Origin of the sequence: Actinophytocola sp. NPDC049390 (assembly GCF_044466355.1) — a bacterium.
Taxonomy (GTDB): Bacteria; Actinomycetota; Actinomycetes; order Mycobacteriales; family Pseudonocardiaceae; genus Actinophytocola.
The window spans coordinates 243,086-297,480 of sequence record NZ_JBITMQ010000011.1; the positions used below are offsets into that span (position 1 = coordinate 243,086).

The window sequence follows — 54,395 nt, forward strand, 5'->3', positions numbered from 1 at the left end:
TCATCTCGCTGGCTCCGGAGGTGCTCTGACATGAAGGTCAAGAAGGGTGACACGGTCGTCGTCATCGCGGGCAAGGACAAGGGCGCCAAGGGCAAGGTCATCCAGGCCTACCCCGACCGCGGCAAGGTCCTCGTCGAGGGCGTCAACCGGATCAAGAAGCACACCCGGATCAGCCAGACGCAGCGTGGCGCCCAGTCGGGCGGGATCGTCACCCAGGAGGCGGCGATCGACGTGAGCAACGTGATGATCGTCGGCGACGACGGCAAGCCCACCCGGGTCGGCTACAAGTTCGACGAGGACGGCCGCAAGGTCCGGATCTCGCGCCGTACCGGGAAGGAGATCTGATGACCACCGCGGAGAAGATCGTTCCGCGCCTCAAGACCCGGTACCGCGAGGAGATCGTGGCCGGGCTCAAGGAGGAGTTCACCTACGACAACGCGATGCAGGTGCCCCGCGTCGTCAAGGTCGTGGTGAACATGGGCGTCGGCGACGCCGCCCGTGACGGCAAGCTGATCGAGGGCGCGCTGCGCGACCTCTCGCTGATCACCGGTCAGAAGCCGCAGATGCGGCGGGCGACCAAGTCCATCGCGCAGTTCAAGCTGCGCGAGGGCATGCCGATCGGCGCGAAGGTGACCCTGCGCGGCGACCGCATGTGGGAGTTCCTGGACCGGCTGCTGACCATCGCGCTGCCGCGTATCCGCGACTTCCGCGGCCTGTCGCCGAAGCAGTTCGACGGCAACGGCAACTACACGTTCGGTCTCAACGAGCAGTCGATGTTCCACGAGATCAACCCGGACGCGATCGACCGCCCTCGGGGTATGGACATCACCGTCGTCACCACCGCGACCAACAACGAGGAAGGCCGGGCGCTGCTGCGGCGGCTGGGCTTCCCGTTCAAGGAGAACTGAGCGCATGGCCAAGAAAGCTCTGGTTCACAAGGCCGCGCAGAAGCCGAAGTACGCGGTGCGGGCCTACACCCGTTGCCAGCGTTGCGGTCGCCCCCGTTCGGTGTTCCGCAAGTTCGGCCTCTGCCGTGTCTGCCTGCGGGAGATGGCCCACCGCGGCGAGCTCCCCGGCGTGAACAAGTCCAGCTGGTAATTCCAACCAGGCATATCCATCCCGCCACAGGCCCGGTCCACGGGAACCATGGCGAGAAAGGTTGACAGGTCACCATGACGATGACCGACCCGATCGCAGACTTCTTGACCCGTCTGCGCAACGCCAACTCGGCGTACCACGACGAGGTCGTGCTGCCGCACTCCAAGCTGAAGGCCAACATCGCGGAGATCCTCAAGCGCGAGGGTTACATCTCGGGCTACCGCGACGAGGACGGCGAGAAGGGCAAGAACCTCGTCGTCGAGCTCAAGTACGGCCCGAACCGGGAGCGCAGCATCGCCGGTCTGCGCCGGGTTTCCAAGCCCGGCCTTCGGGTGTACGCGAAGTCGACCAACCTGCCCAAGGTGCTCGGCGGCCTCGGCGTGGCGATCATCTCCACGTCCGCGGGTCTGCTGACGGACCGTCAGGCCGGCAAGCAGAAGATGGGCGGGGAAGTCCTCGCCTACGTCTGGTAGCGGGAAGGGGAGTAGTAGATGTCTCGCATCGGTAAGCTGCCGATCCCCGTCCCGGCCAACGTGGACGTGAAGATCGACGGCCAGCAGGTCAGCGTGAAGGGGCCCAAGGGCACCCTGTCGCACACGGTCGCCGAGCCGATCGTCGTCGAGCGCGGCGAGGGTGTCCTCGAGGTCAAGCGCCCCGACGACGAGCGCCGCAACCGCGCGCTGCACGGCCTGACCCGGTCACTGGTGAACAACCTGGTCGTCGGTGTGACCGAGGGCTACGAGAAGAAGCTCGAGATCCACGGCGTCGGTTACCGCGTCCAGCTCAAGGGCTCGGACCTGGAGTTCTCGCTCGGGTTCAGCCACCCGGTCAAGGTCACGCCGCCGGAGGGCATCACCTTCGCGGTCGAGGCGCCGACCCGGTTCTCCGTGCAGGGGATCGACAAGCAGCGGGTCGGCGAGGTCGCCGCGAACATCCGCAAGCTGCGCAAGCCCGACCCGTACAAGGGCAAGGGCGTGCGGTACGCGGGCGAGAAGATCCGCCGCAAGGTCGGAAAGACGGGTAAGTGATCATGAGCGAAGCGACTGTTACCAAGCGCCGCAAGCCGCTGGGCAAGGACATCTCGACGCGTCGCCGGGTCTCCAAGGCCCGTCGCCACTTCCGGGTCCGCCGGAAGGTCGCCGGCACGACCGAGCGGCCGCGCCTGTCGATCACGAAGTCCTCGCGGCACATCGTGGCGCAGCTCGTCGACGACTCGGTGGGCAAGACCATCGCGTCGGCGTCCACCCTCGAGGCGGACGTGCGCGCGCTGGACGGCGACAAGAAGGCCCGCGCGGCCAAGGTCGGCCAGCTGGTCGCCGACCGCGCGAAGAACGCCGGTGTCACCAAGATCGTGTTCGACCGCGGTGGCAACGACTACCACGGCCGGATCGCGGCTCTCGCCGACGCGGCCCGCGAAGCCGGGCTGGAGTTCTGATGAAGTACATGCACACGGGAAGGATCGCCTGATGCCGGGACGTTCACGGCAATTCGGCGGCGGCCAGCAGGGCGGCCAGGGCGGTGACCGCGACAACCGTGGTGACCGCCGGGACCGCAGGGACCGTCGCGATGGGGGCCGTGGCGGGGCGGCCCAGGACAAGACCCCGCACCTCGAGCGCGTGGTGGCCATCAACCGGGTCGCCAAGGTCGTGAAGGGTGGTCGCCGCTTCAGCTTCACCGCGCTGGTCGTGGTGGGCGACGGCGACGGCATGGTCGGTGTCGGCTACGGCAAGGCCAAGGAGGTGCCGGCCGCGATCGCCAAGGGCGTTGAAGAGGCGAAGAAGAACTTCTTCAAGGTTCCGCGCATCGCGGGCACCATCCCGCACCCGATCCAGGGCGAGCGTGCCGCCGGTGTCGTGCTCCTGCGTCCGGCCTCCGCCGGTACCGGCGTCATCGCCGGTGGCCCGGTGCGTGCCGTGCTGGAGTGCGCCGGTGTCCACGACGTGCTGTCGAAGTCGCTCGGCAGCGACAACGCGATCAACATCGTGCACGCCACGGTGGCCGCGCTGAAGGGTCTGCAGCGTCCGGAGGAGGTGGCCGCTCGCCGCGGCCTGCCGCTCGAGGACGTGGCCCCGGCCGGCATGCTGCGGGCGCGCGCGGGGCAGGGGGCGTGAGGACATGGCTCAGCTCAAGGTGACCCAGGTCCGCAGCGTCATCGGGACCAAGCGCAACCACCGGGAGTCGCTGCGCACGCTCGGGCTGCGGAAGATCCGCCAGTCCACCGTGCGTGAGGACACCCCCGAGGTCCGCGGCCTGATCCACACCGTCCGTCACCTGGTGACGGTCGAGGAGGTCGAAGACTGATGGCTATCAAGATCCACCACCTTCGTCCCGCGCCCGGCGCGAAGACGGAGAAGCAGCGGGTCGGCCGCGGTGAGGGCGGCAAGGGCGGCAAGACCGCCGGCCGCGGCACCAAGGGCACCAAGGCACGTAAGAACGTGCCTGCCCGTTTCGAGGGTGGGCAGATGCCCATCCACATGCGGCTGCCGAAGCTGCGTGGCTTCAAGAACCGGTTCCGCACCGAGTTCCAGCCGGTGAACGTGGGCGACATCGCCACCGCGTTCCCGGAGGGCGGCACGGTGGGCGTGCTCGACCTGGTGAAGGCCGGTCTGGTGCGCAAGAACGAGCTGGTGAAGGTGCTCGGCAACGGGGACGTGTCGGTGAAGCTGGACGTCACCGCGAACGCGTTCTCGAAGTCCGCGGCCGAGAAGCTCTCGGCGGCGGGCGGCAGCGCCACCACGCTGTAGACGACGTTTCGAACGGCGGCGGCCGGCAGGGTTTCCCTGTCGGCCGCCGCCGTTTGTGCGTGGTGGTAGTGACAGTGCCCGGCTCCGGCGCGGATGATTCGGGGCATGACGATGGGGGAGCCCGGCTCGGTCCGCCCGCACCCGGCTCGGCTGGTGGCGGCGGTCCTGTGCCTGCTGGCGGTGATCACGGCCGTCACCGGACTGTTCCTGCCGCTGTTCTCGGCGGCGCAGCGCTTCGGCACCGGCGAGTTCGACTTCGTCCCACAGAGCATCGAGATCGTCTTCACGGTGTGGGGCAGCGAGGTGAGCGAACCCCAGCTGGGCAGCATGGACGTGCCGTCGAACGGTTACCCGGTCGTGTTCGCCTGCGTCGTGCTGGTCGGTGCCGCGGTCCTGTGCCGTCGTGCCGCCAACCCCGCCGCACCGGCCCGTGCCCAGCTCGTCGCGGGCGCGGTGACCGTGTTCGGCGGTGCCTTCCTCGCCTGCGCGACCTGGATGGTGGCGCTGCAGGTGAGCGTCTGGGCCGACACCTTCACCGTGGACGACGCCCCGGAGACGTTCCAGCTGAACGTGGAGATGAGCTACCTGCCCGGCCTGTGGGTCCTGCTGGCCGCGGCGGCGCTGTCTCTGGCGGCGGCGGTGCCGTCGCTGCGCTCCGTACCCGCACCGCCGCCGGAGCCGCCGCCGGACCCCGACGCACCGACACCGCCGTTCGGCATCGCGCTGGCAGGGCCGCCGCTACCGGCACCGATGCCGCCGCCGGTCGAGCCGCCACCGGAGGAACCGGCGGTACCGGAGCTGGGTCCGATCGTCATCCCGGACGCACCGCCGCCCCCGGAACGGCCGGCGGGACCTGCGGTGCCCCTGACCGACGACCCGTTGGCCGAGCCGCGCCACGACTGACGGCCTGTGTGCGTGATCGTGACGTTTCCGTGCTGTGTCCGCGCTTGCGGATGCGCGACGCTCCAGTCATGACCATGGGGGAGCCGCTGCCGGTCTATCCGGCCGCGATGTCGACGCTCGCGCAGACCACGACGGGCCCTGCGCGGTGGCACACGACCCGTGTCGTGGCCGCGTTGCTGTCGTTCTGCGCGGTGGTGCTCGTGATCGTCGGTTCGTTCCTGCCGCTGTACTCGGGCACGCTGAGCTTCGGCCCGGACGAGATCGAGGTGACCATCTCCCCGTGGAGCGCCGAGGTCGAGGGGCCGTCGGCGCCGGGTGACGTGCCGAGGATCGGCTATCCGCTGGTCTTCGCCGCGATCGTGCTGGCGTGCGCGGCGGCACTGAACTGGTACGCCGCCACCCCGGCCGCCGGTCAGGGCGTCGCCCGCGTCTCGGGCACGACGACGGTGGTCGGCGGCGCCTTCCTCATCGGCATCGTGTGGACGACCGCGCTGATGGTCGTCAACGGCGTCGACAGTGTCATCCTCCTCGGCACGCTCACCCCCGGACTGGAGACGGAAGCGACCTACCTGGTGGGTCACTGGCTGCTGATGGTGGCGGCGGCGCTGAGCCTGTGCGCGGCCGTGCTGGCCCTGGTCCCGGTGCGCAGGCCGACGTGGGCACAGGTGAACCCGGACGTCGCCACGCCGCCCTACGGCATCGCGCTGCCGCAGGTCCCCGCGCGCAACCAGCCACCGCCGCCGCCTGGCTTCGTCCAGGTCGACCCGCTGACCGGCCACCCGATGCCGCCGAGCCCACCGACCGGCGTACCGATGGCCCATCCGCCCCAGCAGCCACTCCAGTCGCAGGCAGCGCCGGAGCCGCCCCGGCCCGCGGACGAGCCCTCGGCCCCCGCGGAGGCGCCTGCCGTCGAGCCGCCAGCGCAGCCGGTCCCGTGGGCGCTTCCGGAACCGGGTGTGGATCAGCGCCGGAACGAGCCCTAGCCTCGTGTCTGAGCGCCACCTGCGCATTCGCGTGTCACGCGTGCGTGCGGGTGGTCGGCGTCGGTCGGCGCGACGCTGGGCCGAATGGCCGTGTCTCGCCGTTTAGTGGCCAGGGGGTGCAGGAGCCCTCCGGGGTCCTGTTAAAGTCGGGAGCACGCTTCGGGTGGAGTGCCTCCCGAAGCGTTACTGGCTTGCCAACACCTGGCAGCCGGGTGAGTGTGTTCCGGCCGGTAACCCCACCGGCAAAGCCGATCGCCGGCGAGAGAGCCGGCGACGCCGAGGAGGTCCTTGCGTGCTCAGCGCCTTCCGCTCGGCTCTCGCGACGCCGGATCTGCGCCGCAAGATCCTTTTCACCCTGATGATCATCGCGGTCTATCGGGTCGGCGCCATGCTGCCCTCCCCGGGTGTGTCATACCCGAACGTGCAGAAGTGCATCGCCGACGTCGACAACCAGAGCATCTACCAGCTGCTGAACCTGTTCAGCGGCGGTGCGCTCCTGCAGTTGTCGGTGTTCGCGCTCGGGATCATGCCCTACATCACGGCGAGCATCATCATCCAGCTGCTGACCGTGGTCATCCCGCGGTTCGAGCAGCTGAAGAAGGAAGGCCAGTCCGGCCAGGGCAAGCTCACCCAGTACACCCGGTACCTGACCATCGGTCTCGCGGTGCTGCAGGCCACGGGCATCATCGCCATGGCGAACCAGGGTGGCCTGTTCGGTGACTGCCAGGACCCGATCATCCCGAAGAACGGGGTGTTCGACCTGTCGATCATCATCCTCACGATGACCGCGGGCACGGCCCTGATCATGTGGTTCGGCGAGCTCATCACCGAGCGCGGTATCGGCAACGGCATGTCGCTGCTGATGTTCGTCAACATCGCGGCCCGCATCCCGGCCGAGGGCGGCAACATCCTCGAGAACGCGGGCCCGCTCGTCTTCACCATCGTGTGCCTGTTCGGCCTCGCGATCATCGTCGCCGTGGTGTTCCTCGAGCAGGGGCAGCGCCGCATCCCGGTGCAGTACGCGAAGCGCATGGTCGGCCGTCGCATGTACGGCGGGACCTCGACGTACCTGCCGATGAAGGTCAACCAGGCCGGCGTCATCCCGATCATCTTCGCGGCCTCGCTGCTCTACCTGCCGGACCTGATCACCCGGCTCACGGGCAACACCAACAACTGGTGGACGCGGTTCGTCTCCGACCACCTCGTGAAGCAGTCCGACTGGGTGCACATCACGGTCTACTTCGCGATGATCATCTTCTTCACGTACTTCTACATCTCCATCCAGTTCAACCCGCAGGAGCGGGCTGAGGACATGAAGAAGTACGGCGGCTTCATCCCGGGTATCCGCCCCGGTCGCCCGACCGCCGAGTACCTGCAGTTCGTACTGAGCAGGATCACCCTCCCCGGGTCGATCTACCTCGGCATCGTCGCTGTGCTGCCCAACTTCTTCCTGGACATCACCGGTGACGGCCAGAACCAGAACTTCCCCTTCGGTGGTACCGCTGTCTTGATCATGGTTGGCGTGGGTCTCGACACCGTCAAACAGATCGAAAGCCAGCTCATGCAACGCAACTACGAAGGGTTCCTCAAGTGACACGTCTCGTTCTCGTCGGTCCGCCAGGTGCGGGCAAGGGCACTCAGGCGACCGCGCTGAGCGAGAAGCTGGGCATTCCGCACATCTCCACCGGTGACCTGTTCCGCAAGAACATCGCCGAGGAGACCGAGTTGGGCAAGCAGGTCAAGGACATCCTCGACAGCGGTGGCCTCGTCCCGGACGAGGTCACCAACCAGATGCTGATCGAGCGGCTCGAGCAGCCCGACACGGACAACGGTTTCCTGCTGGACGGGTTCCCGCGCAACATCGGCCAGGCCGACGTGCTGGCCAAGGTCCTCGCGGACGCCGACCAGAAGCTCGACGCGGTGGTCCAGCTCGTGGTCGACGAGGACGTCGTCGTGAAGCGGCTGCTCGCCCGTGGCCGCAGCGACGACAATGAGGACGTCATCCGGCACCGGCAGCACGTGTACCGGTCGGAGACCGCGCCGCTGCTCGACTACTACCGGGACGTGCTCGTCACCGTCGACGGTGTCGGCGAGGTCGACGAGATCACCGACCGGGTGCTTGCCGCGTTGCGCGACCGGACGTGACCCGTGGCCTGTTCGGCACGCTGTTGCGGCGGCGTGACAGCATGATCGAGCTGAAGACCCCGGCTGAGCTGGAGGCCATGCGGGCCGCCGGTCTCGTGGTGGCGAAGGCGCTCTCCGCCGTCACCGCCGCGGTCCGGGCCGGCGTGAGCACCGCGGACCTGGACGACATCGCGTTCCAGATCATCCGCGACGCCGGTGCCGTCCCGTCGTTCCTCGGCTACCACGACTACCCGGCCACGATCTGCGCGTCGGTGAACCACCAGATCGTGCACGGCATCCCGTCGAAGGACCAGGTGCTCGCCGACGGCGACCTGATCTCCGTCGACTGCGGCGCCATCCTGGACGGCTGGCACGGCGACTCGGCCGTCACCATCCCGGTCGGCGAGGTACCCGCGGCGGACCTCGCCCTCTCGGACGCCACCCGCGCGGCCATGGAGGCGGGCATCGAGGCGGTCCGCCCCGACGGGCGGCTCACGGACATCTCGCACGCCATCGAGGAGTCGGTCCACCGCACCGAACGCGCGAACGGCACGACGTACGGCATCGTCCGCGAGTACGGCGGCCACGGCATCGGCCGTGCCATGCACATGGAGCCGTTCCTGCCGAACTACGGCAAGCCTGGCAAGGGCCCGCGCCTGCGGGTGGGGATGGCGATCGCGATCGAGCCCATGCTGACCCTGGGCACCGCGCAGACGGAGGAGTTGGACGACGGCTGGACCGTCGTCACCGCCGACGGCTCCCGCGCCGCTCACTGGGAACACACGGTCGCCATCACCGACGACGGCCCGTGGGTTCTGACCGCTCCCTGACCACCGTCGTGGCCTCCGGCCCCCTCGAGCCACGCTACGGCATCACACCGACACAGAGCGTCGTCATTCGCGCGGCTGTGGACAACTGCCCGACCTGTGGACAACTCAGCCTCCACCAGGGCAAACGCCCGTCCGCTGTCGGCCCCCCTCGCGTACGCTGGACACTGGGGGCCGGAGGACGCCGGTCACGCACAGCGACTGTCTGTCCTCGGGAAATCACCCCAGAGGGGTACGAGCCCGGGGCTACGATCGGCGTGCACCCCAACTTCACGTCCGTCTAACCCCCTGAATGCCGCCCCGTCGAACACACGCGTACACTGGTTCGGTGGCGCACTCGTTGCGCCGTCTCCGTCATGCGTGTGCACCAGTGGGATACACGCGCGGCGGGCTGCGTAGACCCAAAACGAAACGCGGAGGACATGGGCAAGAAGGACGGGGCCATCGAGGTCGAAGGCCGTGTGGTGGAGCCGCTCCCCAACGCGATGTTCCGTGTCGAGTTGGAGAACGGACACAAGGTCCTCGCACACATCAGCGGCAAGATGCGGCAGCACTACATCCGCATCCTGCCCGAGGACCGAGTGGTCGTGGAGCTGTCGCCCTACGACCTGTCCCGCGGCCGAATCGTCTACCGCTACAAGTAGAGCCACCGATAGAGAGACAGGGACGTGAAGGTCCAGCCGAGCGTCAAGAAGATCTGTGACAAGTGCAAGGTGATCCGCCGTCACGGGCGGGTCATGGTGATCTGCGAGAACCTGCGCCACAAGCAGCGCCAGGGCTGATCACAGCACACAACAAGAGGACCTCCCCACACCTGCCGAGCCACACGGGCTCGGTTACACCCCCGGACCAGGCCGGGGCCCGCCAGCACGGGACGGTGAGGGAGAAGACCTGGAAGAACCTTCAAGAGGAGATATGGCACGCGTTGCTGGCGTCGACCTCCCCCGCGAGAAGCGGATGGAGATCGCGCTGACCTACATCTACGGCATCGGCCGTACCCGCTCCAAGGAGCTGCTCGCCGCGACCGGCATCAGCCCGGACCTGCGCGCCAAGGACCTGTCCGACGAGGACGTCACCAAGCTCCGTGACTTCATCGAGTCGAACTTCAAGGTCGAGGGTGACCTCCGCCGCGAGGTGAACGCGGACATCCGCCGGAAGATCGAGATCGGCTGCTACGAGGGTCTCCGCTGGCGCCGCGGCCTTCCGGTGCGCGGCCAGCGCACGAAGACCAACGCTCGTACCCGCAAGGGTCCCAAGAAGACGGTCGCCGGCAAGAAGAAGGCTGGGAAGAAGTGAGCACGGTCGTATCGGTCGTCCCACAGCGGCGACGCAACCGTCAGTTCGTGGCTCTGCAGGTGGCCCCCAAGGCCCGTCCGCAGGCACTTCGCGACCTGTACCGGGACTACGGCACGGTCATCCGTCACGCGGACCGCGACTCGTCCACCGAGTCCGAGGCGTCCGCCACCACCCAGACTTCGCGTTAACAGGAGCAGCAAGCAGACATGCCACCCAAGTCCCGTCAGGGCGCCGGGGTCAAGAAGGTCCGGCGCAAGGAAAAGAAGAACGTCTCTCACGGCCACGCGCACATCAAGAGCACGTTCAACAACACGATCGTCTCCATCACCGACCCGACCGGCAACGTGATCAGCTGGGCGTCCAGCGGCCACGTCGGCTTCAAGGGCTCGCGCAAGTCCACCCCGTTCGCCGCGCAGATGGCCGCCGAGAACGCGGCCCGCAAGGCGGCCGAGCACGGCATGCGCAAGGTCGACGTCTTCGTGAAGGGCCCCGGCTCCGGCCGGGAGACCGCGATCCGCTCGCTGCAGGCAGCGGGCCTCGAGGTCGGCACCATCCAGGACGTCACGCCGCAGCCGCACAACGGGTGCCGCCCGCCCAAGCGGCGCCGGGTCTAAGGGGGGACTGAGAAACCATGGCTCGTTACACCGGACCTGTTACCCGCAAGTCCCGCCGCTTCAAGGTCGACCTGGTCGGTGGCGACCGCTCGTTCGAGCGTCGTCCGTACCCGCCGGGTCAGCACGGCCGCGGCCGCATCAAGGAGAGCGAGTACCTGCTCCAGCTGCAGGAGAAGCAGAAGGCTCGCTACACCTACGGCGTGCTGGAGCGCCAGTTCCGCCGCTACTACGAGCAGGCCGCGCGCACCAAGGGCAAGACCGGTGAGGCGCTGCTGCAGCTGCTCGAGTCGCGCCTGGACAACGTGGTGTACCGCGCGGGTCTCGCCCGCACGCGCCGCCAGGCCCGCCAGCTCGTCTCGCACGGCCACTTCATCGTGAACGGCAAGAAGGTCAACGTCCCGAGCTTCCAGGTGTCGAAGTTCGACATCATCGACGTGAAGCCGAAGTCGATGAACACGCTGCCGTTCGTCGCCGCCAAGGAGTCCTTCGGCGACCGGCCGATCCCGGGCTGGCTGCAGGTCGTGCAGTCCAACCTGCGGATCCTCGTGCACCAGCTGCCGGAGCGCGCCCAGATCGACGTGCCCGTGCAGGAGCAGCTGATCGTCGAGTTCTACTCGAAGTGATCTTGACCTGGGAGGCGGCGCCCTGCCGCCTCCCAGGCACATCTCCGGTGGGCGTCAAATAGCGGTCGCCCCTGAGGTAAAGGAAACAAGAAAGTGCTGATTTCGCAGCGGCCCTCGCTCAGCGAGGAGCCGGTCAACGAGACGCGCTCCCGGTTCACCATCGAACCGCTGGAGCCGGGCTTCGGCTACACGCTCGGCAACTCGCTTCGCCGGACGTTGCTGTCGTCGATCCCGGGCGCGTCCGTCACGAGCATCCGCATCGACGGTGTGCTGCACGAGTTCACCACCGTGCCGGGCGTGAAGGAAGACGTCACCGACATCATCCTCAACCTCAAAGAGCTGGTCGTCAGCTCCGAGGAGGACGAGCCGGTCACGATGTACCTGCGCAAGCAGGGCCCGGGTGAGGTGACCGCGGGGGACATCGTCCCGCCGGCCGGTGTCACCGTGCACAACCCCGACCTCCACATCGCCACGCTGAACGGCAAGGGCAAGCTGGAGATCGAGCTGGTCGTCGAGCGTGGCCGCGGCTACGTGCCCGCGGTGCAGAACAAGCAGGCAGGCGCCGAGATCGGCCGGATCCCGGTCGACTCGATCTACTCGCCGGTGCTGCGGGTCACCTACAAGGTCGAGGCGACGCGTGTCGAGCAGCGCACCGACTTCGACCGGCTGATCCTGGACGTCGAGACGAAGCCGTCGATCACCCCGCGGGACGCCGTCGCGTCGGCCGGCAAGACGCTGGTCGAGCTGTTCGGTCTCGCCCGCGAGCTGAACGTGGACGCCGAGGGGATCGAGATCGGTCCGTCGCCGCAGGAGGCGGACACCATCGCCGCCTACGCGATGCCGATCGAGGACCTCGACCTCACCGTGCGTTCGTACAACTGCCTCAAGCGCGAGGGCATCCACACCGTGGGTGAGCTCGTCTCGCGCAGCGAGGCCGATCTGCTGGACATCCGCAACTTCGGTGCGAAGTCGATCGACGAGGTCAAGATGAAGCTCGTCGGCCTCGGTCTCGCGCTGAAGGACAGCCCGCCCGGGTTCGACCCGACCACCGCCGCCTCCGACTACGCGAGCGAAGGCTGGTCGTCGGCGGACAGCGGGGTTGCGGACAGCAGCCACGACGATGGCCAGGACTACGCGGAGACGGAGCAGTTGTAATGCCCACGCCAACCAAGGGCGCCCGCCTGGGCGGCTCGCCGGCCCACGAGCGGCTGATGCTGGCAAACCTCGCCACATCGCTGTTCCAGCACGGCCGGATCACCACCACCCAGGCCAAGGCCCGCAAGCTGCGGCCCTACGCGGAGCGCCTGATCACCAAGGCGAAGCGGGGTGACCTCCACAACCGCCGGATGATCATGCGGGTCATCCGCGACAAGGAGGTCGTGCACCGCCTCGTCACGGAGATCGGCCCGTTCTTCGCCGACCGCAACGGCGGTTACACCCGCATCCTGAAGACGATCCCCCGCAAGGGCGACAACGCCCCGATGGCGATCATCGAGCTGGTGCAGGAGAAGACCGTCACCGCCGAGGCCGAGGCCGCGCGCAAGACGAAGTTCGCCAAGGACGAGAAGGCCGCCGCTCCCGCCGAGGAGACGAAGGCCGACGAGACCGAGGCCGTGACCGAGACCCCGGCGGAGGACGTCGAGGTCGAGGAGAGCGCGTCCGACGACGAGCACCCCTACGGCGCGGGCAGCCGTGCCGCGCTGGAGGACGGCTCGCAGCCCGAGGGCTTCCCGATCAAGGGCAACGCCAACTCGATGCTGTACCACGAGCCGGGCACCACGCACTACGACCGGACCGTCGCCGAGGTGTGGTTCGCCACCGCCGAGGACGCCGAGTCGGCCGGCTTCAGCAAGCCGGCGGCGCAGCAGCAGGACGACGAGTCCTGACCGGTTCCACCACGAACGAGCCCGTCGCCCGCCAGGGTGGCGGGCTCGTCCGGTTCCTGCTCGGCATCGCCTACGACGGCACGGACTTCTCCGGCTGGGCCCGCCAGCCGGGTCGTCGCACGGTGTGCGCGGTCGTCGAGGACACGTTGTCGATGATCCTGCGGCACGACGTCCGCCTGACGGTCGCGGGCCGTACCGACGCGGGCGTGCACGCGTCCGGTCAGGTGGCGCACACCGACCTGCCGTTCGCGCCGGAGCTGAACCGCCTGGCGCGCGCGCTGCCCGCGGACGTGCGCGTGCACTCGCTGTCGGAGGCCCCACGCGGCTTCGACGCGCGGTTCTCGGCGGTCCGCAGGCACTACGCCTACCGCCTGTGCGACGTCCAGTGGGCGGCGGACCCGTTGCGCCGCCACGACACCGTGACGTGGCCGCGGCGGCTGGACGTGGACGCCATGAACGAGGCGTCGGCGTTCCTCCTCGGCCTCAACGACTTCGTGGCGTTCTGCCGCCGGCGTGAGGGCGCCACGACGATCCGCGACCTGCAGCGCCTGTCGTGGCGGCGTGACGGGGACGTGGTGACGGCGTTCGTGTCGGCGGACGCGTTCTGCCACTCGATGGTGCGCAGCCTGGTCGGCGCGCTGCTCGCCGTGGGGGAGGGCCGTAAACCGGTGGAATGGCCCGCGTCGCTGCTGACCGCGCGGACCCGCCCGAGCACGATCACGGTCGCCCCGGCGCACGGCCTCACGCTGACCGGCGTCGACTACCCGCCCCCGGACCAGTTGGCCGCGCGCGCGGAACAAACCCGGGCCGTGCGCGAGCATCCCTGACCTGCGCGCGCCACAGTGGACGTACAGTGGCGCGGTGGAGCGTGACGACTGGCGCGCACGGATGGCGCTGAAGGGTGGCCCGATCTCGCACGCGATCGCCCGTGCGGGGTGGTTCGTGTTCGCGATGCTGGGTGCCCTGGCGATGGTCGGCGTCGCGGTGCTGTACGCGGCGAACCCGGGCGAGCGGGCCGCGGACAACAGCGTGGCCGCCAACTTCGTCGGTGGTCTGATCGTGATGGCGCCCATCGGTGCGGTCGTCGGGGCGCTGATCGGGCTGCCCGCCCAGTTCGCCGCCCGGACGTGGCTGCGCAACCCGACCGAGGCCGAGCGCCGTGCGGCACGCGCGGCGCAGCCGCGGCTCCCGTCACACGGCCTGCGTGCGTCCGGGCGGTGGGCGCGTTCCTACGAGATCTGCGAACGGTCGGTCGCCGCGTACCACGAGGTCGTCGCCACTCTCTCGCACGGCGCGGGCCGCGACTGGCTGGCCGGGATCGGCGGGACACTGGACGAGGAACTGGCCGAGTCACTGCGGCTGGCGCGGCTCGGGGAGAGCCTGGAGCCGGACGACGGCGAGCTGGACGGGACCGCGCTGCGGGTGCTCGACCGGCTGCGGGACGCGGAGAGGTCGTTCGCCGAGACCACGGAACGGGCCGCGGCGATCGCCCTGGAGCTGCGTGACGAGTCGGACTTCGTGCGGGTGCGTGCGCAGCTTGACATGCTGGCCGAGCAGACACCGCACCTGCGCGCCTCCGACCAGCTGTGACTGTGACGCCGGCCTCCGGCCCCCTCGAACCACGCTACGGCATGCCACCGACAGTTCCGCCACGTTGAGGGCGGGTTGTCCACAGCGGCTGTCGAGCCATCCCGGTCTGTCGCCCCTGCCCGGTACGCTGGAAATCGGGGGCCGGAGGCGTGAACTGCTCTCAGCTCGCCGTCCACTGGCGGAGTTTCTCGGGGTTGCGCACCACCCAGATGTGCGTGATCTTCCCGGCCGCGACCTCGAACGCGAACACGGTGACCGTCACACCGTCCTGCTGCGCCACCAGGCCGGGCTGACCGTTGACCGTGCGCTCCAGGAACGTCATGGCGCCCGCCCGGTGGCTGATCTCGATCCAGGCCCGCGCGATCGCCTCGGCACCGTCGATCGGGTGCAGGAAGCTGACGGCGAGCCCACCGCTGTCCGCGATCGCCGTGGCGTTCGGGTCGAGCAGGCCGATGAGGGCCTCGATGTCCCTGGCTTCCCACGCCTGCTTGAAGTCCCGGACGAGGGCGGCGCGCTGGGCCGCCGGGACCGCGGGCGGCTGCGCGGCGCGGACACGGCGGCGGGCCGACGATGCCAGCTGGCGGCAGGCCCCCGGCGTGCGGCCGACGATCGCGGCCACCTCGGCGAAGGAGTACCGGAAGACGTCGTGCAGGACGAACGCGACGCGTTCGGCCGGGGTCATCGCCTCGAGCACGACCAGGAAGGCCAGGCTGACCGACTCGTCCAGGGTGACCCGGTCGGCCGGGTCGGCGCCGTACGGCCGGTTCGCCGGTTCCGGCAGCGGCTCGGGGATCCATTCGCCGACGTAACTCTCCCGCCGCACCCGGGCCGACCGGAGCACGTTGAGGCAGATGCGGCCGGCGACCGTCGTGAGCCAGGCGCCGGGGGACGCGATGGCGTCCTGCTCCCGGCCGGACATGGCGTACCAGCGGGCGTAGGTCTCCTGGACGGCGTCCTCGGCCTCGGCCAGTGAGCCCAGCAGCCGGTACGCCAGGTTGATCAGGTGACGCCGTTCGCCCATGACCGCGCTCGGGCCTGGTGCGGACTGGCTGCTCATGACGGCTCCCCTCGGTCACATCTTCCCGCACCGGTTCCGACACCACAGCCCACCGGGATGTGAGGCCGCACATCCCGGGGAGCTGTGGTGTCGAACCTCCGAGGCACCGAGACCAGGAGGCGACATGACCGCACCACCGTTCACCGACCCGGCACCCGCACAGCGTCTGGCGCGGGCGGCCGCCGCGCTGACGGCGAACGGGTTCACCGTCGAGATCCTCGACGACAGCGCGGCGGCACGTGCCCGCGTCGACGAGCTGATCCCCGACGGCGCCACCGTGCTCACCGCGGCCAGTGAGACCCTCCGCCTGTCCGGCATCGACGACGACATCAACACCAGCGGGCGGTACCAGGCCGTCAAGCCACGCACCCTGGCCATGGACCGCGTCGCCCAGGCGGACGAGATCCGTCGGTTGCGCGCCAGCCCCGACGTGGTCGTCGGCAGCGTCAACGCGGTCACCGAAACCGGCTCCCTCGTGGCCGCCTCGGGCAGTGGCGCCCAGCTGCCCAGCTACTCCGGCGGCGCCGCCCGCGCGATCTGGGTCGCAGGCGCGCAGAAGGTGGTACCCGACCTGAACAGTGCGCTGCGCCGGGTCGAGGGCCACTGCCTTCCCCTGGAGAACGCCCGCGCCACGGCGGTCTACGGCATGCCCAGCGCCGTCAACCGCCTGCTCGTTCTCAACGCGGAGCCCTTCCCCGGGCGCAGCACCGTCCTGCTGCTGCGCGAGGCCATCGGGTTCTGAACGTGGAACGGCGCTCCCCACCGGAAAGGCGGGGAGCGCCGCGAACAACTGCCGGATCAGACGTCCAGGGTCCAACCCGTCAGTGCGCCTGTGTCAGCGCCGTACATGTCCTGCACGCGCAGCGTCCAGGTGTCGCCCGCCGTCGACGCCGACGCGTCCACCGTGAACGTCTCGTCCACGTTGTCGGCGCCGTCGAAGCCGTCCGCGTCCTTCAGGCGGTGGACGGTGCCGTCCGGGGCCACCAGCTCGACGACCAGGTCACCGCGGTAGGTGTGGGTGATCTGGACGTCGACCGACGTCGTGGCCGAGGCGTTGCCCTCGCAGCCCGCGATCTCGATGGCGCTGGTCACCGCCGGGCCCGCGTCCGGGATGGCGACGCGCGTCGTGTTGGCGACCGCGTCACAGCCCGTCGGCGGCTCGGGGTCCGTGCCGCCGGTGCCGGTGTGCAGCAGAACGTTCGGCGAGCCCGCGCCCGGGTCGCTGATCTTGTCGGTGCCGCCGGCCGCGACCAGGGCGTCCCGCACGGCCGCCGGGGCGGCGTCCGGGTTGGCGGCGAGGTACAGCGCGGCCGCACCGGCCACGTGCGGGGTCGCCATCGACGTGCCGCTGATCGTGTTGGTGCCGCCGTCGAGCCACGCGGACGTGATGTCCTGGCCGGGCGCGTAGAGGTCGGTGCAGGTGCCGTAGTTGGAGAACGAGGCACGGGCGTCCGCGTCGGTGGACGCGTTGACCGTGATCGCCTCCGGCACGCGGGCCGGGGAGAAGCCGCACGCGTCGGCGTTGGAGTTGCCGGACGCGATCGCGTACGTGACACCGGCCGCGATGGACCGCTGCACGGCCTCGTCCAGCGCGGTGTCGGCGCCGCCGCCGAGGCTCATGTTCGCGACGGCCGGCTTGGCCGCGTTCTCGGTCACCCAGTCGATGCCCGCGACGACCTGCGCGGTGGTGCCGGAGCCGTTGCAGTCCAGCACCCGCACCGCGACCAGCGACACCTCCTTGGCCACACCGTGGGCGGTGCCGCCGACGGTGCCACCGACGTGCGTGCCGTGGCCGTTGCAGTCCTCGGCGTCACCGCCGTCGACCGCGTCGAAGCCGGACGTCGCGCGGCCACCGAAGTCGGGGTGGTCGAGGTCCATACCGGTGTCGATGATGTACGCGTGCACGTTCGACGCGGTCGTCGAGTACGAGTACTTGTCGTCCAGCGGCAGGTCGGCCTGGTCGATCCGGTCCAGGCCCCACGACGGCGGGTTCGCCTGGTCCTCGGTGATCCGCACGGTCTGGTTCTGCTGCACGAACGCCACGTCCGGGTCCGCGGCCAGGGCCCGCGCCCGCTCCTCGCTGATCGAGGCGGCGAACCCGTTCAGCGCCTCGTACAGGTGCGTGACCTGCCCGCCGAGCGACGCGGCGGCGTCCGCCGCCTCGCCCGTCGCGCCGTCCTTGTACACCACGATGTAGCTGCCGTCGACCGCGGTGGCCGAGTCGGCACCGAGGATCGTGACCCCGGGTTCGGCGGATGCCGGTGTGGTCGCCCCGACGGCGAGCCCGACGGCCGCCGCTGCCGCGGCACCGCCCGCCACCAGCCGCCTCAACGAGGCGGCATGAGACCTACTCATGTGTGTTTCTCCTTGTTGCAGGGCACGCGCGTCCTCAGCCCTCGATGAGGTCCACGCGCGTGTTCAAGGTCAACATTCGCCGGGAATGATCACTCGAACAAGAAACGCAAGTAGGTACTTGTGAACAGTTGACCGGATCCTGGGAACAGGTTCGGCCGAACGGTCCCGGAAGTTGCCCCGGGTGCCGCGTCCCGGGCTCAGTCGCCGCGCCGGACCGGGCCCAGGATCTGCTGTTCCTTCGTGTTGGTGATCAGCCGCATGCGCTTCCACAGCATGTGGCCGAGCGCGACCACCTCGTCGTCGCCGAGGGTGGTCAGCTCGTGCACCATCGGGGGCGGCAGCCGCCACACGCGGGCCGCGAGCTGGGCCTGGCCGACCGGCAGCCGTTGCAGCAGCACCAGGTCGGCCGCGTTCGCGGTCGCCCCGGCCTGCGGGTGCATGTACGGCAGCACGTACACCGTGGTCTGCCACGCCGCCCTCGGCGGGAACAGCTCCTGCGGCGTCGGGCCACCGTCGTGCACCACGAGCAGCGGGCCGTCCTCCGACGGGCGGGGCAGCTCGACGGGGGACAGGCGGCGGATCTGCACGAGCGGTGCGGGCCGCCCGTCCGGGCCGGTGCCCGCGGCCTTCTGCAGCACCTGCCACGACGCGGGCCGCCCGGTCGCGACCACCACCCACGCGCCGACGGCCATCGCGCGCAACGCGACCTGCCGCGCCAGGTACAGCCCGCCCACCAGCACGAGCCTCGTCGGCGCCGGCCGCAGCGCGGAGATCGTCATCGGCTCGCCCTGCAGCGACGCGCCGAGCATCATGCCGCCCCGGTCACCGGTCGGGCTGATCGCGTCGAGCATGGTGGGCGACATCAGGAACTCCTGCGTCAGCCCGTTGCCGGTCTGGATGTCGAGGAGCCTCGACGACTCACTCATGCCCGGCCTCCCATCGGCAGCGTCGCGGCGAGCCCGGCCACCTGCAGCCCGCGCAGCGGGGTCAGGGTGATGCCGAGCCGGTCGGAGATCGCGGAGAGCCGCTCGTCGGCGTACTCCAGCTCACCCGGGGTGCGGGCGCTGACGCGCACCAGCCCGCGCACTCCGACCTGGTTGTCCTCGGCGCCCGGCGCGATCGACACCGCCACCGTCGACGACAGCGCACGCACGCCGGTCAACGCGTTGAGGCTGGTGGCGGGCTTGCCGCGGGACCAGCCCGTGATCGCGTAGCTCGCGTGGCCGATGCCTGCGACGGTGACGCCGGTCCAGCGCTCGGTGAGGCGGGCCCTCGGCGTCTGCGGCGGTTGCTGCGGTGCGTTCGGGTTCTGCGGCGGCACGTGCAGCGCCCCGGTCAGCTCAGCGGACGAGATACCGGCCTTGAGCAGCTCGTCCGGGTCGAGCGGACGCGTCGGCACGCCCCGGGACTCGAGCGCGTTGCGCACGCGGGACAGCGCACCGATCAGCGCGCGGTGCGCGCCGAGCACGCCGCCGCCACGCTCGCGGACCGCAGCCGGGCAGCGCCGGGGGTCGAGCCGCACCGCGACCCACGTGGTGCGGCGCGCGGCCGCGGGCAGCGGACCGAGCAGCTCCATGTAGGACGCCAGAGCGGGGGAGTTCGACGGCAGCGCGGCGCTGCCGGGGTAGCAGTGCCAGATGACCTGGATGGCGTCGAGCACCACACCGCGGTCCTCGAGGCACGGCGCGAGCGCGCCCAGCGGCAGGTTCGGCGCGCCGCCGAGCTGTGTGACCAGGCCGGGGGCCGGGTCGACGAGCAGGACCGCGGTCCACGTGCCGTCGTGCCACGCGAGGCCCAGCGGCCTGCGCTCGTGGTCGGTGCCGTGCGCGACGACCAGGTCGGGCACGGCGAGCCGCAGCAGCGCGACCCGCGGGTCGTCCGGGCCGGTCACCGGGGTGACGTCGGAGTCCGCGATGCCCTCGATGCTGACGGGCTTGGTCGGCTTGGACAGCCGCGCGTGCGAGCGGAACGCGTAGCGCGCGGTCAGCCCGATCCACTGCGTGAACCAGCGGCCCCGCCACCGGATGGCGGCGACCAGCAGGCCGACGACCGCGATGCCGATGGCGACGTAGACGAGGTCGATGTCGATCGCGAGCAGCACCAGCCCGATCGCGACCGCCATCTCGAGCACGACCAGGTTGGTGACGGGCAGCGCGCCGAGGCTCGCGCCGCGCGTGCGCCGCCGCGCGGACATCGGGGGCCGCGCCGGACCCGCGGGCGGACGTGCCCCGGCCCCACCACCGTTGCCACCGCCGGGACCACCTGGGCCACCGGGACCGGAACCACCAGGCCCGGAACCGCCGCCACCGCCAGGACCACCAGGGCCGCCGGGACCACCCGGTCCGCCAGGTCCACCGGGTCCACCGGGTCCGCCGGGTCCGGGTCGGCCGGGTCCACCCGGACCGCCGCGACCACCAGGACCACCGGGACCACCAGGAGGGGGACCGGCGGGCCCGGGCGGCGGAGCGCTGGGACGGCTCGGCGCGCCGGGCGCGCCGGGACCGGCAGGCCTACCGGGGGCACCGGGACCGGCAGGCCGCGCGGGCATGCCCGGGGGAGGCGTCGGGCGACCGGGCGCCGCGGGCGCGCCGGGACCCGTGGGACGTGCGGGGGCCCCCTGTCCTCCGTGTCGACCGGCGGGGGCCCCGGACCCCGCAGGTCTCGGCGGCTGGGCCGGAGGAGGCGTGCCGCCGTTCCCGCGCCGTGGAGGAGTGCTCACCGACATCCGCTCGATCTTTCCCCTCGTCACCTGTGTGCCCCGGCCGGACCCGATTCTGCCGAAGGTCTGGAACCGCCGTGCAACCGACGCCGGTAGGGCTATCCTGCGGAACCGTACCGCGATCGGGGAGCTGCAGAGGCGGAAATGCCATCTACACCGACTACCAAGTCACAGGTTCAGGCGTATCGGTTCGTGCTGCGCAGGATGCAGTCGGCGCTGGTCCGCAAGGACGCGGTGATGTTGCACGACCCGATGCGGACGCACAGCCGTGCGACCGTCGTGGGTGTGTGCCTCGCCGCACTCGGCCTGCTGGGCTTCCTCATCTGGGGGATCCTGTCGCCGAAACCGAAGGCGCCGGACGAGGACGGCATCGTCATCGGCAAGCCGTCCGGCCAGGTCTACGTGCTGATCGCCAAGCCGGACAAGAAGCTGATCCCGGTGTTCAACATGGCGTCGGCGCGGCTGCTGCTCATGGCGCAGAAGGACAAGGGCTCCGAGGGCGGTGACGCACAGGCGGCGGGGCAGCAGAGCGGTGGCCCGACGCCGCAGGTGGTCGCGCCGACCGTGGTCGACGACAACGAGCTTCGCGACATCCCGAAGGGCCGCAAGACGGGCATCGCGGACGGGCCGGACCTGCTGCCGAGCGCGGACCAGCGCATCGAATCCAGGTGGACGGTGTGCGACCAGTACATGCTCGACCGCACCCTCCCCGACCCGGCGAAGGAGAACAAGGTCGAGACCACGGTGATCGCCGGGGTCGACGAGCTCGGGCCGATGCTGAAGCAGAACGAGTCGCTGCTGGTGCGCGCGCCGAACGAGAAGACCTACCTCGTCTACCGCACACCGGGGACCGCGAACCTGCCCAACACCAGCGCCGTCCGCGCCGAGATCGACATCGAGGACGCGCGGGTGCGCGAGGCACTCGAACTGACCGGCATCGAGCCGCGGGTGATCACCACCGGCATGCTCAACGCGATCCCGGAGAAGGCGCGGCTGGCGAGCCCCACCATCAGGGGCCGCGACACCGACTCCAACGTCGACCTCGGCGACCCGGAGCTGCGCAAGGTCGGCTCGGTGTTCGAGGTCGAGCGCGCCGGGGACGTGACCAGGACCTACGTGGTGCTCAAGGACGGCATCGAGGAGGTCAAACGGTCCACCGCGAACCTCATCCGCTACTACCGGAACCTGGGCAACGCCCGCATCACCGCGGTCAACCCGGACCGGATCGCGGGCGTGCCGCAGCCGGACGAGATCGACGACACGACCTTCCCCGAGCGGGACACCGAGGTGCTCGACCCGGAGAACTTCCCCGTCGCCTGCCTCGCGTGGAGCTACTCCGGTGAGGGCGCGAACGCCGAGGAGTTCACCGCCGTGCACGTCGGCAAGCAGCTGCCGGGCATCAAGCTGGACTCCAAGGGCAAGCCGAAGACCGTCGCGATCTCCAGCCCGAACGCGGACGGCGTGCGGATCGACCACTTCTACATGCCACCGGGCCGCGGCGCGGTGGTGCGGCAGGCCACCTCCCCCGCGGACTTCGGCAGCGGGCAGATCACGCTGATCTCCGACCGGGGCGTGAAGTACGGCGTGCCCGACTCGAAAACCGCGGCGGGGCTGGGGCTCGACAACCAGAAACCCGCGCCACGCAACATAATCCAGCTGTTGCCGGACGGCGCGTCGTTGAGTGTCAAGGACGTGGAACAGAGCTACGACTCGACACCGTTCGGTCCGGGGCAGTACCCGCCACGAACCGAGGAGGCGCAGGGCGGCGGCTGATTCCCTTCGCAAAGTCCTCGTACCCGATGGTGACCTCGTTGCACAAGCACCCATGGGAACGACGGCGGGTCACCTATCGTCGGAGACCTGACGAAGGGGTGGACTTGTGACGGGGATCAAGTTCGACGCCGCGTGGGTCGGCGGGTACGCGCAACTCGCGGGCAACAGCGCGGACGCACTCGCCGAGGGTGTCAAGACGATGGCGATCGAGCCGCTCGACGAGGAGTCGTTCGGGCGGCTCGGCCGGACCGTCAAGACCACCCAGGCCTACGGGAAGGCCGCGCAGCTCCTGCGTGAGCAGCTCGCGAAGGCCGTCGAGGCGCTCTCCTCGGCGTCCGACGGGCTGGACAAGGTCACCGCCGGGTACGTCGACTCCGACGACGAGGGCGGCGTGACGATCCGGCGGGAGGAGCGGTGAGCGGAGCTTGCGGAGCGAACCATAGGACGCTGAGCGGAGCTCGCGGAGCGAACCACAAGACGCAGGGCGACCGCGAGCGGCGACACGGAGCCTGCGAGGGGGCGTCGTGAGCTACGAGGTCGTCGCCGCACCGGACGGCAGGGACGTCGAGAACCAGATCGCCACGCAGCTCGACTACCTGTCGAGGCTGGCGCGGCACCTCGGCATCGCCGACCCGGTGGAGGAGTACTTCGCGCCGGTCGTCGGCCGATGGAGCGACCTGCACGCGGAGGCCGAGCGCTGGCGGGTCGTCGGCGAGGGCACCGAGCAGGTGACGGAGGCGCTGGCCAAGCCGTTGGGTGGGCTGGACGCCGCGTGGGACGGCGCGGCCGCGCAGTCGTTCATCGCGTACATGCAGAAGGTCGGCCTGGCGGGCAACGACCTGGCGGACGCCATGATCGCGATGGCCGACGTGCTCGACAAGACCGCCGACGGCATCCGCGAGATCGTCGTCCAGCTGGCGACGGTGATGTCGGAGACGGCGGAGACCGCGTCGGAGGCCATGGCGCTGCCGGTGCAGGGCGACGACCGGACCCGTGAGTACCTGGACCTGATGCGCAGGCCCACGAAGGAGCTCTTCGAGGCGGTGCGGCAGATCCTCGAGGGTTTCGTGCAGCTCTGCGAGGGCGTCGACGGTTCCGACGCGTTCCAGGGCGTGGCGATGGCGCACACGTTCCCGGAGGACAACTGGTCGATGCCCGTTCCGCCGAAGTCGCCGACCGCGCCGCCTCCGGCCGAGCCGCCGGACACCGGTACGGACAAGGCAGGCGCGGGCGGCGGCGGTGGTGGCTTCGGCGGGGGCGTCGGTGCGGGTGGCGGCGCCTCGTCGGCGAACCCGCTCTCGCCGGGCAGCACAGTGGCGGGCGAACAGATCCCGAGGAGCGACGCCCCGGCGGCCGCCGCGGCGGCGGCGACCGAGGCCCCGAAGAACACCGGCCGCACCGGCATGGGCATGCCCATGATGCCGATGATGCCGATGGGCGCCCAAGGCCAGGGCGGCGACAGCGACCACAAGTCCCGCAGCCGCGTGGTCGGCAACCCCCAGGACATCTTCGGCAAACCAGCGAAAACCAGCACCCCGGTAATCGGCGCCGACGACGACTGACCCCGCGAGTCGCGCTCTCGAACACATCGAGTTGTGGGGGGGGGGGGGTTGTGGGGGTGGGCGGCAACCACCCACACGGTGTCGGTTTCGTGCAGATCTTCGTGTGCACGAAACCGACAACTCGGTATGCGTGGGAGCGCGACTCGCGGGGTGGGTTTTTTTAGCGGGCGCCTGCGGTGTCCGGGGACATGACGGGGCCCATGGCGATCAGGACTGTGATGACGACGAGCCAGGTCAGGACGAACGTCAGCATCCAGAAACGTGGGTTGGTGAGCATCTTCGACATGGGGAACCTCCCTCGGCACACATGGACGGGTGAGCTGGACGGCTGGGTGCTACCCAGCTACAGCCATCGGTTCTTCCGGAAGATGCGGTAGAGCACGAAGCAGGCCGCCACGATCACGCACATGACGAGCGGGTAGCCGAACCGCCAGTGCAGCTCGGGCATGTAGTCGAAGTTCATGCCGTACACGCCGACGCCCATGGTCGGCACGGCGATGATCGCCGCCCACGCGGTGATCTTGCGCATGTCCGTGTTCTGCTGCAGCGAGATCTTCGCGAGTGTCGCGTCGACCAGCGTGGTCAGCAGCTCGTCGAAGCTCGCGACGCGCTCGGACACGGTCGTGAGGTGGTCGTCGACGTCGCGGAAGTAGGACCTGACCTGCTCGGGCACCAGCGGCGTGTAGCCCTCCGCGAGCCGCCGCAGCGGCACCGCCAGCGGCATCACGGCGCGGCGCAGCTCGAGGATCTCCCGCTTCATCAGGTACATCTGCTCGGCGCCGATCGGGCTGCGGGGCGCGAACACGCTCGCCTCGATCACGTCGATGTCGTTCTCGAACGCCTCGCTCACCGCGAGGTAGGAGTCGACGATCCGGTCGGCGATGCCGTGCAGCACCGCGGCGGGCCCGATCCGCAGGCGGTCCGGCGCCGCCTCCAGCTCCTCACGCAGCTGCTGCAGCCCGGAATGCTTGCCGTGCCGCACGGTCACGATGAACTGCCTGCCGAGGAACGCCATGATCTCGCCGGTCTCGACGATCTCGTTCGCGGTGGTCGGCGACTCGTGCTCGATGTACCGGACGGTCTTGAGCACCATGAACAGCGTTTCTTCGTACCGGTCCAGCTTCGGCCGCTGGTGTGCGGTGACCGCGTCCTCCACGGCCAGCTCGTGCAGCCCGAACACCTCGGCGATGCCCTGCAACTGCTCCTGGCCGGGTTCGTACAGCCCGATCCACACGAACCCGTCGCGCCTGCGGCGGACCTCGGTGATCGCGTCGACCGGCGACCACGTGCCGGGGAGGCGCTCACCGTCGACGTACACACCGCAGTCGACGACGTGTGCCTGCTCCTCGGGCGGCACGGGGTGCTGCGGGCGCCGGTTGTTCCGGCCCCGCAGGTTGCCGAGCGAGGGAATGGCGGGCATGGTGACCTCCAGCTGGCAGACAGGACGGCACGCGCCACGAAGGCGCCGGAGCGTCCGGCCGGATCCAGCGGGAGACCTGCTGCCTTAGCGGGTGGCCCTTCCAGCGAGGACGCGGGTACTACTGCGACTTGGCACGCCGGAATGGTTATGCGGGTCGCTCACGCGTCCTCACCTCCTCAGGTCAAGCGGTGCGGGCTCACTCACACACCAGTTGTCGAGGGTACTCCACCTGTCAGACTGCCTGCGTCCGGTCATGACAAGGAGGTTCGCCGTGCAGTTCGGTCGGTACTACGAGGAGTTCGAGGTCGGTGCGGTCTACAAGCACTGGCCCGGCAAGACCGTGACCGAGTACGACGACCACCTGTTCTGCCTCCTCACGATGAACCACCACCCGCTCCACATGGACGCGAACTACGCCGAGAACACCACCGACTTCGGCAAGAACGTGGTGGTGGGCAACTACATCTACTCGCTGCTGCTCGGCATGTCCGTGCCCGACGTCTCCGGCAAGGCGATAGCGAACCTGGAGATCGAGTCGCTGCGGCACGTGAAGCCGACCTTCCACGGCGACACCATCTACGGCGAGACCGAGGTGCTGGACAAGACGCCGTCGAAGTCGAAGGACGACCGTGGCGTGGTCCACGTCGAGACCCGCGGCTACAAGCAGGACGGCACCGTGGTCTGCGTCTTCCGGCGCAAGGTGATGGTCCCGAAGCGCTCCTACGGTGAGGCACGGGGTGGCGAACAGCCCGGCCGGCCGGAGCCTGCGGCAAACTAGGGGCCATGAGCGCCGCGCTGGAGGCTGTACAGGATCGGTTGCGGCGTTTCGCCGACGAAGCCTCGGAAGTCTCGCCGTTGTACAGCCATCTGGCCGCGCACGCGGCCGATGACGACGACGTCGCGGGCCTGCTGACGGACGCGACGTCACCGGATCCGGCGCTGTTGCTCGCCGCGGTCCAGCGGGTGCTGCAGGCCGAACCGTTCCACGAGCTGACGAACTACTACCCGGCGCTCGGCGGCGCGTACGGGCCGGACGCGAGCCTGTGGCCGATGTTCCGGACGTTCGTGCTGGACCGGGCGGACCGGATCCGGGTGCTGGTCGCGAGCCGGGTGCCGCGCGGCAACGAGGTCGGCCGGGCCGCCCTGTTCTACCCGGCCGTCGCGTACGCGGCGCGCCAGGCGGGTGGTGGACCCGTCGGGCTGCTCGAGGTGAGCGCGTGCGCCGGCCTGCTGCTGGGCATGGACCTGTACTCGTACCGGTACCAGTCGGAGCAGTCCGGCCAGATCGTGGCGGGCCCCGGCCGCGCGGCCCTGGGGTTGCACTGTGCGCTGAAGTCCGATCCGGGGCAGAAGGGCCCGACGATCCCCAAGCGCCTGCTGGTGTCGGCGCGGATCGGGCTCGACGCCGATCCGGTGGACCTGGACGACGAGGACGAGTACGCGTGGCTCGAGGCCTGCGTGTGGCCGGACCAGCCGGACCGGCTGCGTCAGCTGGGCGCGGCGGCGACGGCACGCAGGAAAAAGCCGCCGACGATGGTCACCGGCGACATGGTGACCGATCTCGCCGCCGCGGCGGGGCGGATCCCGCTGGAGCTCCCTGTGGTCGTACTGACCAGCGACGCACTGCGACCGCACTCGGCCGAACGGGTGACCGCGTTCCGGTCCGCGGTCGCTGAGTTGGCCGCGGCTCGACCGGCGTACTGGGTGAGCCTGGAGGCGTACTCCGCCGGGCTGATCTCCGATCGTCCCGAGCTGGACACCGGCCAGGCGATCCTCGCGTGCACCGGCTGGGTGGCCGGGGAGGAACGGACGACTCCGCTGGCCCAGACGTCCTGGCACGGCGAGCGGATGTACTGGCTGACCTAGGGCGCGCTACCGGCGGGGCAGCACCTGCCACGCGGTCAACGTGGCCGCGAGCTGGTCGACCAGCAGGCCCCGCCGTTCGAGGTCGGTGAATGTGACCAGGTCCACCCACGCCACGTCGGAGGCGTCGTCACCTGCGCGAAGCCGCCCGCCGACGACCTCGGCGGCGTAATCGAAGATCACGTAGACGCCGCCTGGAGCGGGTCGCGATACGCTCCCGACCAGGGTGCCGGCCCGCACCCGCAGACCGGTCTCCTCGTGGATTTCGCGGGCGACGGCGGACGCGTCGTTCTCCCCGGGCTCCACGCGGCCACCGGGCAGCGACCACTGCCCTCGGCCTGGGTCGTTGGCCCGCTGGACCAGCAGCAACCGCCCGTCCGTGTCGTGCACGACCGCACCGACACACCGGATCATCGGACCGTCGGAGGCGTTCATGAACACCGAGCGTAGCCGTTGGACAGCGAGTTACCTGACCCTTGCCCCAAGAGCAGTACTACCCTCCCGTTCGGCCGCACCGTGCTGTAAAACTCTTTACAACGGTTTCCAATAACGCAAGATCAGCAACCCACCCCAAGGACACGGAGTAACACCCGGTGAAAGCCAAAAAGGTCCTGATTCTGTCTGGCGCGGCGTTGTTGGTGTTCTTCCTCGTCACCCAACCCGTCCAGTCGGCAGCACTCGTGACGTCCATCCTGAACACGCTGAAGGATGCCGCCGAAGCGGTGATCACGTTCGTGCGCTCGGTGTTCCAGACCTGATCCGAGTACCGTCGAACCATGTTCGCCCCACGGGATTCAGACGAGTACCTGCTTGACTCTGAACGTCGGGTCATCCGGGTGCGCCTGCACTGGGCATGCCTCGCCTGGGACATCTTCGAGACGGTCGCGCTGCTCGCGGTCGCGGTGATGGTGTCCTACCTGCTACCGCCGTCGATGTGGCTCGTCCAGAACATCCTGTGGTACGCGGCGCTGTTCGTGGTGCTCCGCTTCGCCTACAAGGTGATCTCCTGGTGGGTCGAGCGGATCGTGGTGACCGACAAGCGCATGATGATGACGACCGGCATCATCACCACGAAGGTGCTGATGATGCCGATCGGCAAGGTCACCGACCTCACCTACGAACGGCCGCTCATGGGCCGCATCCTCGGCTACGGGACGATGATCGTCGAGTCGGCCGGTCAGATCCAGGCGCTGAACCGCCTGGAGTACCTGCCGAAGGCGGAGCAGGTCTACGACGCGATCTCCGAGCTGGTCTTCGGTGACAAGGAAGCGCAGAAGGCCCGGTTCTCGATGATCAAGGCCCAGCGCCTGGCCAGGCGCAAGCCGATGGTGGGCTGAGCGTTCAATAGGGGTGTGACGATCGATCTGCACACCCACTCGACAGCGTCCGACGGCACCGACACCCCGGCCCAGCTCGTCGCGAACGCGGCCGCTGCCGGGTTGACCGCGCTGGCCATCACGGACCACGACACGACGGCCGGGTGGGACGAGGCGGTTTCCGCCCTCCCGCCCGGCCTTCGTCTCGTCCGGGGCACCGAGCTGTCGTGCGTGTCGCCGGACGGGCGCGGCGGTCACTGCACCGTGCACCTGCTGGCGTACCTCTTCGACCCGGAGTCGGAGGTCGTGGTCCGCGAGTACGCGCGGGCACGCGCCGAGCGGCGTGAGCGCCTCGCCAGGATCGCCGACCTGATGGCGACGGACGGGTTCCCCATTTCCGCCGCGTCGTTGCTCGAGTCGGTCCCGGAGACGGCCACCGCCGGCCGGCCGCACCTGGCGATGGCGTTGATGAGGGCGGGCGTCGTGTCGTCGGTGGACGAGGCGTTCGCGCGGTTCCTCAACGACCGGGGGCGGTACTACCTGCCGAGCTCGCGGACGCCGATCGAGGAGTCGATCGAGATGATCGAGCGGGCCGGTGGCGTGACGGTGCTCGCGCACGCCTTCGCCGTCCACCGCGGGCCGACGGTCACCGGCGAGGTGGTCAAGGAGCTGGCGGGGGTCGGGTTGAGCGGTGTCGAGGTCGACCACCCCGATCACGACGACGATGCCCGCAAGCGTTTGCGGGTGCTCGCCGACGAGCTGGGGTTGATCACCACCGGGTCGAGCGACTACCACGGGACCAACAAGGTGATCCGGCTCGGGCAGGAGACCACCCGGCCGGAGATGCTGGCGGAGATCGCCCGTCGTGCGACCGGGGTGCCGGTCGTTTCCGGGTGAGTCGTCCACGGGCGTGGTGCGCCGGGTTGGCGTGACCTGGGTCAATGCCGACCGGTCGCGGTGCGTGGATGTGCGCTGTGGCATGGCAGGCTGACCCGGTGCTGTTCGATGCCCGTCTGTTCGCCGAGGCGACGATCACCCTTGTCGTGATCATGGATCCGCCCGGCACCGTCCCCGTCTTCCTCAGTCTCGTCGGGCGGAAGGCACGGCAGGCGCGGGTGCGGGCGGCGCGGCAGGCGGTGCTCGTCTCGCTCGGCGTGATCAGCCTGTTCGCCGTCGGCGGGGAGGCGATCCTCTCCTACCTCGGCATCGGGATTCCCGCCATCCAGGGCGCCGGCGGGCTGCTGCTCCTGCTCATCGCGCTCGACCTGCTGACCGGGCGGGACACCACGCAGCCCAAGGAGGTCGACGACGTCAACGTCGCGCTCGTCCCCCTCGGCACGCCACTGCTCGCCGGACCAGGTGCCATCGCCGCGACCATCGTCTTCGTGCGGCACGCCGAGGGGGAGGCCGGGTCGTACCTCGCGCTGGCGCTCGCCATCGTCGCCGTGCACCTGATCCTGTGGCTGTGCCTGCGGTTCTCCGGTGCGCTGATTCGTGTCGTCAAGGACAGCGGGATCACGCTGCTGGCCAAGATCGCCGGTCTGCTCCTGGCCGCCATCGCGGTGCAGCTCATCGCCGACTCCGTGCAGGGGTTCGTGAGCGGCGCGTAGTCACTCCCCGCACGGTTCTGTCGGTGGTGTCCTCTACCGTGGCACCCGTGCAACTCGGGTTCGACGCCATGCCGCGCAGGCTCATCAAGGTCACCCCGTCCCGGCTCGCCACGTGGGTGGACTGCCCGCGCCGCTTCCGCATGGCCTACCTCGACCGGCCGACGCCCCCGCGGGGTGGCGCGTGGGCGCACAGCACGCTGGGTGCGGTGGTGCACAACGCTTTGCGCGCCTTCTTCGACCTGCCCGTCGCCAGGCGGACGCCCGAGGCCGCCGCGGCGCTCGTCGGTCAGCACTGGAGCGACGAGGGGTTCGCCGGGCCGACGCAGGCCGCCGAGTACCGAACGCGCGCGGCCGGCTGGGTCGCCGACTACGTGGCGGAGATCGACGTGTCGATCGAGCCGGTCGGGCTGGAGCGGTGGGTGTCCGCGCCCGTCGGCACGATCGTCGCCGAGGGGCGGGTGGACCGGATCGACGTGCGGGACGGTGAGGTCGTCATCGTCGACTACAAGACCGGGCGCTCGGCGCTGACCACGGACGACGCGCGTTCCTCGCAGGCGCTCGCGCTGTACGTGCTGGCCGCGCGGCGCACCCTGCGCAAGCCGTGCACGCGGGTGGAACTGCACCACCTGCCGTCCGGCACGGTCGCCGCCTGGGAGCACACGGAGGAGTCGCTCGCCCGGCACCGCACACGTGCGGAGGAGGCGGCCGAGGAGTTCCACCTCGCCACCGACACCCTCAACGCGGGCGGCGACGCGGACGTGCTGTTCCCGGCACAGGTCGGCCGCCAGTGCTCCTGGTGCGACTTCCGCCGCAGCTGTCCGGAGGGGCAGGCGGCGGGCCCCGCGGCCGAACCCTGGGCGATGCTGGTCCCGTGAGCTACAGTCGCCCGGACGTGTGGAGGTCCTGTGGACTACTCGAACGTGACCACGGCGGAGCTGCCTGTGGCCTTACGGTCTGAACCCGCGCCCCGGCACCGGGGTGGGCCATGGCGGGAGCTGTCCGGCGCGCTGGCGGTGGGCATGTCCGTGCTCGCCGTGGTCGTCGTCGTGTTCCAGGTGCTGGCGTTCGTCCGTGACATGCCGGGGCCCGGCGCCCTGACCGTCCTCGGGCACATCGTCGCCGCGCTGCTCGCCGTGTTCGTCCAGCGGTACGCCGACCGGCTCACCGGCTGGGCCGCCGCGCTGTCCGTGCTGGGTGTCGTGGCCGTGTCCGGCACCGCTCTGTGGTTGTTCTGGTGGGCCTAGCTACTCGGGCCACACCAGGTCGATGAACTCGCGCACCGACGCGTCCACCGCGTCGCGGTCGCCGGTGGCCAGCAGGTCCAGCAGCGCGCCCCTGGCGAACGCCAGCGTCATCCGCGCACGCGGCAGTGACAGGCCCGCGAACCGCGGCTCGTCCGCCAGCCACGACGTGACGATGCCGTCCAGCACCGGCACGAACGACTCCTGACCGGCGAGCGCCGCCCCGTACAGCTCGAAGAACAGTCGCTCGTACGGGGCCAGCGCCGGGTCGCTCAACCGCTGCCAGAACTCGATCGCCTGTTCCCGTGGCGATCGCGCCCCCAGCGACGCGAGTGCCGCCCGGGTCCGTTCCTCCACCGCGCGCACCACGTCGACGAGCAGCGCGTCCCGCGTGCCGAAGTGGTAGATCAGCATGCGGTGGCTCGTGCCGGCGCCCGTCGCGATCTGGCGCAGGCTGCGGTCACCCACGCCGGCGCCCGCCAGGTAGGTGATCACGCGGTCGAGAAGGTCCGCTCGCGACATGTACCAAATGGTACAGTCGCGCCATGAGACATGAGGTGACCACCACCGTCGACGCGCCGGCCGACCTCGTCTGGCGCACCGTCAAGGACGTCGAGAAGTGGCCGGAGTGGACGCCGACCATGATCGAGGTCGACCTCGACGGCGACGACCTGCGCAGCGGCAGCAGAGCCACCGTCCGCCAGCCGAAGCAGCCGGTGCGGACCTGGACCGTCACCGAGCTGACCGAGGGGCGCTCGTTCACGTGGACCAGCACCGGCCGCGGGCTGCGCATGTCCGCCGACCACGTGGTGACCGAGGAGAACGGCCGCACCTCGGTGCTGCTCACGTTCAGCGTGGCCGGGCCGCTGGCGCCGCTGGCGAACCTGCTCGCGGGCAAGCTCGTCCGCGAGGCCATCGCCACCGAGGCGGCGTCGCTCAAGAAGTGGTGCGAACGTACGTCCCGATGACCACGCCGGTGCCGGTCGTGACCGACTCGGTCAGTTCGAACTCGCCCGGCGGGAGCCGCAGGCGACGGCCGTGCCCGAGCGCGAGCGGGTAGGTCGACAGGACGTAGCGGTCGACGTGCGTGCCCAGCGAGGCGACCAGCTCACCGCTGCCCAGCACCACGAGGTCGCCGGTCAGCCGTGCCTTCAGCGCGGGCAGCGCGTCGAGCGACGGCAGCAGTGCCGAGTTCTCCCACGGCAGGTCGGTGAGCGTCGTCGACACCACGTACTTGGGCGCCGCGTTCAGCGCCGCGGTGAACGGGTTGCCGTCGGTCTGCTTCGGCCAGTAGCCGTGGAAGTCCTGGTAGGTGCGCCTGCCGAACAGCATCGCGGCCGAGGTGGCCATGCTCTTCCCGGCCTGCGCCATCGCGACGGAGTCCATGTACGGCGCGGCCCAGCCGCCCGCCGTGAACCCGTCGCGGCGGTCCTCGTCCGGCCTGCCCGGCGCCTGCATCACGCCGTCGAGCGTCACGTGCTCGAAAACGACCAGTTCCGCCATCGTGTACCTCCTGGGGATCGGTTTCGTCCCCTACACGAACGGCGGCGGCGCGGATCGACAGTCGCTACGCGGCGAGCCAGGACCGCCAGGTCGGCAGCAGCGTCGCGAGCAGCTCGTCCGGGTTCTCCGTGTTCGGCGAGTGGCGGGCCGCGGGGATCACCGCGAAGTCGGCGTCGAGCCGGTCGGCCATGTCGCGCTGCGTCGACACCGGCCACGCGTCGTCGAACTCGCCGCAGCACACCAGGCAGTGCGTGCCGGACGTGTGGAGCACGCGGGCGAGCGAGCTGACGAGGTCGGGCTCGGTGCGCAGCGCGCGGGCCTTGCCGAGCAGCGCCGCCGGGCGCGAACGCAGGAACCGGTCGCGCAGGAACGCCGTCAGCGCGGGGGTGCGGCCCGGCTGGGGCGGGGCCATGGCGTCGAGTTGCTCACGCATCGTGTAGGCGGCCTCGAGGCCGTGCTTGCGCATGGCGGGCTCGCCGACGTCCAGTGTCTGGCGGCGCAGGCCCTCCGGCAGCTCGCACGGGCCGCTGGCCATGAGCGTCAGGCCGGCGACCGGTGCGCCCGCGAGCACGGCGGCACGCGCGACCAGCCCGCCGAACGAGTGGCCGAGCAGCACGACCGGGCCGCCCTCGGCGGCGAGCTTGCCGACCAGTTCGGCGACGACGCTGCCGAGCGCGGCGGGCAGGTAGGCGTCCTCGTCATCCGGGCCCTCGGACTCGTTCTGCCCGGGCAGGTCGACGGCGACGGCCTCGAACCCCGCGGCGGCGATCGGGTCGAGCAGCGGCGCGAAGTCCTCTTTGGAGCCGGTGTAGCCGGGGAGCAGCAGGGCGGTCGGCTTGGGATCCGTCGCGTCGACCGCACGCCTGCGCAAAGCGGCGAGGCGGCCGTACCGACCGTGCAGATCCACGCGATCCGCCCCGTGCGGGCTCAACTGCGACGGAATGTTCACGTACCGAGTGTGCCTCACCACCACTCGCGGACGCGTGGAGTTGAGCCTGGACTTCGCTCACACCGCCACAACGCGCAGGTCCGGGCGGTTCAGCGGAGGGCGACCAGGGTGTCGCCGCGCTGTTCGTAGACCATCGGGCCCAGGGCGGACATGGTGACCTCGCCGTCGTGGCCACCGCGGTCGACGGGGGTCGTGGCGACCCGTTCGCCGGTCGCGGGGTTGAGGACCGCGATGCCGCCGGTCACCGGGACCAGGATCTTGCCCGCGAAGGCCGTGCCCGGTCCGAGCGCGTTCTCGACCGTCCACAGCGGACGCAGGTCGTCCATGGACAGGGCGATCGTGCGGGAGCCGGTGTGCCAGTACACGGCACCCGTCACCCGGTTCACCGACATCGTGTGGTCCGCCGGGTCGCCGCGCAGGTCGCCCGCGGCCAGCTCCAGCGGGTAGGAGCGGACCTGCTCGCCCTTCTCGTTCAGCAGCACGAGCCGGTTCGGGTCCGGCAGGGCCACCGCCGTGCACTGCTGCACCTCGTCCGGCTTCGCGGCGTCCAGGCGGCACTGCTCGCTCATCGCGACGACCTTGGCGCCCCGGCCCACGACCACGCTGGCCACGACCACCGGCTTCTCGGAGTCGTCCTCGCCGGTCGCCTTGTACACGGTCAGCCGGTCGCCGGGGTCGGTCGGGCACCGTTCGACGACCGCGATCTTGCCCGTGACCACCGAGACCGTGCCGTACTCGCAGCCGTTCCTCGGCTGCTTGTCCGGGTTCTGGATGGCACCGATCCGGCCGTACTCCATGGTCAGGACCAGGTCGGAGCGCCACGTCGTCAGCAGGGACGAGCCGGTCGTCGTGACGTACGTGCCGTCGGACAGCAGGCGGGTGCCCAGCTGGGCATCGGAGTTGCGGGTGCCCAGGTACGGGCTGTCGCGCTGCTCGTCGGGACGGGCGGGACGGCCGCGTTGACCGGTCTCCGGCCACAGCGCGGTGACCTCGCTGCACCCACCCGCCTTGCGCCGGTCGTCGTCGGGCAGCAGGTTGTCGGTCTTCGCGAACACGGCCAGCGCCAGCTGCCACGCCGACGACACCGTGCACAGCGGCAGGTCGCGGGAGTACCGCCAGCGGACCTCACCGGTCATCGGGTCGCGCCCGGCGACCTCGCCGCCCGTGTCCGTGTTGTCGCCGGTCACCACGGCCGGGCCGACGGTCACCGGCTCCGGTGTCGCGGACGACTTCGCCCGCCACACCTCGGCGAGCGACGGCGGGAAGGTCGTCGGCCGGGCGGGCGAGGTCATGGGGCTGTCCGCGGTCTCCGACGTGGTGGCGCGGAGGTCGCTGGACTGCCACAGCAGCAGCCCGCCGACCAGCGCCGCGACCCCGATGAGAGCGGCGACGAGGACGTCGCGCTTGCGGTGGAACCTGGTGCGTTCCGAACGCTCGACGGGCTCGTCCGTCGCGTCGAGCACGTCCTCGTCGCCAATCATGGTGGACTAGTCTGCCGAACCGCCTGTTTCGCCTGCGTTCGGCGTCTCGCTCACCGGCACCCCGCCCCGGCTGCGACGCCGACGCGTGCGGGCCGGTCGCTCCGACTTGGGCGCGGACGTGGCATCCTGCGTCTCCGCGGGCTGCTCGCCCTCGCCGCCACCACCGCCGCGACGACGGCGTCGGCGCTGCCTCGGCTCGCCGGCGCCCTCGCCGTTCTCCGTCGTCCGGGGTGTGTCGGACCCGCCTGCCGGGCGGCGCGAACGACGCCGGTTGCGGCCCTTCTTCTTGCCGCCCAGGTCCTCCTCCGGCTCCGCCGACAGGCCAGCGCGGGTCCGCTTGGCGAGCGGCAGCCGCCCGGTCGACCCCTCGGGGATGCCCAGGTCGGAGAACAGGTGCTCGGACGTCGAGTACGTCTCGACGGGCTCCGGCATGCCGAGGCCCAGCGTGTCGCTGATCAGCTTCCAGCGCGGCTCCTCGTCCCAGTCGACGAGCGTGATCGCCACGCCTTCGCGGCCCGCGCGGCCGGTGCGGCCGATGCGGTGCACGTAGGTGCCGTCGTCCTCGGGGCACTGGAAGTTGATGACGTGCGTGACGTCGTCGATGTCGATGCCCCGCGCCGCGACGTCGGTCGAGATGAGCACGTCGACCTTGCCGGAGCGGAACGCGCGCAGCGCCTGCTCACGCGCGCCCTGGCCGAGGTCACCGTGCACGGCGGCGACGGCGAAGCCGCGCTCCGCCAGGTCGTCGGCGACCTTCTGCGCGGTCCGCTTCGTGCGGCTGAAGATCATCGTCAGGCCGCGGCCCTCCGCCTGCAGTGCCCGCGCGACGACCTCGATCTTGTCGAGCGAGTGCGCCCGGTACACGAACTGGCGGGTGCGCTCGTGGATGGCGCCAGCGTCGTTCTCCTCGGCGCGGATGTGCGTCGGCTGGTTCAGGAACGTGCGGGCCAGCGTGATGATCGGGCCCGGCATGGTCGCCGAGAACAGCATCGTCTGCCGCTCGTCGGGCACCATGCGCAGGATCCGCTCGATGTCCGGCAGGAAGCCCAGGTCCAGCATGCGGTCGGCCTCGTCGAGCACCAGCGCGCGGACCTTGCCCAGCACCAGGTGGCGCTGTTCGGCCAGGTCGAGCAGCCGGCCCGGCGTGCCGACGACGATGTCGACGCCCTTGCGCAGCGCCGCGATCTGCGGCTCGTACGGACGGCCGCCGTAGATGGCCTCGACGCGAATGCCGAGGTGCTTGCCCGCGTCGGTCAGGTCGTGGGTGACCTGCAGGCACAGCTCGCGGGTCGGCACCACGATCAGCACCTGCGGGGTGCCGTCGCCCGGCGTGGTGATCCGGTTCAGCAGCGGCACACCGAAGCCCAGCGTCTTGCCGGTGCCCGTGCGGGCCTGCCCGATGACGTCCTCGCCGGCGAGTGCCAGCGGCAGAGTGAGTTCCTGGATCGCGAAGGTCCGCTCGATGCCGGCCTCGGAAAGGGCCTTGACGATCTCCGCCTTGACGCCGAACTCGGCGAACGTGGGGGAGTCGGGGCGGACGGGCGCATCGGCCTTCAGCGGATGCGACGTGTCGGTGTCGGGGACCCCTGCCTCGCTGTGGTCCAGCGTGACCGGGTCCAGGTCCTGTGTGTTCTGTTCAGTGATGTGATTTCTCCCTTGTCCAGCGCGCTCCGCCCTGGACGGGCCGCTCGACCGCACCGTGTGTCACGTGCGGGAGGGCCGGCGAGGCGCGCACACCCTCTGTACGCAGCCAATTTGACAGGCCGCATCCTCTCAAGTCTACCTGCGGGGGTCGGCGGATAGGCTGCAACCCGTGAGTGAGTCGCGCGACGGTGCCGCTGCGGGGGCCATCGATCCCGGTGTTGTTGACCTGCTCGGAGTGCTCGCGTACGGCGAGCTGTCCGCTTTCGACCGGCTCGCGGAAGACGCCAGGACCGCGCCGTCGATCGCCGGGCGCGCCGCGCTGTCGGCGATGGCCGCCGCGGAAATGGGGCACTACCAGCGGATCGAGCGGTACCTCGCCGGGCACGACATCGACGTGCAGGAGGCGATGCGGCCGTTCATCGGGCACTTCGACACCTGGCACGCGTCCACCGCGCCGCGGTCGTGGCTGGAATCACTCGTCAAGGCGTACGTCGGGGACGGGCTCGCCGCCGACCTCTACCGCGAGATCGCGTCCTGGCTCGACGAGGAGACCTCCGCGCTGGTGATGGAGGTCCTGGGTGACACGGGTCACTCCGCGTTCGCCGAGCGCGAAGTGACGGCGGCCATCGAACGCGACCGCACGGTGCGCGACCGGCTCACGCTGTGGGGGCGCCGACTGCTGGGTGAGGCACTCACGCAGGCCCAGTACGTGGTGGCTGAGCGGGACGGACTCGCCGAGCTGATCGTCACCGGCACCGGCGATCTCGCCGGAATCGCCGCGCTGTTCCGGCGGTTGCAACAGCAACACGGCAAGCGGATGACCGCGCTCGGTCTCGGCTAGCCTTGCACAGTCGTTCTAGCGGTCTATGGAGGTTCAGCGTGGAGGTCAAGATCGGAGTCGCGGACACCGCGCGGGAGCTGCTCATCAACAGCTCGCAGACTCCGGAAGAGGTGGAGTCGCTGGTGACCGACGCGTTGAAGGACTCCTCGGGGACTTTGACGCTCATCGACGACAAGGGGCGCCGCTACCTGGTCCCGTCCGGCCGCGTCGCGTACGTGGAGATCGGCTCGGCGGACGCGCGGAAGGTCGGCTTCGTCACCACCTGAGTGTGCTTCGCGACAGGGGCAGGGCCACGCCGGTCCTGCCCCTGTCGCGTGTTCAGCCCACGTCCGGGTGGGCCTCGGAGAGCTTGACGACCTTGTTCAGCTCGAGCGGCTTGTTCGGGTCGAGCGTGACTCCGTTGGCGCGGGTGAAGCCGTCGATCGCCGCCCAGATGATCTGCGTGAGGTACTCGACCACCGCGTCCCGGCTCATCGTGCGGCGTTCCAGCCACCACTCGCTGACGTTCTGGACCATGCCGACGATGCCGTGCGCCCACGGCTCGGCCGCGCCGGAGTCGAGGTTCATCGCCCGCAGGTAGTCGCCGAGCAGCGCCGACAGGGCCTGCGCGATCAGCTCCTTGTCCTCGGCGACGATGTCCTGCTCGACCGGCCGGTTCGCGAGCGAGCGGCGGACCAGCAGGCGGTACAGGTGCGGGTGCTCCTCGACGGTGGAGAAGAACGCGTCGAGGCTCTTGCGGATGCGCGGGACCGGCGCTTCCTCGTTGTTCAGCGCCGGGATGAGCCGGTCGAACAGGATCTCGGTGCCGCGGTGCCCCAGCGCGACGAACAGGTCGGCCTTGTCGGCGAAGTGTCGGTACAGGACGGGTTTCGTGACGCCTGCCTCGGCCGCGATGTGGTCCATGCCCACGTCCGGGCCGTGTTCGGCGAGCGCACGCATCGCCGCCTCGACGAACTCCGCTCGCCGTGCCGCCCGGTGGGAGCGCCAGCGGTCCCGCCTCGCGTCACCTGTCGCGCCGCCGGTTGTTTCTGGCATTTGGCCGAATCCACTCCTACGACTGCTGTTGCAGCGGGTAGCCGCCGCCGATGCCCTTCCAGGCGAGGGTGCTGATCAGCCCGACGGCCTCGTCCTTGGCCATGGTCCGCCCGTCGGCGAGCCACGACCGGGCCGCCACCTGGCTGATCCCGACCAGTCCGACCGCGAGCAGCCGCGCCCGCTCCTCGTCCAGTCCGGCGTCGGCGGTGATGGTCCTGGTGATGGCCTGCACGCACGCGTCCGTGCCGCGGTCGATGGCGGCCTGCACGACCGGCTCGCCGCGCAGGTCGGACTCGAAGACCAGCCGGTACGCCTGGCTCTCGCCGTCGACGAAGTCGAAGTACGCGCTCACCGCGTTGCGCACCCGGACCTTGTTGTCCGTGGTCGACTCCATCGCGTCGGTCACCCGCATGATCAGCTCGTCCACGTGGATCTCGAGCAGCGCGAGGTACAGCTCCAGCTTCCCGGGGAAGTGCTGGTAGAGCACCGGCTTGGACACGCCCGCGCGCTCGGCGATCTCGTCCATGGCCGCCGCGTGGTAGCCGTTCGCCGCGAAGACGTCCTGTGCGGCGGCCAGCAACTGGGCGCGCCGGGCAGTGCGCGGCAACCGCGCGGCCCGGTTCGCCTGGCCGGCCACACCGTGCTGAATCGTCTCCGACATGCGCCCCTCCACGTCCATCGCCAGCCGGGGTTGCCGACCCGTGGCCACGACCTTACTCGTCGGTAATGCAAGTCCGGGAGAGTCATGGACACTGGATGCGTGAGCACCAGCACCGAACCCCGCCCGCCGGTCACGTTCGTCCCGCTGTCCGACGCGGTCCTGCCCGCCGTCGACATGTCGATCCCGCCGTGGCCGGGGGAGGACCGGACGACGGGCGGCGTCCGCATGCACGTCCGGATCACCGAGGGGCCCTCCGACGCCCCGACCGCGGTCTACGTGCACGGACTCGGCGGTTCGGCGACGAACTGGACCGACCTCGCCGCCCAGCTGTCCACGCGGGTGCCCGGCGTCGCCGTCGACCTGCCGGGATTCGGCCGCACCGAGCCGCCGGACGGGTTCGACTACTCGATCCCGGCGCACGCCGACGCGGTCGCGCGCTTCATCCGCGGCCTCGACGTCGGCCCGGTGCACCTGTTCGGCAACTCGATGGGCGGCGCGATCTCGATGAACGTCGCCGCCGACCACCCCGAACTGGTCCGCACGCTGACGCTGGTGTCGCCCGCGGTGCCGGACCTGCGGCCGCTGGTCTCCCGGATGTCCGACCCCCGGCTCGCGCTGGCCTACCTGCCGCTGATCGGCGCGCCCGTGCGGCGCAGGCTCGCGGCGGTGCCCGTGGAACAGCGGGTGCTGCAGCTGCTCGAGCTGGTGTTCGCGGACGCCACGCGGGTGCCGCAGTCCCGCAAGGACGAGGCGGCGGGGGAGTTCGCGGAGCGGGCGCGGATGGTGTGGGCCAACCCGGCGCTGGCCCGCAGCACGATCGGGTTGTTCCGGTCGTGGCTGGTGCCGAAGTCGAAGTCGATGTGGACGCTCGCGCCCCGGATCACGGCGCCGACGCTGGTCGTGTGGGGTTCCGACGACAAGCTCGTGACGGTGCGCAAGGCCCCGCGCACCGCCCGTCTCATCCCGAGGGGCCGTCTGCTGGTGCTGCCGAGGACCGGTCACGTCGCGCAGATGGAACGTCCGGGCACGGTCGCCCGCGCGGTGCTGGGCATGTGGGAGCAGGTCGCGGCCGGCGACTGGTGAGCGTGTCGCGCTTCACCCGGACGTGCCACGCAGATCAGCGGGGGAATCGAGGTGTGGCACCCTGGATCCGTGACGAAGCGGGTCCATGACCGGTACCGCGCTGGTGAGCGCCGCACGTCTGCGGAGCCTCTCGCGGCGTCGTGGCGACCCAGCGGGAAATCGGGGAAGAAGGCACACCGGAAGAAGGGTGGCCTGTTCACGACGTACGGCTGGCGCGTGTACGCCGTGCCGGTGCTGGTGGCGATCACCGCGCTCGTGGTGATCCAGACCGCCGGGGACGGCGGCGATGACGTGGGGGCCGCCGAGGACGCCGCCGCCCAGACCGCCGGCCCGCAGACCACCGGTGACGAGCAGCCCTCCGGTCCCGGGGTCAGCGAGAAGCCCGCCAAGCCGCAGGACCTGAAGATCCCGACCGCGGACCTGCCGCCCGGCGCGTCCTTCCCACAGAGCGGCAAGGGCACCTGGACCATCCTGCCCGGCACGACGAAGCGGGTCGGCACCGGCGAACCGTTCACGTACACGATCGAGATCGAGGACGGCATCGACCTCGCGCCCTACGGCGGCATCGACTCGTTCGGCAGGCTCGTCGACACCACGCTCGCCGACCCGCGCGGCTGGACGTCGACCGGGCAGGTGTCCGTGCAGCGGGTCGACGGCGACACCGAACCGGACATCCGCATCAGCCTGAGCACGCCGAACACCGTGCACCGGCCGGACTACTGCGGCTACTCGATCAAGTACGAGTCGTCGTGCTGGCGGCGCAGCGAGAAGCGCGTGATGATCAACCTGGCCCGCTGGGTGCGCGGCGCGCTCGCGTTCAGCGGCGACATCGGCTCGTACCGCGAGTACGCCATCAACCACGAGATCGGGCACGCCTTCGGCAACGGCCACGTCGGCTGCGCCAAGGAGGGCGACCTCGCGCCGGTGATGATGCAGCAGACCTTCGGCACGAACAACGACTTCGTGGCGCGCCTGAACGACCAGGTCGGCAACTCCGACCCGGTGCAGGCGGACGGCAAGACGTGCCGCGCCAACCAGTGGCCCAACCCGCAGGGCCAGCCGCCGAGCTGACGAATCCCGCGATGTGGGAGGCGCGGAAGAGCGGGTGGGACGATCGCGTTGACTGTAGGGAGACTTGGAGTCATCCAGTCACGCGTCGAGGAGGAACCCATGGCAAGCGGTTTGCCACCGCTGGTGGAACCGGCCGCCGAGCTGACCAAGGACGAGGTCGCCCGCTACAGCCGCCACCTGATCATCCCGGACGTCGGGGTCGACGGGCAGAAACGGCTCAAGAACGCGAAGGTCCTGGTCGTCGGCGCGGGCGGGCTGGGCAGCCCCGCGCTGCTGTACCTGGCCGCGGCCGGTGTCGGCACGCTGGGCGTGATCGACTTCGACGTGGTGGACGAGTCGAACCTGCAGCGGCAGGTCATCCACGGCGTCTCGGACGTCGGGAAGCCGAAGGCCGTCTCGGCCAAGGAGTCGATCACCGAGATCAACCCGTTCGTCGACGTCATCCTCCACCAGGAGCAGCTGACCAGCGACAACGCGCTCGACATCTTCCGGCCCTACGACCTGATCCTGGACGGCACGGACAACTTCGCGACCCGTTACCTCGTCAACGACGCGGCCGTGCTGCTCGGCAAGCCGTACGTCTGGGGCTCGATCTTCCGCTTCGAGGGCCAGGTCAGCGTGTTCTGGGAGGACGCGCCGAACGGCCAGGGCCTGAACTACCGCGACCTCTACCCCGAGCCGCCGCCGCCCGGCATGGTGCCGTCGTGCGCGGAGGGCGGGGTGCTCGGCGTGCTCTGCGCGTCGATCGGCTCGGTCATGGTCACCGAGGCGATCAAGCTGATCACCGGAATCGGTGAACCGCTGCTCGGTCGGCTGATGGTCTACGACGCGCTGGAGATGTCGTACCGGACCATCAAGATCCGCAAGGACCCGGAGTCGAAGCCCGTCGAGGGCCTCATCGACTACGAGGCGTTCTGCGGTGTCGTGTCCGACGACGCGCAGCAGGCGGCCGCGAACTCCACGATCACGCCGCGTGAGCTGAAGGAGAAGTTCGACCGGGGCGACAACTTCGCGCTGATCGACGTCCGTGAGCCGCACGAGTACGAGATCGTGAAGATCGAAGGGTCCACGCTGATCCCGAAGGACGAGATCCTGTCCGGCGCGGCGCTCGCGTCGTTGCCGCAGGACAAGCCGATCGTCCTGCACTGCAAGTCCGGGGCCCGGTCCGCGGAGGCGCTCGCCGCCCTGCACAAGGCCGGTTTCAAGGACGCCGTGCACGTGGGTGGCGGTGTGCTCGGCTGGGCACGCGACGTGGACACCAGCCTGCCGACGTACTGATCCGCTGGTCCATTCGGGTCAGCGACGCGCACGGCGGGCTGACCTGCACGACGCTCGGTGGTTCGGCGGGGTAGCGTGCCTGGACGTGACTGCGTCCCCACCTGCCCCGCCGCCCCAGCACGTGCGTGCTGCCTTCGGCGCGAAGGACAGCGTGCCGGAACTGGTCGGCACCGGCCCCCTGTGGCGTTGCGACGACATCGCGTTGCGACCGGTGACGAACCCGGCCGAGGCGTCGTGGGTCGCGCAGACGTTGACCGACCTGCACGTGCCCGACCTGCGCATCGGCCGCCCGCTGCGGTCGAGCGACGGCCGGTACGTCGTCGGCGGGTGGATCGCCTTCCGCCACATCGAGGGCCGCCCGGAGCCGCGGTACGACGAGGTCGTGGCCGCCTCGCTGCGGCTGCACAAGGCGACCGCGGACCTGCCGGTGCCGCGGTTCCTGTCGTTGCGGGCCGACGTGTTCGCGATGGCCGACCGCGCCGCCTCCGGTGAGGAGGAGGCGCCGCTGAACCCGTCGCTCGGCGGGCGCCAGTTCGCCGTCATCTCCGGCGCCCGCAAGCCGTTGTCGCTGCGCCCGCAGGTGGTGCACGGCGACCTGTTCGGCAACGTCCTGTTCGCCGGGGACGCCGCACCCGGCATCGTCGACTTCGCCGCGTTCCACCGCCCCGCCGAATGGGCCGCGGCGGTGGTGGTCGTGGACGCGCTCGCCTGGGGCGGCGCGGACGAGGGCCTGCCGAAGCGGTGGTCGCACCTGGCGGAATGGCCGCAGGCGTTGCTGCACGCCCTGCTGTTCCGGCTCGCGGTGCACGCACTGCACCCGCACTCGACGGAGCAGTCGATGCGCGGCCTGGAGCGGGCCGCGCGGCAGATCACCACGTTGTAGCGACCGGGCCGAACAGCGTCCACAGGTACAGCACCAGGGTTTCCAGGTGGCCGTCGAGCAGCACGAACCCGACGAGCACCGCGATGGCCGTGAGCGCCGCGGCCGCCACGGTCATCCGCTTCGGCTTCGCCAGCAGGCCCGCGACCAGCGCGAACGGCAGCCCGCCGCAGGTGTAGGCCAGGACCAGCTGTGCGGTGTGGGAGAAGTTCGCCTCGAAGGTCACCGCGGCCGCGTAGCCCCAGCCGGCGAGCCCGCCACCCGCGACGAGGATCGTCCAGAGCAGCACGCCCCGGCCACCGCCGCGAAGCCAGCTCGCGTGCTGGGTGCGCCAGCCGATCGCGAGCAGGGCACCGCCGAGGGCGAACAGGAGCACGGCGAGCGTGAAGCGCGCCGGGCCGGACAGCAGTGCCAGCGGGAGGAACGGCAGCCCGCGCGCGTTGGCGGTGAACAGGACCGCGATGGCGCCCGTGACCGCGGAGCCGGCCAGCCACGTCAGCCCGAGCTGTCGCCACATGACCGGGCACTGTACTGGCCGGAGGCGGCGTACCGTTCCGTACCGGGAGGCCCGACATGCCAGCGATCACCGCGGACACACTGACCCTGCCCCGACTCACCGTGCCGGCGGCCCCGGCGTGGCGAGAGCCGTACAAGGTGGTGACGGCGCAGAGGTTCCTGGAGGGCGAGGGTTTCCAGGTGCGGCGGCCGTTCCCCGGTGCGGACCTGGCGCTCGCGGACCCGTTCCTGCTGCTGGACCACATGGGCGCCGTCGAGTACGGCCCCGGCGAGGCGAAGGGTGCCCCGTGGCACCCGCACCGCGGCTTCGAGACCGTGACGTACATGATCGACGGCGCGTTCCAGCACACCGACTCCATCGGCGGCGGCGGCCTCATCACCGACGGCGCCACGCAGTGGATGACGGCCGGTGCGGGGATCCTCCACAACGAGATGCCGCCGCAGGAGATGGTCGCGCGCGGCGGTCTGTTCCACGGTGTGCAGCTGTGGGTCAACCTGCCTCGCGCGCTGAAGATGACCACGCCGCGCTACCAGGACATCCACGCCACCGACGCGGTACTGCTGTCGAGCGACGACGGTGGTGCCCTGGTGCGCGTGATCGCCGGTGCGGTGGACGGCCACGACGGTCCGGGCGTGACGCACTCGCCGATCACGTACCTGCACGCGACGGTCAGCCCGGGCGCGCGGCTGGCGATGCCGTGGCCCGCGGACTACAACGCGCTGGTGTACGTGCTGTCCGGCCGCGGCGAGGCCGGGTCCGACCGGCGTCCGCTGGAGGAGGGGCAGCTGGCCGTGTTCGGTCCGGGGGACGCGCTGTCGGTCCAGGCGTCGCCGTCGCAGCCGGCCGGCTCGGCGGCGTGGGAGGTCCTGGTGCTGGGCGGCGCCCCGATCAACGAGCCGGTCGCCCGCTACGGCCCGTTCGTGATGAACACGCGCGAGGAGATCGTCCAGGCGTTCGAGGACTTCCAGGCGGGTCGCCTGGGCCAGATCCCGGCGGAGCACCTGGCACACCGCACCTCGGCGGACGACGCACTGTGACCGAGGCCCGGCATCCTGCCTGACCTGCGAGGGCCGGGTTGTCCACAGGTGCTTCGGTTGTCCACAGCTGACCGCTCGCGCCCTGGTTCCGTCGGTGGGTACCGGTAGACTGGCATGGCGGGTGGCCCCCGGGATCGGGTGGGGGTTGAGGTTACGTACTGGGCGGCGAATTTTCGCGATTTTCGCTGGTCAGGGGTGTTGTTCCGGTGCTTGACGCCCAGTGCGGGAGTCTGGTCGCGTGCGGCCACATGACCTCAAGCGGGCTTCACCCGTCAGGCGACCCAGTGCCCGGTCGGTGGGTGGGGTGGGTTCGCCCTTGAACCGGCGGGACCAGCGCGCTACCAAGCGCGCCAGTCGGATTTCCGATTCCCGCGTCGGTGGCTGGGTCAGCACCGTCGGTACGTACATCGTGTTCTCCTCTCCGCACCCCCTCGACGCCGCCCTTCGCCGAAATCGACCGTCGTGTGCCTGTCGATTTGCGGCGGTGGCCGCGTCGTGGGGGTGGGAGGCTGCACAGTGCAGCCGGACTTGGAGGTACACGTGCGGTACATGTTGATGATCAGCAGCGACGGGTCCGATCTCGCCAGTCCGTCCGAGATCGACGTCCAGCCCGCGTTCACGGCCTGGCTGGTCGACGTCGAGGCCCGTGGCGCGCGGCGGGTCGGCACGCTCCTGCGGCCACCGGACGAGGCGGTCACCGTGCGGGTCCGGGACGGGCGCGCGCTGCGGTCCGACGGGCCTTTCGCCGAGACCAAGGAGTGGATCGGCGGCGTCGAGGTCCTCGAGTGCGCCGACCTCGATGAGGCCATCGCCATCGCGTCCACCCACCCGGCCGCCGGCCGGTTCCCCATCGAGATCCGGCCGTTCTGGGAGGAATGATGCGTTTCCTGATGTTCGTGTGCGCCGACCCCGAGCTGACCGGCGAGGGCGACCCCACCGAGTGGCTCACCTCGACGGGGGAGCGCCGCCTCGAAGGCAGCCGGTTGCGGCCGGTCAGCGACGCCACCACCCTGTGGCCCAAGGAGGGCGGCACCTTCGTCTCCGACGGGCCCTTCGCCGAGACCAAGGAATACATCGCGGGCTACGACCTCATCGAGTGCGCCGACCTCGACGAGGCCATCGACATCGCCGCGAAGCACCCCGTGGCGAAGTTCGGCGCGATCGAGCTGCGACCCGTATGGCCGTGACCGCCGCCGTCGACGAGGCCTTCCGCACAGAGTGGGGGCGGGTCGTCGCCACCCTGATCCGCCTCACCGGTGACTGGGACCTCGCCGAGGAATGCGCGGCCGACGCGTTCGCGCGTGCACTGGACACCTGGCCCCGGGACGGCGTGCCGCGCCGGCCCGGGACGTGGCTCACCACGGCCGCACGCAACCGGGCGCTGGACCGCATCCGGCGCGGCGCCGCCGAGTCCGGCCGCCTGCGGCAGCTCGCGCCGCTCGTCGACGACGACCCGCCGCCGGACGAGGAGGACGCCGTCCCGGACGACCGGCTGCGGCTCATGTTCACCTGCTGCCACCCCGCGCTGCCGCTCGAAGCGCAGGTCGCGCTGACGCTGCGCACGCTCGCCGGCCTCACGACACTGGAGATCGCGCGGGCGTTCCTCGTGCCGGAGGCGACGATGGCGCAGCGGCTGGTCCGCGCGAAGCGGAAGATCCGCAACGCCCGCATCCCGTACCGGGTGCCGCCAGCCGAACTCCTGCCGGAACGCATGGCAGGCGTCCTCGGCGTGCTGTACCTGCTGTTCAACGAGGGCTACTCGACGGAACGCGGTGAACTGGCGGAGGAGGCGATCCGGCTGGCGCGCGTGCTCGTGGAGCTGCTGCCCGATCCGGAGGCCGGTGGGCTGCTCGCGTTGATGCTGTTCCAGGAGTCCCGCCGGGCCGCGCGGACGGGGGACGGCGAACTGGTCACGCTCGCCGAGCAGGACCGCTCGCGCTGGGACCACGCCATGATCGACGAAGGGGTCGCGGTGCTCGACGAGATGTTCGCGGCGCCGGGGCCGTACCAGCTGCAGGCGGCGATCGCGGCGTGTCACGCGACCGCGCGGCACGCGGCGGACACCGACTGGCGGCGCATCGCGGACCTGTACGACCTGGTGTCGCGGATGAGCCCGTCACCGGTCGTGTCGTTGAACCGGGCGGTCGCGGTGGCGGAGGTCGACGGACCCGCGGCGGGACTCGCGCTCGTGGACGGCCTTCGCGACGAGCTGAAGGGCTACCACCTGCTGGCGGCGACCCGTGCCGACCTGCTGCGCAGGCTCGACCGGCACGAGGAGGCCCGCGCGGCCTACGAGGAAGCCGTCGCCCAGGCGCCGACGGACGCGGAACGCCGCTTTCTGGCTCGCCGCCTCGCCGGGCTTACGGCTGCCAGCGGTACTTCCGCATGCTGACCTTCTCGCCGTCCGCCAGTACGCCCTCGGCTCGTAGCAGTTCCAGTTGTCGGCGGGCGAGGCCCGGTGCCGGGGTGCCGTTGGCGCGCAGTACGCGGTGCCACGGCAGGTCGTGGCCGTCCTCCGACAGGATCCGGCCCACCAGTCGCGGGGTGGGGGCCGACGCCATCGCCGCGATGTCGCCGTATGACGCCACCTGGCCACTCGGGATCGACTTGATGATCTCCCGTACGCGCTCGTGCAGTTCCTCCGACACCACGGACGCAAGTATGACGGCGTGCCGCCCGCGACCTCGTTCGCCCGGCGTGGTTCCATCGTCGACGTGGTCGTCACGAGCATGCCGGGACCTCGGCTCGTTCGCCGGCCGGTTGCACCCCGCGCGCCGTCCCGGTGGGAACCGGCCGCGCGAGGCGTGCTCGAGGGTGCCCGCGGTTTCGTCCGCGTGCTCGGTGGGCCGGGGACCGGGAAGACCACGCTGCTCATCGAGGCCGCTGCCCACCGGATCCTTCACGGTGGGGTCGACCCCGAGCAGTTGCTCGTCATCACCCACAACCGGCGGGCCGCGAAGGAGGTTCGTGCCGGGGTCGCGCGGCTGATCACCGAGCACGACGACACCGACGACGTGCCGCGCACCGTGCGGGAACCCCTCGTCCGGACCGTGCACTCCTACGCGTTCTCGGTCCTCCGGCTCCACGCGCAGCTGCGGGACGTGCCGGGGCCACGGCTGTTGTCCGGGCCGGAGCAGGACGCGGTCGTCCGTGAGCTGCTCGCCGGTGACGTCGAGGACGAGGTCGGGTACTGGCCGGAGCGGCTCCGGCAGGCGCTCACCGTGCCCGGTTTCGCCGAGGAACTGCGTGACCTGATGCTCCGCGCCGCCGAACGCGGGCTCGGGCCCGAGGACCTGATCCGGGTCGGCAAGGAGGCCAAGCAGCCCGAGTGGGTCGCGGCAGGGCGGTTCGCGCGCCAGTACGAGCAGGTCACCCTGCTCTCCGGGGCGGCCGACAGTGCCGTGGCCCAGGAGTCCGCGCCCGCGCTCGACGCCGCCGAGCTGGTCGCCGGGGCGCTCCTCGCCTTCGACACCGACGCCGACCTCGTCGCCGCCGAGCGGCGGCGGGTGCGGCACCTGCTCGTCGACGACGCGCAGCACCTCGACCCGCTCCAGTACCAGCTGCTCGCCCGGCTCGGGTTCGCCGCCGAGGAGTTCGTTCTCGCCGGGGACCCCGACCAGGCCGTGTTCTCGTTCCGCGGGTCCGACCCTCGGCTGCTCGCCGACACCGAACCCGACGGCGGCACCGTCGTACTGCGCCTCTCGCACCGCATGGCGCCCGCGGTGCGGGAGGCCGTCGCCCGGCTCGCCGCGCGGCTGCCCGGCTCCGCGCCGCAGCGGCCGATGCCGAATGAACAGGCTGGTGAGCAGGTCGAGAACTCGCGCAAGAACGGCAGCGCCGAGGTCCGGCTGCACACCACCGAGGCCGCGGAGGCGGCGTGGATCGCCGACCAGTTCCGGCGGGCGCACCTCATCGACGGTGTGCCCTGGTCGGAGATGGCCGTCCTGTGCCGGTCGGTCACGCGGTCCGCTCCCGTGCTCTACCGCGCGCTCTCCGCCGCGGGTGTGCCGGTCACCACCGACGCCGACGAACTGCCGCTCGCCCGCCAGCCCGCGGTGCGACCGTTCCTCGTGCTGCTGCGGGTCGCCGCGCACCCTCGCCTGCTCGACCCCGAACGCGCGGAGATGCTGCTGACCAGCCAGTTCGGTGGTGCCGACCCGCTGGCCGTGCGTCGGCTGCGTCGCGGGCTGCGCAAGCTCGAACTCGCCGCCGGGCACGACCGGCCGTCCGACGAGCTGATCGTCGAGGTCCTCCAGTCCGAGGATCTCCTCGCCGCACTCGACGACGCCGAGGCCGTCAGCGTCCGCCGCGTCGCCGGGCTGCTCGCCACCGCGCGCGAGGCCATCGCCGACAACGTCGGCATCGAGCAGGTGCTCTGGCTCGTGTGGCAGCAGAGCGGGCTCGAGTCGCGGTGGGCCGCGCAGTCACAGCGCGGCGGAACCCTTGGCGCGCAAGCGGACCGCGACCTCGACGCGATCGTCGGCCTCTTCCACACCGCCGCCCGCTACGCCGACCGGCTGCCCGGCGCCGGCGTCACCGGCTTCGCGGACTTCCTTGCCTCCCAACGCATCGTGGGTGACACGCTCGCCCCGTCCGCGCAGCGCGACGACGTCGTCTCCGTGCTCACCGCGCACGGCGCCGTCGGTCGCGAGTGGACGGTCGTGGCCGTGCTCGGCGTCCAGGAGGGCACCTGGCCGGACCTGCGGCTGCGTGGCTCCTTCCTCGGCGTCGAACGACTCGTCGACCGGCTGTCGGGCGTGGAGGAGTCCCAGCAGCTGTCCGCGATCGCGCCGCTGCTCGCGGAGGAACGCAGGCTGCTGCTCGTCGCCGCGAGCCGCGCACGCCACAAGCTGCTCGTGTCCGCCATCCGCGGCGAGGACGAGCAGCCGTCCCGGTTCCTCGCCGAACTGTCCGGTGTGGACATCGAGGAGCTGGCGGACGCCGGCAGGCCCACGTCGCTCGGCGGCACCCGGCGCGCACTCGTGCTCGCGGACCTCGTCGGCGACCTGCGCCGCGCGGTCGCCGACCCGGACGCGTCCGACGACCGCAGGCGCCGCGCCGCCCGCCAGCTCGCCCGCCTCGCCGAGGCCGGGGTGCCCGGCGCGCACCCGGACAGCTGGTACGGCCTGGCCGACCTGTCCACCGCGAACCCGTTGCGGGACAAGCGGGAACGCGTCACCGTCTCACCGTCCAACGTCGAGACGCTCGCCAAGTGCCCGCTGCGCTGGATGGTCGAACGGCACGGCGGCACCGACCCCGCCGAGCTCGCGTCGATCACCGGCGTGCTCGTCCACGCGCTCGCGCAGGCCGCCGCCTCCGGCGCCGACGAGGTGCACCTGCGGGCCGAGCTTGACCGCGCGTGGGACGCCGTCGACGCGGGCGCGCCGTGGTTCTCGCGGCGGGAACGTCAGCGGGTACACGCCATGTTGGACACCTTCCTTTCCTGGATGGCCGCCACCCGCGGTGAACTGACGCAGGTCGCGGTCGAGCACGACTTCGCCGTCGACATCCCCGAGACCGAACCCCCGGTCCACGTCCGCGGCCGCGTCGACCGGCTCGAGGTCGACAACGACGGCCGTCCCGTGGTCGTCGACGTGAAGACCGGCAAGAACGTGGTGAGTGAGGCCGACGCGCGCGAACACCCGCAGCTCGCCGTCTACCAGCTCGCCGCCGCCTACGGCGCGTTCGCCCAGCTCGGTCTGGACCGCGAACCCGGCGGTGCGCGGCTGTTGTACGTCGCCAAGGCCAACCGGAAGAAGGCGGCGACCGAACGCAACCAGGACCCGGTCGGCGAGGACGGCGTGAAGCACTGGACCGGCGTGGTCGCCGACGCGGCCGCCGCCAGCACCGGACCCGAGTACCTGGCCAGGCAGAACCCGGACTGCCCGCGTTGCCCGGTCCGGACCAGCTGCCCCATGCACGCCAGCGGGCGGCAGGTCCCGGAGTGACGTCCACGGTGATCTCCCCGAGGGACATCGCGAAGGAACTCGGTCTGCCCGCTCCCACCGACGAACAGGCCGAGGTCATCGCCGCGCCCACCGAGCCGGCGCTGGTGGTCGCCGGGGCCGGCGCGGGCAAGACCGAGACCATGGCGGCGCGCGTGGTGTGGTTGGTCGCCAACGGCATCGTCACCCCGGAGCGCGTGCTCGGGCTGACGTTCACCCGCAAGGCCGCGCGCCAGCTCGCCGACCGGGTCCGCGCGCGCCTGCGCAGGCTGGCCGGCTCGGCGTTGCCCCGGCGGCTCGACCCGAGCGGGCAACTGCTCGCCGACCTGTACGCGGGCGAGCCGACCGTGCTGACCTACCACGCGTACGCGGGTCGGCTCGTCGCCGAGCACGGGCTGCGGCTGCCCGTCGAGCCGGGCGCCCGCCTGCTGACCGAGACCGCCTGCTGGCAGCTCGCGCACCGCGTGGTGTCGACGTGGACCCAGGACCTCGACACCGAGCGGGTGCCGGTCACGGTGACCCGCTACCTGCTGGACCTCGCCGGTGAGCTGGCCGAGCACCTGGTCGACCTCGACCGGCTGCGCGAGTACAGCGAGGACCTCGCGTCGACCATCGAGAACGCGCCCCGCGGCCCGCGCCAGCGCGCCGAACTGTCCCAGGACCTCAAGGAAGTCGTTGCCGCACAACGGTTCCGGCTCGCGCTGCTGCCGCTCGTACAGGCCTACGCCGACGCGAAACGCAAGGAAGGCGCGCTCGACTTCGCCGAGCAGATGGCACTCGCCGCCCGGCTCGCCAGCACACAACCCGAGGTGGTGGCGGGGGAACGGGAGCGTTACGGCACCGCGTTGCTCGACGAGTACCAGGACACCGGCCACGCACAGCGCGTCCTGCTGCGGTCCCTGTTCGGTGACAAGACCCCGATGCCGGTGACCGCTGTGGGCGACCCGGTGCAGGCGATCTACGGCTGGCGCGGCGCGAGCGCGGCGAACCTGCCCCGGTTCGTCACCGACTTTCCCAAGCTGGACAACGAGGAGCTCGTGCCCGCCACCCGGTACGGCCTGCTGACGAGCTTCCGCAACCCACCGGAGGTGCTGGCACTCGCGAACGCGATCTCCGGCCCGTTGCGGGGGGCCGGGTTGGACGTCGACGAGCTGCGGGCGCCACCGGGGCGCGGCCCCGCGGACGTCCGGGTCGGGTTGTTCCCGGACGTGACCGCGGAGGTCGAGTGGCTGGCCGACGAGATCGCCCAGCGGTGGCACCTGGCCGCGGACGAACGGGACCGACCGCCGACCGCCGCGGTGCTCGTCCGGCGTCGCGCGGACATGACCGACATCGCGACCGCCTTGCGTGCCAGAGGGTTGCCGGTCGAGGTGGTCGGCATCGGCGGTCTGCTCGACGAGCCCGAGGTGCGCGACCTGACCTCGGCGCTGCGCGTGCTCATCGACCCGCTCGCCGGCGCTGCGGCCGCCCGCCTGCTGACCGGCGCGCGGTGGCGGCTCGGCGCGGCCGACCTCGCCGCGCTGTGGAAGCGTGCGGCCGAGCTGGGACGGGACTACCGACCCGACGGCGAAGGTCGACTTGTCGACATGGTGCCCGGTGAGGGGGCCGAGCAGGCCGGGCTGGTGGACGCGATCGACGACCCCGGCGAGGCCGCGCGGTACTCGATCGAGGGGTACCGGCGGATCCGCTCGCTCGGCGGTGAGCTGCGGATGCTGCGGCGTCGGCTCGACCAGCCGCTGCCCGAGCTGGTCGCGGACGTCGAACGCGCCATGCTGCTCGACGTCGAGGCGACCGCCAGGGTCGGCGGCGCCCGGCGGGCCCACCTGAACAAGTTCGCCGACGTCGTGTCCGACTACGCGCAGGCCAGCCCGTCGGCCAGCCTCGGCGCGCTGCTGGACTACCTGGCGGCGGCGGAGAGCGCGGAGGACGGCCTCGAACCGGGCGAGGTGGAGGTCGCCGAGGACCGGGTGCAGATCCTGACCGTGCACAGCGCGAAGGGCCTCGAGTGGGAGATCGTGGCCGTGCCGCACCTGGTCAAGGACGTGTTCCCCAGCAGGAAGCGGACGTCGTGCTGGTTGCGTGCCGTCACCGAGCTGCCCGCCGCGCTGCGCGGTGACTCCGCCGACCTGCCGAAACTGGACCTGTCGGCCGCCGGGAACCGCAAGGAGGTCGAGGTCGAGCTGACCAACCACGCGGAGGCGTTCGCCGAGCGGGACCTCGTCGAGGAACGGCGCCTCTGCTATGTCGCGCTGACCCGGTCCGAGCGGACGCTGCTGGTGTCCGCGCACTGGTGGGGCCGCACGGGCGCCAAGCCGAAGGGCCCGTCGGACTTCTTCACCGAGGTCGCGTCCGCCGTGGGCACCATGGACGAACAGGTCGCGTCCGTCGAGTTCATGGCGTCCGAACCCGAGGAGCACGAGGAGAACCCGCTCGCCAACGCCGAACGCACCGCGCTGTGGCCCGCGGACCCGCTGTCGCCCGCGCGCGGCCACATCGAGAACGCCGCGACGATGGTCCGCACCGAGCTGGCGTCGTTGCGGTCGGGGGAGCAGCTGTCGTTGGAACCCGACCCCGAGGGCTGGATCGCCGACACGGACGTGCTGCTCGCCGAGCGCGCGGCCGCCGCGAACCGGCACGAGGACGTGACCCTGCCCGACTCGATCTCGGTGAGCCAGCTGGTGGAACTGGCGCGCGACCCCGCGTCGCTGGCGCGCAGGCTGCGCCGCCCGCTGCCGTTCCCGCCGAACCCCGTCGCCCGGCGCGGGACGGCGTTCCACGCCTGGCTGGAGAAGCGGTTCGGGTCGCGGGCGTTGCTCGACCTCGACGAACTGCCCGGCTCCGCCGACGCCGAGGCCGCCGCGGACGC

65 protein-coding genes and 1 pseudogene (2 of these 66 running past the window's edge) are annotated in these 54,395 nt (G+C 70.9%); 50 read left to right on the forward strand and 16 right to left on the reverse strand.

Annotation, left to right across the window (positions count from 1 at the left end):
* From rplN to ACIBVP_RS29225, 25 genes and pseudogenes are all read left to right on the forward strand, one after another.
* Positions 1-29 carry the 3' portion of a 50S ribosomal protein L14 gene (gene rplN / locus ACIBVP_RS29105; protein WP_133906298.1) on the forward strand. It extends 340 nt beyond the left edge of the window, so the window shows 29 of its 369 coding nt (coding positions 341-369); its start codon lies off the left edge, out of view; the stop codon is at positions 27-29.
* A gap of 1 nt (position 30) precedes the next feature.
* The gene (rplX, locus tag ACIBVP_RS29110) at positions 31-345 is read left to right on the forward strand and encodes a 50S ribosomal protein L24 (protein WP_396109533.1); all 315 of its coding nucleotides are present in this window, start codon (positions 31-33) and stop codon (positions 343-345) included.
* Entirely contained in the window at positions 345-908 is a 564-nt protein-coding gene (gene rplE, locus ACIBVP_RS29115) for a 50S ribosomal protein L5 (protein ID WP_396109535.1), read from the forward strand. Before rplX ends, rplE begins: the two co-directional genes overlap by 1 nt.
* A gap of 4 nt (positions 909-912) precedes the next feature.
* Positions 913-1,098, forward strand: a complete 186-nt coding sequence (locus ACIBVP_RS29120; RefSeq protein WP_396109536.1) for a type Z 30S ribosomal protein S14 — start codon at positions 913-915, stop codon at positions 1,096-1,098.
* 74 nt (positions 1,099-1,172) lie between these two features.
* Positions 1,173-1,571 (forward strand): 30S ribosomal protein S8, encoded by a 399-nt coding sequence (gene rpsH / locus ACIBVP_RS29125; protein ID WP_396109537.1) that lies wholly within the window; start codon positions 1,173-1,175, stop codon positions 1,569-1,571.
* An 18-nt stretch (positions 1,572-1,589) separates the two neighbouring features.
* Positions 1,590-2,126, forward strand: a complete 537-nt coding sequence (rplF, locus tag ACIBVP_RS29130) for a 50S ribosomal protein L6 (protein ID WP_396109538.1) — start codon at positions 1,590-1,592, stop codon at positions 2,124-2,126.
* A gap of 2 nt (positions 2,127-2,128) precedes the next feature.
* Positions 2,129-2,533, forward strand: coding sequence for a 50S ribosomal protein L18 (rplR, locus tag ACIBVP_RS29135; RefSeq protein ID WP_396109539.1), 405 nt, complete (start codon positions 2,129-2,131; stop codon positions 2,531-2,533).
* Positions 2,534-2,564: 31 nt separating this feature from the next.
* Positions 2,565-3,209, forward strand: coding sequence for a 30S ribosomal protein S5 (rpsE, locus tag ACIBVP_RS29140; protein WP_396109540.1), 645 nt, complete (start codon positions 2,565-2,567; stop codon positions 3,207-3,209).
* Positions 3,210-3,213: 4 nt separating this feature from the next.
* Positions 3,214-3,399 (forward strand): 50S ribosomal protein L30, encoded by a 186-nt coding sequence (rpmD, locus tag ACIBVP_RS29145; protein WP_133906305.1) that lies wholly within the window; start codon positions 3,214-3,216, stop codon positions 3,397-3,399.
* Complete coding sequence (gene rplO, locus ACIBVP_RS29150) at positions 3,396-3,842, forward strand: 50S ribosomal protein L15 (RefSeq protein ID WP_396109670.1); 447 nt, start codon at positions 3,396-3,398, stop codon at positions 3,840-3,842. Before rpmD ends, rplO begins: the two co-directional genes overlap by 4 nt.
* 105 nt (positions 3,843-3,947) lie before the next feature.
* Positions 3,948-4,745, forward strand: a complete 798-nt coding sequence (locus tag ACIBVP_RS29155; protein WP_396109541.1) for a hypothetical protein — start codon at positions 3,948-3,950, stop codon at positions 4,743-4,745.
* 68 nt (positions 4,746-4,813) lie between these two features.
* A complete protein-coding gene (locus ACIBVP_RS29160) occupies positions 4,814-5,728 on the forward strand; it encodes a hypothetical protein (protein ID WP_396109542.1) in 915 nt (304 codons plus the stop codon).
* Positions 5,729-6,020: 292 nt separating this feature from the next.
* Complete coding sequence (gene secY, locus ACIBVP_RS29165) at positions 6,021-7,322, forward strand: preprotein translocase subunit SecY (protein ID WP_396109543.1); 1,302 nt, start codon at positions 6,021-6,023, stop codon at positions 7,320-7,322.
* Positions 7,319-7,873, forward strand: a complete 555-nt coding sequence (locus ACIBVP_RS29170) for an adenylate kinase (protein ID WP_396109544.1) — start codon at positions 7,319-7,321, stop codon at positions 7,871-7,873. Before secY ends, ACIBVP_RS29170 begins: the two co-directional genes overlap by 4 nt.
* 41 nt (positions 7,874-7,914) lie before the next feature.
* Positions 7,915-8,682, forward strand: coding sequence for a type I methionyl aminopeptidase (gene map / locus ACIBVP_RS29175; RefSeq protein WP_396109671.1), 768 nt, complete (start codon positions 7,915-7,917; stop codon positions 8,680-8,682).
* A gap of 419 nt (positions 8,683-9,101) precedes the next feature.
* Positions 9,102-9,323, forward strand: coding sequence for a translation initiation factor IF-1 (infA, locus tag ACIBVP_RS29180; protein WP_005166804.1), 222 nt, complete (start codon positions 9,102-9,104; stop codon positions 9,321-9,323).
* 24 nt (positions 9,324-9,347) lie between these two features.
* Positions 9,348-9,461 (forward strand): 50S ribosomal protein L36, encoded by a 114-nt coding sequence (gene rpmJ / locus ACIBVP_RS29185; protein ID WP_010148647.1) that lies wholly within the window; start codon positions 9,348-9,350, stop codon positions 9,459-9,461.
* A 133-nt stretch (positions 9,462-9,594) separates the two neighbouring features.
* Positions 9,595-9,975: a 30S ribosomal protein S13 gene (gene rpsM, locus ACIBVP_RS29190; protein WP_396109545.1), complete on the forward strand. Its 381-nt coding sequence runs from the start codon at positions 9,595-9,597 to the stop codon at positions 9,973-9,975.
* A gap of 47 nt (positions 9,976-10,022) precedes the next feature.
* Positions 10,023-10,163, forward strand: coding sequence for a hypothetical protein (locus ACIBVP_RS29195; RefSeq protein ID WP_396109546.1), 141 nt, complete (start codon positions 10,023-10,025; stop codon positions 10,161-10,163).
* Between the two features lie 18 nt (positions 10,164-10,181).
* Entirely contained in the window at positions 10,182-10,589 is a 408-nt protein-coding gene (gene rpsK / locus ACIBVP_RS29200; RefSeq protein ID WP_260195172.1) for a 30S ribosomal protein S11, read from the forward strand.
* 17 nt (positions 10,590-10,606) lie between these two features.
* Positions 10,607-11,212 carry a 30S ribosomal protein S4 gene (gene rpsD, locus ACIBVP_RS29205; protein ID WP_396109547.1) on the forward strand — a complete coding sequence of 202 codons (606 nt, stop codon included), beginning with the start codon at positions 10,607-10,609 and terminating at the stop codon, positions 11,210-11,212.
* Positions 11,213-11,305: 93 nt separating this feature from the next.
* On the forward strand, positions 11,306-12,367 hold the full coding sequence (locus tag ACIBVP_RS29210) for a DNA-directed RNA polymerase subunit alpha (protein ID WP_396109548.1): 1,062 nt from the start codon (positions 11,306-11,308) through the stop codon (positions 12,365-12,367).
* A pseudogene (rplQ, locus tag ACIBVP_RS29215) lies at positions 12,367-12,876 on the forward strand (50S ribosomal protein L17); the annotation flags it as partial. The gene ACIBVP_RS29210 and the pseudogene rplQ, both read left to right, overlap by 1 nt.
* A 278-nt stretch (positions 12,877-13,154) precedes the next feature.
* Entirely contained in the window at positions 13,155-13,925 is a 771-nt protein-coding gene (truA, locus tag ACIBVP_RS29220; protein WP_396109672.1) for a tRNA pseudouridine(38-40) synthase TruA, read from the forward strand.
* 34 nt (positions 13,926-13,959) lie between these two features.
* The gene (locus ACIBVP_RS29225) at positions 13,960-14,688 is read left to right on the forward strand and encodes a hypothetical protein (protein ID WP_396109549.1); all 729 of its coding nucleotides are present in this window, start codon (positions 13,960-13,962) and stop codon (positions 14,686-14,688) included.
* Between the two features lie 160 nt (positions 14,689-14,848).
* Here the strand turns inward: ACIBVP_RS29225 and sigJ are convergent, their stop codons facing one another.
* Complete coding sequence (sigJ, locus tag ACIBVP_RS29230) at positions 14,849-15,745, reverse strand: RNA polymerase sigma factor SigJ (RefSeq protein ID WP_396109550.1); 897 nt, start codon at positions 15,743-15,745, stop codon at positions 14,849-14,851.
* Between the two features lie 124 nt (positions 15,746-15,869).
* On the opposite strand from sigJ, the gene ACIBVP_RS29235 reads away from it, so the two are divergent.
* A complete protein-coding gene (locus tag ACIBVP_RS29235) occupies positions 15,870-16,487 on the forward strand; it encodes an LUD domain-containing protein (protein ID WP_396109551.1) in 618 nt (205 codons plus the stop codon).
* Positions 16,488-16,543: 56 nt separating this feature from the next.
* Here the strand turns inward: ACIBVP_RS29235 and ACIBVP_RS29240 are convergent, their stop codons facing one another.
* From ACIBVP_RS29240 to eccE, 3 genes are all read right to left on the reverse strand, one after another.
* Positions 16,544-18,100 carry a S8 family serine peptidase gene (locus ACIBVP_RS29240; RefSeq protein WP_396109552.1) on the reverse strand — a complete coding sequence of 519 codons (1,557 nt, stop codon included), beginning with the start codon at positions 18,098-18,100 and terminating at the stop codon, positions 16,544-16,546.
* Positions 18,101-18,297: 197 nt separating this feature from the next.
* Positions 18,298-19,026 (reverse strand): hypothetical protein, encoded by a 729-nt coding sequence (locus ACIBVP_RS29245; protein WP_396109553.1) that lies wholly within the window; start codon positions 19,024-19,026, stop codon positions 18,298-18,300.
* A complete protein-coding gene (gene eccE, locus ACIBVP_RS29250) occupies positions 19,023-20,294 on the reverse strand; it encodes a type VII secretion protein EccE (RefSeq protein ID WP_396109554.1) in 1,272 nt (423 codons plus the stop codon). The genes ACIBVP_RS29245 and eccE overlap by 4 nt, the downstream gene beginning before the upstream one ends.
* Positions 20,295-20,963: 669 nt before the next feature.
* On the opposite strand from eccE, the gene eccB reads away from it, so the two are divergent.
* The 3 genes from eccB (at position 20,964) to ACIBVP_RS29265 (ending at position 24,154) form a co-directional block, all read left to right on the forward strand.
* Positions 20,964-22,592 carry a type VII secretion protein EccB gene (eccB, locus tag ACIBVP_RS29255; RefSeq protein ID WP_396109555.1) on the forward strand — a complete coding sequence of 543 codons (1,629 nt, stop codon included), beginning with the start codon at positions 20,964-20,966 and terminating at the stop codon, positions 22,590-22,592.
* Positions 22,593-22,698: 106 nt separating this feature from the next.
* Entirely contained in the window at positions 22,699-23,010 is a 312-nt protein-coding gene (locus ACIBVP_RS29260; protein WP_396109556.1) for a hypothetical protein, read from the forward strand.
* A gap of 106 nt (positions 23,011-23,116) precedes the next feature.
* Entirely contained in the window at positions 23,117-24,154 is a 1,038-nt protein-coding gene (locus ACIBVP_RS29265) for a WXG100 family type VII secretion target (protein WP_396109557.1), read from the forward strand.
* A 160-nt stretch (positions 24,155-24,314) separates the two neighbouring features.
* Here the strand turns inward: ACIBVP_RS29265 and ACIBVP_RS29270 are convergent, their stop codons facing one another.
* Both ACIBVP_RS29270 and ACIBVP_RS29275 read right to left on the reverse strand, forming a co-directional pair.
* Positions 24,315-24,440 carry a hypothetical protein gene (locus tag ACIBVP_RS29270; RefSeq protein WP_396109558.1) on the reverse strand — a complete coding sequence of 42 codons (126 nt, stop codon included), beginning with the start codon at positions 24,438-24,440 and terminating at the stop codon, positions 24,315-24,317.
* A 57-nt stretch (positions 24,441-24,497) separates the two neighbouring features.
* Positions 24,498-25,574, reverse strand: coding sequence for a magnesium and cobalt transport protein CorA (locus ACIBVP_RS29275; RefSeq protein WP_396109559.1), 1,077 nt, complete (start codon positions 25,572-25,574; stop codon positions 24,498-24,500).
* 253 nt (positions 25,575-25,827) lie between these two features.
* Between ACIBVP_RS29275 and ACIBVP_RS29280 the strand changes: the two genes are divergently transcribed.
* Together ACIBVP_RS29280 and ACIBVP_RS29285 are read left to right on the forward strand one after the other, a co-directional pair.
* On the forward strand, positions 25,828-26,352 hold the full coding sequence (locus ACIBVP_RS29280) for a MaoC family dehydratase (protein WP_396109560.1): 525 nt from the start codon (positions 25,828-25,830) through the stop codon (positions 26,350-26,352).
* A 5-nt stretch (positions 26,353-26,357) separates the two neighbouring features.
* Positions 26,358-27,440, forward strand: coding sequence for a DUF2332 domain-containing protein (locus tag ACIBVP_RS29285; RefSeq protein ID WP_396109561.1), 1,083 nt, complete (start codon positions 26,358-26,360; stop codon positions 27,438-27,440).
* 6 nt (positions 27,441-27,446) lie between these two features.
* On the opposite strand, the gene ACIBVP_RS29290 is transcribed toward ACIBVP_RS29285, so the two are convergent.
* On the reverse strand, positions 27,447-27,872 hold the full coding sequence (locus ACIBVP_RS29290; RefSeq protein WP_396109562.1) for an NUDIX hydrolase: 426 nt from the start codon (positions 27,870-27,872) through the stop codon (positions 27,447-27,449).
* Positions 27,873-28,030: 158 nt separating this feature from the next.
* Here ACIBVP_RS29290 and ACIBVP_RS29295 point away from each other — a divergent pair, with 158 nt between their 5' ends.
* The 6 genes from ACIBVP_RS29295 (at position 28,031) to ACIBVP_RS29320 (ending at position 31,607) form a co-directional block, all read left to right on the forward strand.
* Positions 28,031-28,195: a hypothetical protein gene (locus ACIBVP_RS29295; protein WP_396109563.1), complete on the forward strand. Its 165-nt coding sequence runs from the start codon at positions 28,031-28,033 to the stop codon at positions 28,193-28,195.
* 18 nt (positions 28,196-28,213) lie between these two features.
* On the forward strand, positions 28,214-28,774 hold the full coding sequence (locus tag ACIBVP_RS29300) for a PH domain-containing protein (RefSeq protein ID WP_396109564.1): 561 nt from the start codon (positions 28,214-28,216) through the stop codon (positions 28,772-28,774).
* A 15-nt stretch (positions 28,775-28,789) separates the two neighbouring features.
* Positions 28,790-29,650 carry a PHP domain-containing protein gene (locus ACIBVP_RS29305; RefSeq protein ID WP_396109565.1) on the forward strand — a complete coding sequence of 287 codons (861 nt, stop codon included), beginning with the start codon at positions 28,790-28,792 and terminating at the stop codon, positions 29,648-29,650.
* 77 nt (positions 29,651-29,727) lie between these two features.
* The gene (locus ACIBVP_RS29310; protein WP_396109566.1) at positions 29,728-30,363 is read left to right on the forward strand and encodes a MarC family protein; all 636 of its coding nucleotides are present in this window, start codon (positions 29,728-29,730) and stop codon (positions 30,361-30,363) included.
* Between the two features lie 68 nt (positions 30,364-30,431).
* Entirely contained in the window at positions 30,432-31,238 is an 807-nt protein-coding gene (locus ACIBVP_RS29315; protein WP_396109673.1) for a RecB family exonuclease, read from the forward strand.
* 66 nt (positions 31,239-31,304) lie between these two features.
* The gene (locus ACIBVP_RS29320; protein ID WP_396109567.1) at positions 31,305-31,607 is read left to right on the forward strand and encodes a hypothetical protein; all 303 of its coding nucleotides are present in this window, start codon (positions 31,305-31,307) and stop codon (positions 31,605-31,607) included.
* Here ACIBVP_RS29320 and ACIBVP_RS29325 read toward each other — a convergent pair whose 3' ends face one another.
* Positions 31,608-32,126, reverse strand: a complete 519-nt coding sequence (locus tag ACIBVP_RS29325) for a TetR/AcrR family transcriptional regulator (protein ID WP_396109568.1) — start codon at positions 32,124-32,126, stop codon at positions 31,608-31,610.
* Between the two features lie 23 nt (positions 32,127-32,149).
* On the opposite strand from ACIBVP_RS29325, the gene ACIBVP_RS29330 reads away from it, so the two are divergent.
* Complete coding sequence (locus ACIBVP_RS29330; RefSeq protein ID WP_396109569.1) at positions 32,150-32,572, forward strand: SRPBCC family protein; 423 nt, start codon at positions 32,150-32,152, stop codon at positions 32,570-32,572.
* Here the strand turns inward: ACIBVP_RS29330 and ACIBVP_RS29335 are convergent.
* From ACIBVP_RS29335 to ACIBVP_RS29350, 4 genes are all read right to left on the reverse strand, one after another.
* Complete coding sequence (locus tag ACIBVP_RS29335; protein ID WP_396109570.1) at positions 32,541-33,107, reverse strand: dihydrofolate reductase family protein; 567 nt, start codon at positions 33,105-33,107, stop codon at positions 32,541-32,543. The genes ACIBVP_RS29330 and ACIBVP_RS29335 overlap by 32 nt on opposite strands.
* A 64-nt stretch (positions 33,108-33,171) precedes the next feature.
* Complete coding sequence (locus ACIBVP_RS29340; RefSeq protein WP_396109571.1) at positions 33,172-34,014, reverse strand: alpha/beta fold hydrolase; 843 nt, start codon at positions 34,012-34,014, stop codon at positions 33,172-33,174.
* 131 nt (positions 34,015-34,145) lie between these two features.
* A complete protein-coding gene (locus ACIBVP_RS29345) occupies positions 34,146-35,537 on the reverse strand; it encodes a hypothetical protein (RefSeq protein ID WP_396109572.1) in 1,392 nt (463 codons plus the stop codon).
* Between the two features lie 6 nt (positions 35,538-35,543).
* Positions 35,544-37,181: a DEAD/DEAH box helicase gene (locus ACIBVP_RS29350; RefSeq protein WP_396109674.1), complete on the reverse strand. Its 1,638-nt coding sequence runs from the start codon at positions 37,179-37,181 to the stop codon at positions 35,544-35,546.
* A gap of 169 nt (positions 37,182-37,350) precedes the next feature.
* Here ACIBVP_RS29350 and ACIBVP_RS29355 point away from each other — a divergent pair, with 169 nt between their 5' ends.
* Both ACIBVP_RS29355 and ACIBVP_RS29360 read left to right on the forward strand, forming a co-directional pair.
* The gene (locus ACIBVP_RS29355) at positions 37,351-38,022 is read left to right on the forward strand and encodes a ferritin-like fold-containing protein (protein ID WP_396109573.1); all 672 of its coding nucleotides are present in this window, start codon (positions 37,351-37,353) and stop codon (positions 38,020-38,022) included.
* A 38-nt stretch (positions 38,023-38,060) separates the two neighbouring features.
* On the forward strand, positions 38,061-38,288 hold the full coding sequence (locus ACIBVP_RS29360) for a DUF3107 domain-containing protein (RefSeq protein WP_396109574.1): 228 nt from the start codon (positions 38,061-38,063) through the stop codon (positions 38,286-38,288).
* A 52-nt stretch (positions 38,289-38,340) separates the two neighbouring features.
* Here the strand turns inward: ACIBVP_RS29360 and ACIBVP_RS29365 are convergent, their stop codons facing one another.
* Positions 38,341-39,057, reverse strand: a complete 717-nt coding sequence (locus ACIBVP_RS29365) for a TetR/AcrR family transcriptional regulator (RefSeq protein WP_396109575.1) — start codon at positions 39,055-39,057, stop codon at positions 38,341-38,343.
* A gap of 16 nt (positions 39,058-39,073) precedes the next feature.
* Positions 39,074-39,718: a TetR/AcrR family transcriptional regulator gene (locus ACIBVP_RS29370; RefSeq protein ID WP_396109576.1), complete on the reverse strand. Its 645-nt coding sequence runs from the start codon at positions 39,716-39,718 to the stop codon at positions 39,074-39,076.
* 84 nt (positions 39,719-39,802) lie between these two features.
* Between ACIBVP_RS29370 and ACIBVP_RS29375 the strand changes: the two genes are divergently transcribed.
* The 4 genes from ACIBVP_RS29375 (at position 39,803) to ACIBVP_RS29390 (ending at position 44,033) form a co-directional block, all read left to right on the forward strand.
* Positions 39,803-40,801 carry an alpha/beta fold hydrolase gene (locus ACIBVP_RS29375; RefSeq protein WP_396109577.1) on the forward strand — a complete coding sequence of 333 codons (999 nt, stop codon included), beginning with the start codon at positions 39,803-39,805 and terminating at the stop codon, positions 40,799-40,801.
* Between the two features lie 69 nt (positions 40,802-40,870).
* Positions 40,871-41,872, forward strand: a complete 1,002-nt coding sequence (locus ACIBVP_RS29380) for a DUF3152 domain-containing protein (RefSeq protein ID WP_396109578.1) — start codon at positions 40,871-40,873, stop codon at positions 41,870-41,872.
* 99 nt (positions 41,873-41,971) lie between these two features.
* Positions 41,972-43,150 (forward strand): adenylyltransferase/sulfurtransferase MoeZ, encoded by a 1,179-nt coding sequence (gene moeZ / locus ACIBVP_RS29385; protein WP_396109579.1) that lies wholly within the window; start codon positions 41,972-41,974, stop codon positions 43,148-43,150.
* A gap of 85 nt (positions 43,151-43,235) precedes the next feature.
* Positions 43,236-44,033, forward strand: coding sequence for a TIGR02569 family protein (locus ACIBVP_RS29390; RefSeq protein ID WP_396109580.1), 798 nt, complete (start codon positions 43,236-43,238; stop codon positions 44,031-44,033).
* Here ACIBVP_RS29390 and ACIBVP_RS29395 read toward each other — a convergent pair.
* Positions 44,020-44,547 carry a hypothetical protein gene (locus tag ACIBVP_RS29395; RefSeq protein ID WP_396109581.1) on the reverse strand — a complete coding sequence of 176 codons (528 nt, stop codon included), beginning with the start codon at positions 44,545-44,547 and terminating at the stop codon, positions 44,020-44,022. The genes ACIBVP_RS29390 and ACIBVP_RS29395 overlap by 14 nt on opposite strands.
* Positions 44,548-44,603: 56 nt before the next feature.
* Here ACIBVP_RS29395 and ACIBVP_RS29400 point away from each other — a divergent pair, with 56 nt between their 5' ends.
* The 4 genes from ACIBVP_RS29400 to ACIBVP_RS29415 all read left to right on the forward strand — a co-directional run bounded on the left by ACIBVP_RS29400 (position 44,604) and on the right by ACIBVP_RS29415 (position 47,976).
* On the forward strand, positions 44,604-45,584 hold the full coding sequence (locus tag ACIBVP_RS29400) for a pirin family protein (protein WP_396109582.1): 981 nt from the start codon (positions 44,604-44,606) through the stop codon (positions 45,582-45,584).
* Between the two features lie 549 nt (positions 45,585-46,133).
* On the forward strand, positions 46,134-46,463 hold the full coding sequence (locus ACIBVP_RS29405) for a YciI family protein (protein ID WP_396109675.1): 330 nt from the start codon (positions 46,134-46,136) through the stop codon (positions 46,461-46,463).
* Positions 46,460-46,771, forward strand: coding sequence for a YciI family protein (locus ACIBVP_RS29410; protein WP_396109583.1), 312 nt, complete (start codon positions 46,460-46,462; stop codon positions 46,769-46,771). Before ACIBVP_RS29405 ends, ACIBVP_RS29410 begins: the two co-directional genes overlap by 4 nt.
* Positions 46,762-47,976: an RNA polymerase sigma factor gene (locus tag ACIBVP_RS29415; RefSeq protein ID WP_396109584.1), complete on the forward strand. Its 1,215-nt coding sequence runs from the start codon at positions 46,762-46,764 to the stop codon at positions 47,974-47,976. Before ACIBVP_RS29410 ends, ACIBVP_RS29415 begins: the two co-directional genes overlap by 10 nt.
* On the opposite strand, the gene ACIBVP_RS29420 is transcribed toward ACIBVP_RS29415, so the two are convergent.
* Positions 47,945-48,232 carry an MGMT family protein gene (locus tag ACIBVP_RS29420; protein ID WP_396109676.1) on the reverse strand — a complete coding sequence of 96 codons (288 nt, stop codon included), beginning with the start codon at positions 48,230-48,232 and terminating at the stop codon, positions 47,945-47,947. The genes ACIBVP_RS29415 and ACIBVP_RS29420 overlap by 32 nt on opposite strands.
* A gap of 81 nt (positions 48,233-48,313) precedes the next feature.
* Between ACIBVP_RS29420 and ACIBVP_RS29425 the strand changes: the two genes are divergently transcribed.
* The gene (locus tag ACIBVP_RS29425; RefSeq protein ID WP_396109677.1) at positions 48,314-51,532 is read left to right on the forward strand and encodes an ATP-dependent helicase; all 3,219 of its coding nucleotides are present in this window, start codon (positions 48,314-48,316) and stop codon (positions 51,530-51,532) included.
* Positions 51,529-54,395: the 5' portion of an ATP-dependent helicase gene (locus ACIBVP_RS29430; protein ID WP_396109585.1), read on the forward strand. Its footprint extends 379 nt past the window's final position; 2,867 of the gene's 3,246 nt are visible here — the first part of the coding sequence; its start codon is at positions 51,529-51,531; the stop codon falls past the right edge of the window. The genes ACIBVP_RS29425 and ACIBVP_RS29430 overlap by 4 nt, the downstream gene beginning before the upstream one ends.

Bases quoted from the DNA above. Each gene is read 5' to 3' on its own strand.
- ACIBVP_RS29395 (WP_396109581.1), bottom strand. From the start codon at position 44,547: ATGTGGCGACAGCTCGGGCTGACGTGGCTGGCCGGCTCCGCGGTCACG.
- ACIBVP_RS29330 (WP_396109569.1), top strand. From the start codon at position 32,150: ATGAGACATGAGGTGACCACCACCGTCGACGCGCCGGCCGACCTCGTC.
- ACIBVP_RS29275 (WP_396109559.1), bottom strand. From the start codon at position 25,574: ATGCCCGCCATTCCCTCGCTCGGCAACCTGCGGGGCCGGAACAACCGG.
- ACIBVP_RS29120 (WP_396109536.1), top strand. From the start codon at position 913: ATGGCCAAGAAAGCTCTGGTTCACAAGGCCGCGCAGAAGCCGAAGTAC.
- moeZ (WP_396109579.1), top strand. From the start codon at position 41,972: ATGGCAAGCGGTTTGCCACCGCTGGTGGAACCGGCCGCCGAGCTGACC.
- ACIBVP_RS29375 (WP_396109577.1), top strand. From the start codon at position 39,803: ATGGACACTGGATGCGTGAGCACCAGCACCGAACCCCGCCCGCCGGTC.
- rpmD (WP_133906305.1), top strand. From the start codon at position 3,214: ATGGCTCAGCTCAAGGTGACCCAGGTCCGCAGCGTCATCGGGACCAAG.
- rpsD (WP_396109547.1), top strand. From the start codon at position 10,607: ATGGCTCGTTACACCGGACCTGTTACCCGCAAGTCCCGCCGCTTCAAG.
- ACIBVP_RS29155 (WP_396109541.1), top strand. From the start codon at position 3,948: ATGACGATGGGGGAGCCCGGCTCGGTCCGCCCGCACCCGGCTCGGCTG.
- ACIBVP_RS29240 (WP_396109552.1), bottom strand. From the start codon at position 18,100: ATGAGTAGGTCTCATGCCGCCTCGTTGAGGCGGCTGGTGGCGGGCGGT.
- ACIBVP_RS29400 (WP_396109582.1), top strand. From the start codon at position 44,604: ATGCCAGCGATCACCGCGGACACACTGACCCTGCCCCGACTCACCGTG.
- rpsK (WP_260195172.1), top strand. From the start codon at position 10,182: ATGCCACCCAAGTCCCGTCAGGGCGCCGGGGTCAAGAAGGTCCGGCGC.
- ACIBVP_RS29415 (WP_396109584.1), top strand. From the start codon at position 46,762: ATGGCCGTGACCGCCGCCGTCGACGAGGCCTTCCGCACAGAGTGGGGG.
- ACIBVP_RS29285 (WP_396109561.1), top strand. From the start codon at position 26,358: ATGAGCGCCGCGCTGGAGGCTGTACAGGATCGGTTGCGGCGTTTCGCC.
- ACIBVP_RS29235 (WP_396109551.1), top strand. From the start codon at position 15,870: ATGACCGCACCACCGTTCACCGACCCGGCACCCGCACAGCGTCTGGCG.
- ACIBVP_RS29345 (WP_396109572.1), bottom strand. From the start codon at position 35,537: ATGATTGGCGACGAGGACGTGCTCGACGCGACGGACGAGCCCGTCGAG.
- ACIBVP_RS29365 (WP_396109575.1), bottom strand. From the start codon at position 39,057: ATGCCAGAAACAACCGGCGGCGCGACAGGTGACGCGAGGCGGGACCGC.
- ACIBVP_RS29245 (WP_396109553.1), bottom strand. From the start codon at position 19,026: ATGAGTGAGTCGTCGAGGCTCCTCGACATCCAGACCGGCAACGGGCTG.
- map (WP_396109671.1), top strand. From the start codon at position 7,915: ATGATCGAGCTGAAGACCCCGGCTGAGCTGGAGGCCATGCGGGCCGCC.
- rpsE (WP_396109540.1), top strand. From the start codon at position 2,565: ATGCCGGGACGTTCACGGCAATTCGGCGGCGGCCAGCAGGGCGGCCAG.
- ACIBVP_RS29280 (WP_396109560.1), top strand. From the start codon at position 25,828: ATGACAAGGAGGTTCGCCGTGCAGTTCGGTCGGTACTACGAGGAGTTC.
- rplE (WP_396109535.1), top strand. From the start codon at position 345: ATGACCACCGCGGAGAAGATCGTTCCGCGCCTCAAGACCCGGTACCGC.
- ACIBVP_RS29325 (WP_396109568.1), bottom strand. From the start codon at position 32,126: ATGTCGCGAGCGGACCTTCTCGACCGCGTGATCACCTACCTGGCGGGC.
- ACIBVP_RS29410 (WP_396109583.1), top strand. From the start codon at position 46,460: ATGATGCGTTTCCTGATGTTCGTGTGCGCCGACCCCGAGCTGACCGGC.
- rplF (WP_396109538.1), top strand. From the start codon at position 1,590: ATGTCTCGCATCGGTAAGCTGCCGATCCCCGTCCCGGCCAACGTGGAC.
- ACIBVP_RS29315 (WP_396109673.1), top strand. From the start codon at position 30,432: ATGCCGCGCAGGCTCATCAAGGTCACCCCGTCCCGGCTCGCCACGTGG.
- rpsH (WP_396109537.1), top strand. From the start codon at position 1,173: ATGACGATGACCGACCCGATCGCAGACTTCTTGACCCGTCTGCGCAAC.
- rplX (WP_396109533.1), top strand. From the start codon at position 31: ATGAAGGTCAAGAAGGGTGACACGGTCGTCGTCATCGCGGGCAAGGAC.
- eccB (WP_396109555.1), top strand. From the start codon at position 20,964: ATGCCATCTACACCGACTACCAAGTCACAGGTTCAGGCGTATCGGTTC.
- ACIBVP_RS29425 (WP_396109677.1), top strand. From the start codon at position 48,314: ATGCCGGGACCTCGGCTCGTTCGCCGGCCGGTTGCACCCCGCGCGCCG.
- sigJ (WP_396109550.1), bottom strand. From the start codon at position 15,745: ATGAGCAGCCAGTCCGCACCAGGCCCGAGCGCGGTCATGGGCGAACGG.
- rpsM (WP_396109545.1), top strand. From the start codon at position 9,595: ATGGCACGCGTTGCTGGCGTCGACCTCCCCCGCGAGAAGCGGATGGAG.
- eccE (WP_396109554.1), bottom strand. From the start codon at position 20,294: ATGTCCGCGCGGCGGCGCACGCGCGGCGCGAGCCTCGGCGCGCTGCCC.
- rplR (WP_396109539.1), top strand. From the start codon at position 2,129: ATGAGCGAAGCGACTGTTACCAAGCGCCGCAAGCCGCTGGGCAAGGAC.
- ACIBVP_RS29335 (WP_396109570.1), bottom strand. From the start codon at position 33,107: ATGGCGGAACTGGTCGTTTTCGAGCACGTGACGCTCGACGGCGTGATG.
- ACIBVP_RS29160 (WP_396109542.1), top strand. From the start codon at position 4,814: ATGACCATGGGGGAGCCGCTGCCGGTCTATCCGGCCGCGATGTCGACG.
- ACIBVP_RS29270 (WP_396109558.1), bottom strand. From the start codon at position 24,440: ATGTCGAAGATGCTCACCAACCCACGTTTCTGGATGCTGACGTTCGTC.
- ACIBVP_RS29370 (WP_396109576.1), bottom strand. From the start codon at position 39,718: ATGTCGGAGACGATTCAGCACGGTGTGGCCGGCCAGGCGAACCGGGCC.
- ACIBVP_RS29405 (WP_396109675.1), top strand. From the start codon at position 46,134: ATGTTGATGATCAGCAGCGACGGGTCCGATCTCGCCAGTCCGTCCGAG.
- ACIBVP_RS29300 (WP_396109564.1), top strand. From the start codon at position 28,214: ATGTTCGCCCCACGGGATTCAGACGAGTACCTGCTTGACTCTGAACGT.
- infA (WP_005166804.1), top strand. From the start codon at position 9,102: ATGGGCAAGAAGGACGGGGCCATCGAGGTCGAAGGCCGTGTGGTGGAG.
- ACIBVP_RS29290 (WP_396109562.1), bottom strand. From the start codon at position 27,872: ATGAACGCCTCCGACGGTCCGATGATCCGGTGTGTCGGTGCGGTCGTG.